At 60.9% G+C, this 57,671-nt stretch carries 46 protein-coding genes, 2 tRNA genes and 6 pseudogenes (1 of these 54 running past the window's edge); 28 read left to right on the top strand and 26 right to left on the bottom strand.

Annotated elements, in window-relative coordinates:
• A protein-coding gene (locus J2S96_RS10955; RefSeq protein WP_306862952.1) for an amylo-alpha-1,6-glucosidase crosses the window boundary here: on the bottom strand, positions 1 to 482 show its start. 1,699 nt of this gene lie to the left of the window's left edge; 482 of the gene's 2,181 nt are visible here — the first part of the coding sequence; the start codon lies at positions 480 to 482; its stop codon lies beyond the left edge, outside the window.
• Between the two features lie 321 nt (positions 483 to 803).
• Here J2S96_RS10955 and J2S96_RS10950 point away from each other — a divergent pair, with 321 nt between their 5' ends.
• Positions 804 to 1,739 (top strand): LysR family transcriptional regulator, encoded by a 936-nt coding sequence (locus J2S96_RS10950; RefSeq protein WP_306862950.1) that lies wholly within the window; start codon positions 804 to 806, stop codon positions 1,737 to 1,739.
• Positions 1,740 to 1,814: 75 nt separating this feature from the next.
• Here J2S96_RS10950 and J2S96_RS10945 read toward each other — a convergent pair whose 3' ends face one another.
• From J2S96_RS10945 to J2S96_RS10925, 5 genes and pseudogenes are all read right to left on the bottom strand, one after another.
• The gene (locus J2S96_RS10945) at positions 1,815 to 2,198 is read right to left on the bottom strand and encodes a CoA transferase (RefSeq protein ID WP_306862947.1); all 384 of its coding nucleotides are present in this window, start codon (positions 2,196 to 2,198) and stop codon (positions 1,815 to 1,817) included.
• Between the two features lie 22 nt (positions 2,199 to 2,220).
• Positions 2,221 to 2,547: pseudogene (locus J2S96_RS10940) on the bottom strand (CoA transferase).
• Positions 2,548 to 2,695: 148 nt separating this feature from the next.
• Positions 2,696 to 3,493, bottom strand: coding sequence for an SDR family NAD(P)-dependent oxidoreductase (locus J2S96_RS10935; RefSeq protein ID WP_306862945.1), 798 nt, complete (start codon positions 3,491 to 3,493; stop codon positions 2,696 to 2,698).
• 153 nt (positions 3,494 to 3,646) lie between these two features.
• Positions 3,647 to 4,051: a VOC family protein gene (locus tag J2S96_RS10930; protein ID WP_306862942.1), complete on the bottom strand. Its 405-nt coding sequence runs from the start codon at positions 4,049 to 4,051 to the stop codon at positions 3,647 to 3,649.
• Between the two features lie 210 nt (positions 4,052 to 4,261).
• Complete coding sequence (locus tag J2S96_RS10925) at positions 4,262 to 4,993, bottom strand: transporter substrate-binding domain-containing protein (protein WP_306862940.1); 732 nt, start codon at positions 4,991 to 4,993, stop codon at positions 4,262 to 4,264.
• Positions 4,994 to 5,577: 584 nt separating this feature from the next.
• On the opposite strand from J2S96_RS10925, the gene J2S96_RS10920 reads away from it, so the two are divergent.
• The 8 genes and pseudogenes from J2S96_RS10920 (at position 5,578) to J2S96_RS10890 (ending at position 13,281) form a co-directional block, all read left to right on the top strand.
• Entirely contained in the window at positions 5,578 to 6,507 is a 930-nt protein-coding gene (locus tag J2S96_RS10920) for an HpcH/HpaI aldolase/citrate lyase family protein (RefSeq protein WP_306862939.1), read from the top strand.
• Between the two features lie 19 nt (positions 6,508 to 6,526).
• Positions 6,527 to 7,714, top strand: a complete 1,188-nt coding sequence (locus J2S96_RS10915; RefSeq protein WP_306862934.1) for a CaiB/BaiF CoA transferase family protein — start codon at positions 6,527 to 6,529, stop codon at positions 7,712 to 7,714.
• A gap of 329 nt (positions 7,715 to 8,043) precedes the next feature.
• Positions 8,044 to 9,378: an MFS transporter gene (locus J2S96_RS10910; protein ID WP_306862933.1), complete on the top strand. Its 1,335-nt coding sequence runs from the start codon at positions 8,044 to 8,046 to the stop codon at positions 9,376 to 9,378.
• A 218-nt stretch (positions 9,379 to 9,596) separates the two neighbouring features.
• Positions 9,597 to 10,697, top strand: a complete 1,101-nt coding sequence (locus tag J2S96_RS10905) for a mandelate racemase/muconate lactonizing enzyme family protein (protein WP_306862931.1) — start codon at positions 9,597 to 9,599, stop codon at positions 10,695 to 10,697.
• Positions 10,698 to 11,018: 321 nt separating this feature from the next.
• Positions 11,019 to 11,408, top strand: coding sequence for a nuclear transport factor 2 family protein (locus J2S96_RS10900; RefSeq protein WP_306862928.1), 390 nt, complete (start codon positions 11,019 to 11,021; stop codon positions 11,406 to 11,408).
• Between the two features lie 175 nt (positions 11,409 to 11,583).
• The gene (locus J2S96_RS10895; protein ID WP_306862926.1) at positions 11,584 to 12,975 is read left to right on the top strand and encodes an MmgE/PrpD family protein; all 1,392 of its coding nucleotides are present in this window, start codon (positions 11,584 to 11,586) and stop codon (positions 12,973 to 12,975) included.
• Positions 12,972 to 13,073: pseudogene (locus tag J2S96_RS20200) on the top strand (hypothetical protein); the annotation flags it as partial. The gene J2S96_RS10895 and the pseudogene J2S96_RS20200, both read left to right, overlap by 4 nt.
• A 31-nt stretch (positions 13,074 to 13,104) precedes the next feature.
• Positions 13,105 to 13,281 carry a hypothetical protein gene (locus J2S96_RS10890; RefSeq protein ID WP_306862924.1) on the top strand — a complete coding sequence of 59 codons (177 nt, stop codon included), beginning with the start codon at positions 13,105 to 13,107 and terminating at the stop codon, positions 13,279 to 13,281.
• Positions 13,282 to 13,408: 127 nt separating this feature from the next.
• Here J2S96_RS10890 and J2S96_RS10885 read toward each other — a convergent pair whose 3' ends face one another.
• The 3 genes from J2S96_RS10885 to J2S96_RS10875 all read right to left on the bottom strand — a co-directional run bounded on the left by J2S96_RS10885 (position 13,409) and on the right by J2S96_RS10875 (position 16,242).
• Positions 13,409 to 14,170 (bottom strand): GntR family transcriptional regulator, encoded by a 762-nt coding sequence (locus J2S96_RS10885; RefSeq protein WP_306862922.1) that lies wholly within the window; start codon positions 14,168 to 14,170, stop codon positions 13,409 to 13,411.
• A 539-nt stretch (positions 14,171 to 14,709) separates the two neighbouring features.
• Positions 14,710 to 14,934, bottom strand: a complete 225-nt coding sequence (locus J2S96_RS10880; RefSeq protein ID WP_306862919.1) for a hypothetical protein — start codon at positions 14,932 to 14,934, stop codon at positions 14,710 to 14,712.
• A gap of 132 nt (positions 14,935 to 15,066) precedes the next feature.
• Entirely contained in the window at positions 15,067 to 16,242 is a 1,176-nt protein-coding gene (locus J2S96_RS10875; protein ID WP_306862917.1) for an acyl-CoA dehydrogenase family protein, read from the bottom strand.
• Between the two features lie 221 nt (positions 16,243 to 16,463).
• On the opposite strand from J2S96_RS10875, the gene J2S96_RS10870 reads away from it, so the two are divergent.
• The 3 genes from J2S96_RS10870 (at position 16,464) to J2S96_RS10860 (ending at position 18,673) form a co-directional block, all read left to right on the top strand.
• Positions 16,464 to 17,030 (top strand): MaoC family dehydratase, encoded by a 567-nt coding sequence (locus J2S96_RS10870; protein ID WP_306862915.1) that lies wholly within the window; start codon positions 16,464 to 16,466, stop codon positions 17,028 to 17,030.
• Positions 17,027 to 17,902, top strand: coding sequence for an HpcH/HpaI aldolase/citrate lyase family protein (locus tag J2S96_RS10865; protein WP_306862913.1), 876 nt, complete (start codon positions 17,027 to 17,029; stop codon positions 17,900 to 17,902). Before J2S96_RS10870 ends, J2S96_RS10865 begins: the two co-directional genes overlap by 4 nt.
• 399 nt (positions 17,903 to 18,301) lie before the next feature.
• Entirely contained in the window at positions 18,302 to 18,673 is a 372-nt protein-coding gene (locus J2S96_RS10860; RefSeq protein WP_306862911.1) for a hypothetical protein, read from the top strand.
• Positions 18,674 to 19,585: 912 nt separating this feature from the next.
• On the opposite strand, the gene J2S96_RS10855 is transcribed toward J2S96_RS10860, so the two are convergent.
• Positions 19,586 to 20,995 carry an aldehyde dehydrogenase family protein gene (locus J2S96_RS10855; protein WP_306862909.1) on the bottom strand — a complete coding sequence of 470 codons (1,410 nt, stop codon included), beginning with the start codon at positions 20,993 to 20,995 and terminating at the stop codon, positions 19,586 to 19,588.
• Positions 20,996 to 21,835: 840 nt separating this feature from the next.
• Here J2S96_RS10855 and J2S96_RS10850 point away from each other — a divergent pair.
• Positions 21,836 to 22,612, top strand: coding sequence for an SDR family NAD(P)-dependent oxidoreductase (locus tag J2S96_RS10850; RefSeq protein ID WP_306862906.1), 777 nt, complete (start codon positions 21,836 to 21,838; stop codon positions 22,610 to 22,612).
• Positions 22,613 to 22,678: 66 nt separating this feature from the next.
• Positions 22,679 to 24,019, top strand: coding sequence for an MFS transporter (locus J2S96_RS10845; RefSeq protein ID WP_306862903.1), 1,341 nt, complete (start codon positions 22,679 to 22,681; stop codon positions 24,017 to 24,019).
• 1,308 nt (positions 24,020 to 25,327) lie between these two features.
• On the opposite strand, the gene J2S96_RS10840 is transcribed toward J2S96_RS10845, so the two are convergent.
• Both J2S96_RS10840 and J2S96_RS10835 read right to left on the bottom strand, forming a co-directional pair.
• On the bottom strand, positions 25,328 to 26,371 hold the full coding sequence (locus J2S96_RS10840; protein WP_306863404.1) for a zinc-dependent alcohol dehydrogenase family protein: 1,044 nt from the start codon (positions 26,369 to 26,371) through the stop codon (positions 25,328 to 25,330).
• A gap of 441 nt (positions 26,372 to 26,812) precedes the next feature.
• The gene (locus J2S96_RS10835; RefSeq protein WP_306862900.1) at positions 26,813 to 28,183 is read right to left on the bottom strand and encodes an MFS transporter; all 1,371 of its coding nucleotides are present in this window, start codon (positions 28,181 to 28,183) and stop codon (positions 26,813 to 26,815) included.
• Between the two features lie 806 nt (positions 28,184 to 28,989).
• Here J2S96_RS10835 and J2S96_RS10830 point away from each other — a divergent pair.
• Positions 28,990 to 32,229, top strand: a complete 3,240-nt coding sequence (locus J2S96_RS10830) for a 2-oxoglutarate dehydrogenase E1 component (RefSeq protein WP_306862896.1) — start codon at positions 28,990 to 28,992, stop codon at positions 32,227 to 32,229.
• A 403-nt stretch (positions 32,230 to 32,632) separates the two neighbouring features.
• Here the strand turns inward: J2S96_RS10830 and J2S96_RS10825 are convergent, their stop codons facing one another.
• Both J2S96_RS10825 and J2S96_RS10820 read right to left on the bottom strand, forming a co-directional pair.
• The gene (locus J2S96_RS10825) at positions 32,633 to 33,502 is read right to left on the bottom strand and encodes a helix-turn-helix transcriptional regulator (RefSeq protein WP_306862892.1); all 870 of its coding nucleotides are present in this window, start codon (positions 33,500 to 33,502) and stop codon (positions 32,633 to 32,635) included.
• A 78-nt stretch (positions 33,503 to 33,580) separates the two neighbouring features.
• Positions 33,581 to 34,600: a zinc-dependent alcohol dehydrogenase family protein gene (locus J2S96_RS10820; RefSeq protein ID WP_306862889.1), complete on the bottom strand. Its 1,020-nt coding sequence runs from the start codon at positions 34,598 to 34,600 to the stop codon at positions 33,581 to 33,583.
• A 389-nt stretch (positions 34,601 to 34,989) separates the two neighbouring features.
• Between J2S96_RS10820 and J2S96_RS10815 the strand changes: the two are divergent.
• From J2S96_RS10815 to J2S96_RS10800, 4 genes and pseudogenes are all read left to right on the top strand, one after another.
• A pseudogene (locus J2S96_RS10815) lies at positions 34,990 to 35,999 on the top strand (zinc-binding dehydrogenase).
• Between the two features lie 130 nt (positions 36,000 to 36,129).
• Positions 36,130 to 36,378 carry a dienelactone hydrolase family protein gene (locus J2S96_RS10810; protein WP_306862884.1) on the top strand — a complete coding sequence of 83 codons (249 nt, stop codon included), beginning with the start codon at positions 36,130 to 36,132 and terminating at the stop codon, positions 36,376 to 36,378.
• Positions 36,379 to 36,463: 85 nt separating this feature from the next.
• Positions 36,464 to 36,586, top strand: a complete 123-nt coding sequence (locus J2S96_RS10805) for a hypothetical protein (protein ID WP_306862881.1) — start codon at positions 36,464 to 36,466, stop codon at positions 36,584 to 36,586.
• Positions 36,587 to 37,160: 574 nt separating this feature from the next.
• Positions 37,161 to 37,397 (top strand): annotated as a pseudogene (locus tag J2S96_RS10800) (gfo/Idh/MocA family oxidoreductase); the annotation flags it as partial.
• A gap of 162 nt (positions 37,398 to 37,559) precedes the next feature.
• Here J2S96_RS10800 and J2S96_RS10795 read toward each other — a convergent pair.
• The 3 genes and pseudogenes from J2S96_RS10795 to J2S96_RS10790 all read right to left on the bottom strand — a co-directional run.
• Positions 37,560 to 37,748: a DoxX family protein gene (locus J2S96_RS10795; RefSeq protein ID WP_306862878.1), complete on the bottom strand. Its 189-nt coding sequence runs from the start codon at positions 37,746 to 37,748 to the stop codon at positions 37,560 to 37,562.
• A gap of 31 nt (positions 37,749 to 37,779) precedes the next feature.
• A pseudogene (locus J2S96_RS20195) lies at positions 37,780 to 38,085 on the bottom strand (DoxX family protein); the annotation flags it as partial.
• Positions 38,021 to 38,431 (bottom strand): annotated as a pseudogene (locus J2S96_RS10790) (PEP/pyruvate-binding domain-containing protein); the annotation flags it as partial. The pseudogenes J2S96_RS10790 and J2S96_RS20195, both read right to left, overlap by 65 nt.
• Positions 38,432 to 39,204: 773 nt before the next feature.
• Between J2S96_RS10790 and mobF the strand changes: the two are divergent.
• Both mobF and J2S96_RS10780 read left to right on the top strand, forming a co-directional pair.
• Positions 39,205 to 42,768 carry a MobF family relaxase gene (gene mobF, locus J2S96_RS10785; protein WP_306862876.1) on the top strand — a complete coding sequence of 1,188 codons (3,564 nt, stop codon included), beginning with the start codon at positions 39,205 to 39,207 and terminating at the stop codon, positions 42,766 to 42,768.
• A gap of 44 nt (positions 42,769 to 42,812) precedes the next feature.
• Positions 42,813 to 43,994, top strand: a complete 1,182-nt coding sequence (locus J2S96_RS10780; RefSeq protein WP_306862874.1) for a tyrosine-type recombinase/integrase — start codon at positions 42,813 to 42,815, stop codon at positions 43,992 to 43,994.
• Positions 43,995 to 44,097: 103 nt separating this feature from the next.
• On the opposite strand, the gene J2S96_RS10775 is transcribed toward J2S96_RS10780, so the two are convergent.
• The 5 genes from J2S96_RS10775 to J2S96_RS10755 all read right to left on the bottom strand — a co-directional run bounded on the left by J2S96_RS10775 (position 44,098) and on the right by J2S96_RS10755 (position 48,007).
• A tRNA-Ile gene (locus J2S96_RS10775) sits at positions 44,098 to 44,171 on the bottom strand.
• Positions 44,172 to 44,272: 101 nt separating this feature from the next.
• Complete coding sequence (locus tag J2S96_RS10770) at positions 44,273 to 45,469, bottom strand: glycosyltransferase (protein ID WP_306862871.1); 1,197 nt, start codon at positions 45,467 to 45,469, stop codon at positions 44,273 to 44,275.
• A 110-nt stretch (positions 45,470 to 45,579) separates the two neighbouring features.
• A complete protein-coding gene (locus J2S96_RS10765) occupies positions 45,580 to 46,485 on the bottom strand; it encodes a DMT family transporter (protein ID WP_306862869.1) in 906 nt (301 codons plus the stop codon).
• Entirely contained in the window at positions 46,485 to 47,108 is a 624-nt protein-coding gene (locus tag J2S96_RS10760) for a CDP-alcohol phosphatidyltransferase family protein (protein ID WP_306862866.1), read from the bottom strand. The genes J2S96_RS10765 and J2S96_RS10760 overlap by 1 nt, the downstream gene beginning before the upstream one ends.
• Before the next feature lie 50 nt (positions 47,109 to 47,158).
• Positions 47,159 to 48,007 carry a phage holin family protein gene (locus J2S96_RS10755; RefSeq protein WP_306862864.1) on the bottom strand — a complete coding sequence of 283 codons (849 nt, stop codon included), beginning with the start codon at positions 48,005 to 48,007 and terminating at the stop codon, positions 47,159 to 47,161.
• Between the two features lie 178 nt (positions 48,008 to 48,185).
• Here J2S96_RS10755 and J2S96_RS10750 point away from each other — a divergent pair, with 178 nt between their 5' ends.
• The 3 genes from J2S96_RS10750 to J2S96_RS10740 all read left to right on the top strand — a co-directional run bounded on the left by J2S96_RS10750 (position 48,186) and on the right by J2S96_RS10740 (position 50,138).
• Positions 48,186 to 49,415: a multidrug effflux MFS transporter gene (locus tag J2S96_RS10750; RefSeq protein WP_306863401.1), complete on the top strand. Its 1,230-nt coding sequence runs from the start codon at positions 48,186 to 48,188 to the stop codon at positions 49,413 to 49,415.
• A 75-nt stretch (positions 49,416 to 49,490) separates the two neighbouring features.
• On the top strand, positions 49,491 to 49,670 hold the full coding sequence (locus tag J2S96_RS10745; RefSeq protein WP_306862862.1) for a glycine zipper domain-containing protein: 180 nt from the start codon (positions 49,491 to 49,493) through the stop codon (positions 49,668 to 49,670).
• Positions 49,671 to 49,730: 60 nt separating this feature from the next.
• The gene (locus tag J2S96_RS10740; RefSeq protein ID WP_306862859.1) at positions 49,731 to 50,138 is read left to right on the top strand and encodes a hypothetical protein; all 408 of its coding nucleotides are present in this window, start codon (positions 49,731 to 49,733) and stop codon (positions 50,136 to 50,138) included.
• Positions 50,139 to 50,216: 78 nt separating this feature from the next.
• Here J2S96_RS10740 and J2S96_RS10735 read toward each other — a convergent pair.
• Positions 50,217 to 50,289 (bottom strand) — tRNA-Asn (locus J2S96_RS10735).
• A gap of 63 nt (positions 50,290 to 50,352) precedes the next feature.
• Positions 50,353 to 50,994, bottom strand: coding sequence for a LysE family translocator (locus J2S96_RS10730; protein ID WP_306862855.1), 642 nt, complete (start codon positions 50,992 to 50,994; stop codon positions 50,353 to 50,355).
• A 92-nt stretch (positions 50,995 to 51,086) separates the two neighbouring features.
• On the opposite strand from J2S96_RS10730, the gene J2S96_RS10725 reads away from it, so the two are divergent.
• A complete protein-coding gene (locus J2S96_RS10725) occupies positions 51,087 to 51,854 on the top strand; it encodes an MBL fold metallo-hydrolase (RefSeq protein WP_306862853.1) in 768 nt (255 codons plus the stop codon).
• 37 nt (positions 51,855 to 51,891) lie between these two features.
• Here the strand turns inward: J2S96_RS10725 and J2S96_RS10720 are convergent, their stop codons facing one another.
• The gene (locus tag J2S96_RS10720) at positions 51,892 to 52,902 is read right to left on the bottom strand and encodes a PDR/VanB family oxidoreductase (RefSeq protein ID WP_306862849.1); all 1,011 of its coding nucleotides are present in this window, start codon (positions 52,900 to 52,902) and stop codon (positions 51,892 to 51,894) included.
• Complete coding sequence (locus J2S96_RS10715) at positions 52,902 to 53,999, bottom strand: aromatic ring-hydroxylating dioxygenase subunit alpha (protein ID WP_306862845.1); 1,098 nt, start codon at positions 53,997 to 53,999, stop codon at positions 52,902 to 52,904. The genes J2S96_RS10720 and J2S96_RS10715 overlap by 1 nt, the downstream gene beginning before the upstream one ends.
• A gap of 175 nt (positions 54,000 to 54,174) precedes the next feature.
• Between J2S96_RS10715 and J2S96_RS10710 the strand changes: the two genes are divergently transcribed.
• From J2S96_RS10710 to J2S96_RS10700, 3 genes are all read left to right on the top strand, one after another.
• Positions 54,175 to 54,762 (top strand): PadR family transcriptional regulator, encoded by a 588-nt coding sequence (locus J2S96_RS10710; protein WP_306862842.1) that lies wholly within the window; start codon positions 54,175 to 54,177, stop codon positions 54,760 to 54,762.
• A 102-nt stretch (positions 54,763 to 54,864) separates the two neighbouring features.
• Positions 54,865 to 56,202, top strand: coding sequence for an MFS transporter (locus tag J2S96_RS10705; protein WP_306862839.1), 1,338 nt, complete (start codon positions 54,865 to 54,867; stop codon positions 56,200 to 56,202).
• 348 nt (positions 56,203 to 56,550) lie between these two features.
• Positions 56,551 to 57,671, top strand: a 1,121-nt coding sequence (locus J2S96_RS10700; RefSeq protein ID WP_306862836.1) for a PKD domain-containing protein, incomplete at its 3' end; no start/stop codon positions are given.

Below are 57,671 nucleotides of genomic sequence, written 5' to 3'. Positions count from 1 at the left end.
GCCCGTATGGTTAGCGAATCTTCTTTCGCTTCGCGGGATTCTTCCCAGCGCCGCTGAACGCGTGCCTCCTTCACCTCGAAGAGGTCCGCGAAGTCTGCCTCAACCTGGAGGGCAACCAAGCACTCGACAGCGTCCGGCGAGTAGTTCCGAACGGTTATCACTTCCAAGAATCCGGCCCCGACCTCCCGTAAGCGTTCGACAATCAGAGGGCTGTCCGCATACCCGTCAGACCTGGGCACGCGTCCGACAAACAGACCGCGGTAGGGCTCCCTCGCCCTCGCCGCGAGCGGCTCCAACGGCGCGCCGTTGACAGTTAAGTTCCAGCGGGACACTATGCGGGCGTCTTCGACGAACAGTCCGTGCGGGTATTCCGGTGAAATGTCACCGTTGGCGGATGAGATGCAAAAGGACGAGCCCTCAACCAATGTCACCGCGCCAGCTCCGACGGGCCCGGCAGCCGTGTCAGCATTCCACCCAGCCATTCCGGCTCCTTCAACCGATGACTTTAACGGCCCAGCGCTACAAGGATCTGAACCGATCGCCTGCCGACGACGGTACGCCCTCGGGCCCACCCGATGCTACCCCCGCGTTGAGTCGTATTCGCAGGTTGAGTCCGTTCGAGGCTCTGAAGGAGACGACCTCCCAGCGCATCTCCGGCACTGTGTTACCGTAGGCATGCGCTTTCACACCAGTGCCCGACGGTGAATGTAATCAGAGTGCTGCGACTTCGTAGTTCGGAGTCTGGAGAATGCGACTCCTGAATCCATAGGTTCGAGTCAATGCATCCCAACCAAGGAGTTCCTATGGAGATGAAGCAGCTCATTGCCATGGTCACCGTGGCAGAAGTGGAGAGCGTCACCCGTGCTGCTCAACTGTTGCATCTCGTGCAGCCGGCGGTTACCCGGCAAATCAAGACGCTAGAGGACGAGCTGGGCGTCTTGCTCTTCGATCGGACACGCAATGGCATGGTTCTCACCTCGGCTGGGGAGGTTTTCCTCTCTCATGCCCGCCGTGCGCTGCAAGAGTTGGAACGTGGCCGGTCTGAACTGACTCCAGTGCTGGGCGAGGTAACGGGGCAAGTTTCGGTAGGCGTACTGGAGAGCCTGTTGGATCTGATAGTTCCCGCCCTCGTCGATTCGGTAGCAAAGAAATTCCCAGGTGTGAACCTGCACCTTTTGTCAGGAGTCTCTCGCCATCTCAAAGAATGGATGGACGATGGCATTCTCGACGTCGCCCTGCTCTACAATGTGGCAGATACAACCTCGATGCGTGTGACGCCACTGCTTGATGAGCTCCTTTGGGTGGTGGCACCAGCCAAAGCTGGCCTATTACCTACAGAGACGGGCACCTGGCAACGGCTCCTCAATGAACCACTTATCTTGCCAACCGTCGGACACAGTCTACGCACGCTCATCGACAAGGCGCGGGCGGACATCGCTCTCAACCCGAATATCATTATCGAGACCAATTCGCTGAACATTCAGAAGCAGATGGTGCTGGCCGGTCGGGGCTGGACAATTCTGCCCGCTGCCGGTGTCGCCAAGGACGTACAGCAAGGCAAGCTCAGCGGTGCCCCTCTTTCGGAGCCGAGCGTGTCTCGCTCTGTGGTGATAGGTCTGCCGCGGACTGCTCGGGTACCTCGTTCGGTCGAAGCTGTTGCCACCGAGCTACTGCAAGTTTCCCGGCAACTAGTCCTGTCAGGTGAGTGGCCCTCCGCGACGCTTGTGGACTCGCCCTAGCCCCAACTCTGGGCAACCTTTCCTGTCTGACTGCCAAGCGGACACGTACTTCGCATGCGGCCAGCCATCTATGACCTAGGCGCATGGATTCGTGGTGCACCAGTGGAAGGGGTCCCGGTCGGCTTCATCCACACAAGGCCTCATCGCATCGTCCGCGACTGCTATGGCTGATGATGCGCTGTGGTTTCGGCGAGACCCATTCGGCAACGCCTCAAGCATCGATACCTCGAGGACGTCACCGTGCCCGGTCTTACCGCGTTGGACTAGGGCGGTCAGGATTCCGGAAAAGGCATACATCCCAGCAGATATATTCGCAATGGACACACCGACTTTCGCCGGGCTCTCGGGGGTGCCCGTGACGGACAGCAGGCCGGATTCACACTGGATCAGCAGGTCATATGCCTTCTTTGTAGCGCAGGATCCACCCCTGCCATAGCCTGAAATAGAGGTGTGGATCAAGCGTGGGTTTAGCTCGAGCGCGTCATCTGCTCCGAACCCAGTCGATCATCGCGCCTGGGGCAAGGTTTTGAACGAGGATATCTGCATTCTCGACGGGCCGGCGCAAGAGCTTAAGACCGCCGTCGCATTTAAGATCCAGTACGCTCGATTCCTTGCTACGGTTCAGTCAGACAAAGTAGCTGGCCATACCACTGACTCTGTCGTCGTAGCCCCGAGCGAAGTCACCTGTGTCGCGCTCAACCTTGATCACTCGAGCGCCTAGGTCGGTGAGCTGTCGCGTCGCAAACGGGGCAGCAACGGCTTGCTCGAGCGAGACGACCGTGATTCCCTCCAGCGGTAGGGACGCCATGTCTACTCCTGTCCTGCGGACGCGAGCCAAAGGTGGCCGGCGGTGGTTCGGTCTTGCGGGTCCGCCGGCTTAGCGGGGACCCGCAAGACACCCAAGATACACCGAGCGCATCGGGACACTCGAGCGCATTGGGAAGGCATCAAATGCGTCAGTAATGGATCACTCCGCGCTGGCCGCCGCCCACCGCAATCGAATCGCCTGTGACAGCAACGCTGCGTGGAGAACAAAGGAAGGTGATAACGTCCGCCACCTCGGCAGAGGTGACCATTCGCCCGATGGATATGGCGTTATCAAGACGCGCTTTCACCGCGCTGACATCCTCGCCACTCGCTGCGCCCATGCGCTCGAGCAGATCTCCAGTTCGTTCCGTCACGGTCATTCCTGGATGCACCGCGGTGACGTTGATACCGGACTCACCCAGCTCATCAGCCAGATTCTTGGTCATAGCTGCGACAGAAACATTTCGGATCGAGTTAAAGGTAGATCCTGTCGACCGGGCACCTAGGCCAGCAACATTGATTATTCTCCCCCAGCCGGATCCGACCATATGGGGCACCACCGCTTGAGCGCAACGGAGGTAGCCGAGCACTTTGGTGTCAATCTCTCGGAGCAGGTCCGTATCGCGCAGATCCTTGATACCGCTGGACTTCGTCGAGTCGGCGGCCTGCGCGGCCGCGTTCACGAGGATATCAACGCTGCCGAACACGTTCACCACAGTGGCAACAAGTTCGCTGATAGCTGCTTCGTCAGTTGTATCGGCGGATATCGCTAGGGCCTCTCCGCCCTCGGAGCGAATCTGGGAGCATGCGCGCTCAAGCTCATCGCGGCTGCGCGCGACCATCACGACTTTGGTGCCGTCACGAGCCAAGGAAGTAGCTACCGAAAGCCCGATCCCCTTACTCGCACCTGTGACGATGGCAGTCTTTCCGGCCAATAACAAGTCCATAAATCTATTTCTCCGCACGTCGTGAGTTTTTGCATAACAGACTTAAAACCGAAGGCTCAAAGACTTTCCGCTGGAGGGGAAGCTCAGTCGGGATGTCCAGTGAGACCGTCACAACCCGGACCCTGATCTGAACCTGCCCACTCCGCTGTGCGGTCAGAATGCCTGATTGATCTCGATGAGATTCATTGAGGGGTCGTAAGTGTAAATCTGGTGGTAGTCCTGAACAGCCCAGCGTCCGGCCTCAACGAAGAAGACGCCGGCAGCAGTAAGACGAGACTTCACTTCCTCAATATCGTCGACTGCGATCGCGATATGCCCATTGAGCCGAGGGTTGATGCCAAGCTCTTTCACGCTCTTCGCGTACTCGGGGGTGGAATCAGAGATGTGAATGGTAGGCGGCTCGCCTGTCTCTGACATCTCAGAAGACTGTGGCCCTACGAAACGAGTCCCGCCTCGCTGGTTGTAATCCTTCGCAAATTTTGGCTGAAAATCAACCAAATCGAACATGTCGTTGTAGAAGGCGATTGTCTCCTCGAACTTTGGAGCAGAAATGTTCACATGATGAATCCGAGACCGCATTGGGATGCAGCTCCCCTTTCGTGTTGAGTCCGCAGGAAAAGGGGACCCTTCGATTTAAGTCCCTTTGGAAAGCGGATAATTGCGATAGTAGCGCGTGATGGGAAGCCTCGACCATTCGTTTTTTCTGATGGGACCATTACGCTCTGACATGGGCGCACTCTGCCGATACACGAGTCCAGGACAGACTAGCTACCCTCCTGCGTTTATTCGGTCCAGCTCCGTGCGAATGGGCAAAGTCGACTTAATATGCTCGAGCCAGTCGGCCAATACGCCAACAGTCTCATCAGCCGTGCTCTTCGGAAGCCCGACCGACTGTTGGATGCGCATGAATGGCGGCTCAAGGATGCGACTACCTGAGGATGAAGCGTAGGCCGTCAGCGGTTGCCGAACCCCGGCAACAACGTCCAACTCATGCTGTTCGTAGGCATCCGTTTCCGCTTCTGCACGAACGATCTGCGCTTCAGTTATCGTTCGAGTCAGGTAGAGGTCGTAAGCTGACCCACGTCGTACCGCTATCGTCACGCCGGCTCTATCGACCTTGGTCGCATCTTCGAACGGGGCGAGTGGTGCCGTGGCGTATACGCCTTCGAGAACCACATAAGGCGGAGTGAAAGCAATATGCTCACGTCGCTTCGGCTCATCGGCAAGGAAGCACACGTCAGCCCTCCCCTCAGCCATGGCGGTGTACGCATCGCGCGCTGCCTCGACGCACAGGAACTCAACCTGGAGGCCCATCCATGCTGCCATTTCGCGCGCAAGCATCACTGTGATGCCGGTTGGCAAGAAAGCGTCTCCTTGGGCGAGAACCGGGTTTCCCAGGTTGATGACCGCACGAAGCACGCCGGTTGGCGCCAGGGCCTTCACTAACTCCCGACTGGGTGTTTTGAAATCCAAGGGATCATTCCTCTCGTTGATGGACATAGGTGCGCTGAACATCGACCATAGCGGGACAGGATCATCCCCGACGCTGGCAGCATTTGGCGACGAAGGCCGCGGGCAGAGTTCATCATGGTCTCAGCCGCTCACTTGCAACTTGTGCATCGTCCACAGTCGATTAGAGGCGGCCGTCTGCCGTCGTCCCGGCTTTCCGAGTTGATGATCGGTGTCTTCGCCGCGGTGAGGACGCACGATGAAATCACCGGTGAGCGCACCCTAGCACGGGCGACCCCAGCACAGTCCAGCCTTCGTTAGCCTGCGGTTCCTCGGCGCGCCAATCTAACGGCCGCGCATCGTCCCACTTCAGAACCGCCCCCAACCGCTTCGCAAGGGGTCCTCACCCCAGTCCGAAGCGCCTAGGCGAGGCGGCGCGAACTCCCCTGTCCGCACAGCGGGTGATGCGAGCAGATGATATACACATCAAAAATGGGCATTTGCGATGCGCTCGCATCACCACGCAGGATGGATTGAACACGATCTGTGACTCGAATCACCGGAGTGAAAGTCGTGAGTCATCACCTCGATGGGCGTTGAATGGCCAACCTCCATCTCGATTTGCACGGAGCCCAATGACGATCTCAACCGACGCTGGTAATAACCATTCGCGTCAGCTTTTCAGGTCCCTGCTGTTTATCCCGGCGACAAAGCTTAGGTGGATTGGCAATGGAGTCAGCGCTGGCGCGGACGCCCTCATACTCGACTTGGAAGATGCTGTTGCTGAAGCCGATAAACCAGCCGCCAGAGAGGCCCTGAAATCAATCAGGGCGGAAGATCACGGACAAGTCCAGCTGCTTGCCCGAATGAACGAGATACATTCCGGGCACCTTCTCGAAGACATTCAATCCATTGTTGCATCACGCTGTACTGGCGTGGTGGTTCCGAAGGCAGAGAGCGTCGACGACCTGAAAATGCTGATAAGCGCTTTGAAGCTGATCGAACAGAACTCCAACCGAACCCGGCCGCTTGACGTTCACGTGATGTTGGAGAGCGCTGCAGGCATCCGCAGGGCGTTTGAACTCGGCAGCTGCGATGAGCGTGTCAAGAGTCTGATGACAGGCACGATTCCAGACGGCGATGTCGCACGATCGGTCGGCTTCACGCCAACGAGGTCCGGTCTCGAAACTCTGTACCTGCTTTCACACGTTCAGCTGGAAGGCCGAGCTGCCGGTTGTGCCACCTATGCCATGGTGTCTGCGTCGGTAGGACATGGTGAAGAGGAGATGCAACAGAAACTCCAACAAGCGAGAAATATCGGATATACCGGAGCGACGTTAATTCACCCCTCGCATGTGCTCGCCGCCAATACTACTTTCGGTCCGAGCGACGAAGAGATAAAGAGGGCCGAACGAGTCCTCGAAGCTCTCGAACAGGCGCATTCAGAGCGCCGCGGCGCGGTTGCGCTCGACGGCGAGATGATCGATACCGCCCACGGCGTCACCGCTCGAGCCACGCTTGAACGTGCCTCAGAGTACAGACTCACCGCCAGCCCTATCAACTAAAAATACGAGAAGAGAAGCAATGTCCTCATTAGAAGGAATCCGAGTACTTGAATTCGGACACGTGATTGCCGGGCCCTTCGCGGCAAGCCTGTTGGGCGATCACGGTGCCGAGGTCATAAAGATTGAGCGTCCAAACCAGGGCGACAGCCTTCGGAAGATGGGCCCACAAAATGCGCGTGGACTGTGGTTCGAGGTGAGCGCACGGAACAAGAAGAGTGTGGAAGTCGACCTGGGCAGCCCCGAAGGAGCGGCCTTCGCTCGCGAACTGGTCGAAAGCGCGGATGTAGTGATTGAAAACTATCGTCCCGGGGTTATGGAACAGTGGGGGTTGGGTTGGCATGATGTCCACAGCATCAATCCCAGAGCGGTGATGCTCAGAATCTCTGGTTTCGGCCAGACGGGTCCTTACAGTGCGCGTCCGGGCTTCGGCAAAATCAGTGAGGCTTTCAGTGGTGCTACCAACCTCACGGGCTACACCGACGCCCCACCAGTTCACCCGGGCTACTCCCACGGAGATCTTGTTACAGGCCTTTTCGGTGCCTTTGGTGTGATGCTTGCACTCCATGAACGGAACACCTCCGGACTCGGACAGATGATCGACCTGCCTCTATATGAGGGCCTGTTCAGGATGATCGATTGGCAGGTGCCCTTCCTTGAAGTTCTTGGAATAGATTCAACCCGCGCAGGGGCATCGTTCCCTTTTGCCGGCGGCTTCATTACAGAGATTCTGCCCACGATCGACGGCAAGTTCGTGGTTGTCTCGGCGGCCACCGGAAAGCATGTCGGCAACGTCGTGGCATTCCTGCAGGAAGGTGGACATCTCGAGGTCAAAGGCGAGGATGACATCCCGGTCTCGGTGATAAAGGAAGCCCTCGGCGCATGGTTGGGAACGCAAAATTCCGACGAGGCAGTCGCGAGCCTGAAATCCGTCGGAGTGATCGCGGAAAAAGTCAGCAAACCCAGCGACATCTCCAAAGACCCTCACATCGCTGCCCGACACAATCTCGTCGCCGTCGAGAGCGAAGAGTATGGAAAATATTCGATACCAGGCCCCGTGCCGAGACTGTCACGCACTCCCGGTAAAGTGCGTTCATTAGGTCCAAAGCTTGGGTCGGACAATAAACTACTCAATGCTCCGGCCGTCGAGGCTGCCGTTAGCCCGGACTCTTCATCGGCTTTGTCGGTAAGGGCCGTTGAGGCTGGTTGATGTGCCTTCCGGCGGCGCCTAAGGTTTCGGGCATGTCGATAAGCACGCAGTCGACGTCATCCCCTGGCCGGTGGCCCGTCAGGGGATGATGTCGACGCCGATGGTTCGGTGCCGGCAGGCCCTGGTTAGGCGGCCGGGCCCTGTTGTCGTTGATTCAGTCGACTTTGTGGGCTCTGGCGAACAGGGCCGGAGAAGGCTGCATGCTGGCCGCATGCGTGTCGGTCGGCTATTACGCACTCCCCCACGACATTGCGTGGGGCATCCGACTCGCATTTTTCTACAATTTACTTCTCGAATTCAACAGGATCGCTTCTCAAAGGAGAGAGCTCATGACCGGAACTGCAGAGAAGAGCAGTCTCAATTCGTTACCTCTCGTTGAGGAACAAGCCGCCAGGCCCATACCCAAGAATGTTCTGGTGGCTGGGTCGATCGGAACGTTTGTCGAATACTTCGACCTGGTGACATTTGGGGCTCTGGCTTCAGTTATGGCCGCAGTATTTTTCCCAAGCTCCAATGAAACTGCTGGAATTCTCCAAACTTTCGCAGTTTTTGCGTTGGCTTTCGTCGCACGGCCTCTCGGTGGGCTGCTGTGGGGTCCTATTGGCGATCGGATAGGGCGCAAACGAACCTTGGCGGCGATCATCATCGTCATGACCGGGGCAACTGTCATGACCGGGATCCTTCCGAGCTTTGCAATGGCCGGCATCTGGGCGCCCACCATGCTGGCCCTGCTTAGATTCGTTCAAGGAATCTCAGCCGGCGGCGAATTTCCGGGTGCCGCACTCTTCATCGGCGAGTATTCGCAAAACAAGCGCCGGGCCTTCCAGACCAGCTTTCTGTCGATCGCCGTCATGGGTTCGCAGTTGGTAGCGTTGCTGGTAGCGACTCTGCTGGTGTCGACGCTGTCCGCTGAGGCAATGCAGAGCTGGGGTTGGAGAATCCCGTTCCTCATCGCTTTACCTATGGGCGGCATTGGGCTATACATCCGAGGCCGGCTCGAAGAAACGCCTGTTTTCGATAACATCGAGCAGGAGGGCGCCAAGAGCCGGAGCCCGCTCAAAGCCGTTGTCGGCAATGTCGCCGGATGGAAGATGATGGGCCGCGCCACACTTTTCAACCTGCCCGTTCAGGTCCCGGGTTTCCTTCTCATGACATTCATGCCGTCATACCTAACGAAGTCGGCTGGACTCTCCAGCGGAGGGGCGCTAGTCTGCATCTCCATTGCGGTCGTCGTCATGATCGTGGTCCAACCGATTGCGGGCCTCGCGTCGGACCGTTTCGGGCGCCGTCCGATGCTGTTCGCCTGCGTGGTCGTAACCCTCGTATCAGCTTATCCGGCCTTTGCCCTGATCCAGATGGGCGGCTACGTTCTTCCTACACTAGGCCTCATCCTCATAGCGATCGTGCACGGGATGGGGACAGGAACTCAGGTGCCCCCCGTCCTGGAGTCCTTCCCAACCAGAATCCGCTATACGGGCTTCGCACTTTCGATGGGTCTTATCGTATCCGTGATTGCCGGGCCAACCCCCTATATCGCCCAGTGGCTCGTCAGCACGACCGGAAATGTCTATTCGCCTGCTTGGCTCCTGATGGCGGTGGTCGTGCCCTCGGCGATTGGAGCCTTCTTTATCAGCGAAACCAGCAACCGTCCCCTACCGGAATGACAATTCAAACCAGTCAGTAGTTTTGTCGTAAGCCATTGGGACCGGATTGGCAAGCGGACCGACGTCAACTCGCCCACCCAGCGAGAGGCCCATCGGCTCGGTTCCATGAGCCCAAGGCCCGACGTCGAGGGCGACACTGTATTGGCCCCCTAGTAGCAGCTTGAGCCAGGAACCTCAAAAACCCACGGGGACTGGTTTGCAACCTCAGGAGACATCACTTGAAGATCACATCTGTCGAGGCCGTTCCTTTTACGATCCCGTACCTCCATCCGATTGTCGCTGCGTCAGGAGTACTGAATAGCGCCGAACACGTCTTGGTGCGCGTGCACACGGACGAAGGCCTGGTAGGCATTGGTGAAGCCTCGTCCCGATCATTCGTTTACGGCGAGTCTCAGACATCGATCGTGGCGGCCATCCGGCAGTGGCTGGAGCCCGCGCTGGTCGGCGCCGACCCGCTGGCCGTCGAGGATCTCTACGAGAAGACGTCGTGGCTTATAGCGAACAACACAGCTCGCGGCGCTATTGACCTTGCCCTCCATGATTTGCGCGGAAAGGTGACAGGGATGCCCTCGTGGCGCCTCCTGGGCGGGGTAAGTACACCTATCCGCGTGACCCGGATCCTGACCATGGGCGAAGCCCGGGAAGCAGCAGACGAAGCCCGCCAGGCCGTGGTCGAGAGTGGCATCAGTGCCTTTAAGGTGAAAGTCGGCACTGGGCTGCGCAGCGATGTCGCGCGCATTGCAGCCGTCCGCGAGGCGGTCGGCGACCAAGCTACGATCTACGTTGACGCCAACCATGGCTGGCGCGCCGAGGAAGCGATCCGGGCCCTGACGGCCATGGCCGACTATGGTCTGGACCTCGTGGAGGAGCCGAGCCCGGCCGAGGACATTATCGGACGGCGGCGCCTGGCCCAGCACGTCCCGATCACCGTAATGGCCGATGAGAGCGCTCCCACCGTCGCTGATGCCGCACGGGAGCTGACCTCCGGCGCGGCACGGGCGCTTAGCATCAAGACCACCCGGACAGGATTCACAGAGTCCGCCCGGCTGGTGGCTCTGGCTGGCGCGCTCGGTGCTCGAACGCTGCTGGGCACCCAGGCCGATAGCATGGTCGGCACGGCGGCCTCGCTCGCTTTCGGATCCGCGTTCCCGCGAGTGGCCTGCGAACCCGGGGAACTCGATTATTTCAACGTTTTCACGGACCATCTTGTCACTGAGCAGCTCGTGGTCAAGGAGGGTGTCCTCATTCCGTCGGAGCGCCCGGGAATCGGAGTCGACATCGATGAAGACAAGCTCAGGCGCTACCGAATCGACAATTAATGGCCTGACCGGAGTGATCAGCCATGCGGACTCGCCCGCCCCGCAACCGGCTTGACCGTCTTCGGTCTTTACTTCTAGTCGCCGCACCCAGGTAGGGCGGCTCCGTCGCCGGAGTCGAGGGCTCCCTCATCATTAGCTTTGCCGACCAACCGACTGTCGCTCCGTTGCCCGAGGGAGACGATCGAGAAGGCAAGGTATGGATGAGGTTTTGGCATAGGCGTGGAAAATCCAAAAACGATATCCGGTTGCAATCAGCAGGAAAGGAGCTCAGGGCCCACCTTGCCCGGTCGCTCCTCACCGCACAGATGGAGGAAAAGATTCATGACTGACTCAGGCGTCGACCCAGCATCCGTCATTCAAAGACTCGAAGACCAACGCTACAACGCGGTCCTCGCCGGTGACGTGGACACATTCGAAAGACTATGCCACCCGGAGCTCGTTTACACCCATTCAGGAGGCAATAGGGATTCTCTGAAAGCCTACATAGACAAGCTGCGCACAGGCGCTGTCAGGTACCACCGAATAGACCACAAGTGCGAAAAAATTACAGTCATCGGCAACACAGTTCTAGTCAATCTTCAAATGAACGCCGACCTAACCGTCAACGGAACTCCCATGACAATGAATAACAGTGCCCTCGCCGTCTGGGTGAACGAAAAGGGTTCATGGAAGTTCGTGGCCTACCAGGCCACCCCCCAGCCGCACGTTTGAACCTCTCAGCCCTACTTCCAGAAATTGTCTGAATCGACCGACTCACTGGGCAATGTGGCTCGAGTACGAGTTGAGACATGAGCCTCAGTCTCGAAACCCGAGCCATCGATCTGAACCTTTACGAACGAAGAAGGAATTGGATCGTGTCAAAGTTTGATAAATGAAAGGACCTGGAATGCGGAATATCGAACACTCGGCTGACGTATCCTGGCACTTCGCTCACCTTGCGGCCCAGTCCGAGTACGAGCACCTGAGTGCTGACGCCGTGGCCGCCGCGAGGAATAGCCTTCTCGACACCGTAGGAGTCTGTCTGGCTGGCAGCGGCCTTGAGCCCGCCGCACGCGGCGCGATCGAAGTCGTGCACGAGAGCGGAGGACGCCCTGAGGCATCAGTCCTTGGTTTCGGTGGGCGAGTGCCCGCGATGATGGCGGCCTTCGCCAATGGCACGCTTGCTCATGTACTCGATTACGACGATCTGACGCCCTGGGGCCAACATGCTGGCAGCTCAGTTATTCCGGCGGTTCTCGCCGTTGCGGAACGCCGAGGCAAGGTTTCGGGACGTGAGTTGATCACGGCGTTGGCTGTGGGTCAGGATATTTTTGCGCGGCTACGACGCAATATCGTATGGAGAAAGGATTGGAATCCGGGACCGGTCCTGGGCGTCTTCGCCGCTGCGGCCGGTGCGTGCCGCATTCTTGAGATGCCTGAGGGCCGCATCCAGAATGCACTTGGCATCGCGACTCAGGAATCATGTGGACTGGCGGAAGTCGTGGGAGGACTCGGTGGAGATTTCCGGGGTATGTATGCGGGTTTCTCCGCGAAGGGTGCTGTCCTCGCTACCCTCCTCGCCGACAAGGGCGTTACATGCGTCGACTCCCCCTTCGAGGGAACTCATGGTGTCTTCAATAACTACTTTCCCGGGGGCTACGATCGAGAAACCATCCTGGCTGATGTTGGACACGACTACCAGGGCGGGACGACTCTGTACAAGAGATGGCCCGCGGTCGGAACGTCTCACAGCCACGCTCAGGCGACAATAGAAATTATGAAGGAGGAGGGCCTCAGCGTCGAGGACATTCGTCAGATCCGAGTCTATGTCGGCGACTACCACAGCCTCATGTGCACACCATTGGAGACTCGACGAGCGCCGCAAACACTCATCGACGCGAGGTTCAGTTTGCCATTCATCGTCGCGACTGCTGCAGTACGCCAAGGCCTGTCGATTTGGGACTTCACCGACACGGGGCTTCAGGATTCCCGCGTGCTAGATGTCGCGAGGCGGGTCCAACCTATCGAAGATCGTGAGTTGGATTGGAAGCTCGAGCTCCCGCATGGGCGCGTGGAGGTCATAACCTATGACGGACGTAGCTTCACAAGAATCGGCACGCAAGTGCCCGGCAGCATTGAAGCACCGATGATCTGGGACGACCTCGTGGAGAAATTCCGAGAATGTGCCCCCGCCGCTATACGCCGGCCTTCTCCTGCACAGGTCGACTCGGTGATCGGCATGATCCAGGAGCTCGAGTCGATGGATGACGCCACGGAGTTCCTTCGCGTACTCGACTGACGACTCCGACCGCCAGTACATCAACCGTCGTCGCTGAAGTACCGTCCGGCTCGCGCGAGGACATCGATCAGGCCGTTGAATCCGCGCAGCGGGCATTGGCTGAAACCACCTTGCCCGCAATGTCACTCGATGAGCGGAAGGCGGTCCTCAGGCGATTCGGAGTGGCTGGCGGCGCATTGGGAAGAGCCCACCCAGATCATCGCGGACGAGATGGGCTGCACCATCACGCAATCCCGAAATATTCAGGTAGTCAATCCGGTGGTGGCCCCCAACCACGAGGAAACCGAGGTTACCCGCTTGCTATAAAGTGGCTCCCACCCTGGTTTGGTACATACGAGCCATGGCTCGAGGTGATCTCATGCGCGCGGCTCCGTTGCGACGGGACCGAACGGAGGATTCCGAAGGGTTATTCGCGATCTAAGGCAGGCGGGGCTCAGGCCGTAGCCAGCCCCTCGCCGGGGTCCGTCTGCGCGATATACATCGGCTCGTTATCCGTTTCGGCGGCGGCGACCCGCGCGTCGAAGTGGGAGGCAAGCAGTTCGCCGGAATGGACGAGGTGCTGCTGCATCGCGACCCGCGTTGCCTCCGGGTCTTTCGCCTTCATGGCTTGGAGCAGTTCGGCGTGGTCATCCATAGTGGCCCGAGGCCAGCCCGGGATGGAGGAGTAGAACTGCCGCGGGACGTACCGGGTAACCAGGCCCAGTGCCCAGATGATCTTGCGGGAATCAGCCAGCAGGTTGATCTCGCGGTGAAAGGCGTGGTTTTTCTCTTCGAGGCGGTCGTGATCGTTCCGGGCGGCGGCCGCAATCAACTCGTGGTGCAGTGCCTCGAGCTCGGCCACGTCCTGCTCTGTGGCCTTTGCCGCAGCGCGGGCTGCAAGCTCCCCGCCGATGAGGGCCTGGACTTGGAAAAGGTCCCGGATATCCTGGCCCGTGAGCGGGCCTACGACGAACCCGTGCCGCGGCACCAGTTCCAGAAAGCCCTCCACACGAAGGGCTTGGAGCGCCTCGCGTGCCGGCGTGGTCGAGATGCCCAAGTCCTCGCCGATTGTCTCGGGACGGACTAGTGTCCCTGGCCTCAGTTCACCGGACATAATGAGCCCCCGGATATGTGCGGTCGCCTTCTCGCTCAGTTGCGGGCGTGCGTTGCTGCGTCGACTGCGGCTGGTCATGGTCTGCGCACTCTTTCTGATCATTTTTCCTCACCTAACATACGGCATCGGCCACGGCGGATGTGCGTGCGGGGTGCCGGGCTGCCGTGGCCGATCCAGCAACGCGGGCACCGGATCCATCCGGCGATCTGTTTCCCGCGGGGCGAACGTGGGAGCCCGGCTGCGCAGCAACGCTTAGGTTCCGCGCACGGCGCGGGCGCGTTCGGTCATCTGTGGGCGGATGGAGAAGGCCTCCGCCATGGTTTCTGTTAGGGTTCAGCGGAGGTGGGCACCAGCCCAAACGATCCGGTCTAAAACGCTGCGTCGCTCAGGGATGACGGTAGGCGGCTCAGCAGTCACGGCGTAATGCCCTTGGGGGAGCAAATTGACCAAGTGGTTCATCCGGTGGTCCATGTCGACATGCACCACCGGATGTTCGTATGCCTTCCTTCTTCGATCGTTATCTCGGCATACGTAGTGGGTATGCCAATCCCCAGCCCTGTATCGCCGCCAGTCCGCAATCCTGCATGATATTGCTTGCAGGGTTGGATCACACCATGCAAGTTTCATCTCGCTGGGAATTTCTAGTGGTCTTTCGAACGCGGTGGCAGGAAATGCGTGAAAACCTGGTAACCGTCATGGCGGGAGATCATCTGCCTGGAAGAGTTGCCGTCCGCTGAAATCCAAAGAAAAGAGTTGTCCGGCATGACGGCCTCCACTGTTCCTTCGCGGACAAATTTCCCGTCTCTCCAAATCTCTACAAGTTGCCCGAGAGTGCGCTGCCAATTTGGTTGTAGCTGGATGTCCATCGTTTGCTCCTAAATACATGTAGTCGGATTTGGACAGATGTACCAGTTCGTCCAGTGTGGATGTGCTGCTCGGTAAGCCATTAGGCAGCTCACACCAGAGGAGGGTTGGAGGGCCGCCACTCCGCGCCCGCCTTAGTAGGAGCGGGGCAACCCCAGCACCTTGGTGGCCACGAAGCTCTTAACCATGTTGTTGTTGACCGGCGCCACTTGGAACATGCGTGTCTCGCGGAACTTCCGTTCCACGTCGTACTCGTCAACGAAGCCATAACCGCCATGGGTGTCCAGGCACGCATTTGCCGCTGCCCAGCTCGCCTCCGATGCCAGATGCTTGGCCATGTTGGCCTCCGCGCCGCACGCCTCGCCGGCGTCGAAGAGCCGTGCCGCCTCGTACCGCATCATGTCCGCAGCCCGGACCTTCATGTAGGCGTCGGTGATAGGGAACTGAACGCCTTGGTTGGCGCCAATCTTCCGGCCGAACACTTCGCGACTGTTGGCGTATTCCACACCACGCTGCGTGAACCAGTAGCCGTCGCCGATGGCCTCTGAGGCCAGGAGGATGCGTTCGGCGTTCCAGCCGTCGATGACGTAGCGGAAGCCCTTTCCGACCTCGCCGATCACGGCCGATGCCGGAACCCGCATGCCCTGATAGAAAATTTGGTTGGTTGCGTAGTTGAACATAGTGCGGACCTTGACGACCTTGAGCGTGTCCGGCTGCTCAGCCCGGACCTGTCGCAGGTCCACCAAAAAAAGCGTCAGGCCGTGAGTCTTGTCAGTGCCCTTGCCTACGGGCTTCTCGGAAGTGCGAGCCAGTACGAAGGCAAGGTCGGATTCGTCGATCCGGCTGGTCCAGCTCTTGTGGCCAGTGATGATGAAGTCTTCGCCGTCACGCACAGCCGCGGTCTCGATGCTGGTAGTGTCCGAGCCGGCCTTGTCCTCGGTGATGGAGAAGGCCTGCAGCCGCAACCTGCCCGCGGCGATCTGGGGCAGGTAATCCTTCTTCTGTGCGTCATTGCCGTGCCGCAGCAGGGCCCCCATCGTATACATCTGAGCATGGCAGGCCGCCGAATGTCCGCCTGATTTGTTGATTTCCTCCATGATGACGCTGGCCTCGGTCAGGCCCAGGCCGAGGCCACCGTACTCAGTGGGGATCAGCGCGGACAGCAATCCGGCCTCGGTCAGTGTGTCCACGAATTCCTGCGGGTAGCGACGGTTGCGATCCGTCTCGCGCCAGTACTCGTCGGGAAATCCAGCGCAGAGGAGGCGCGTCTTCTCTCGCAGCTGTTCGAGGTCGGCGGACAGAGTGGTCATCGGTGCTCCTTGATCGGTGGAGGTGGCGCTTGGACCACCGTCTGGAAACTGACAATACTCAATATATTGAGCCTTGACAAGGCATACTCCCCGGATCGTGCCCGGCTGCTTTTCCTTGACATCTAGGGCCAAAACAAGCAAAACTGGCGAGGAAGCAGAATATATTACACCTCCACCGACAGGGGCCGGAGGAAAACAGTGGAAAGCCAAGGAGACCATCGATGACCGAAAAAGCAACCCCGGCAACGGCCGAGGAAAGCCGTGTAGTACCGGGCTGGACGGGCCGCTTGTTCGAGGACTTCTCGCCCGGGGACATTTACTACCACCCGTTCGGCAAGACGGTGACCGAGGCAGACAACCAGTGCTTCACCCTGATGACGCAGAACGTGGCAAAGACGCACGTGGACCGAAATTTTGCCAATGGCACCGAATTCGGCCTGCCGCTGGTCAATTCCACTTTCACGCTCGCGCTGGTCACAGGCCAGTCGACCATCGATTTATCCATGAACGTCTTCGCGAACATGGGCTGGGATGAAGTCCGCATGCCGAACCCCGTCTACGAGGGCGACACGATTTATTCACGCTCCAAGGTTCTCGCCACCCGGGAATCGAAGTCCCGCCCGAATCTCGGCCTGGTGACCGTAGCCACAGAAGGCTTCAACCAGGACAGCAAGATCGTCATCAGCTACCGCCGCACCTTCATGGTGTACCGGCAGGGCCACATGCCGGGCGTCGAGTCTGTCCGTCCGGACGAGTCCAGCTTGCCGCTGATCGGCGACGCCCAGTGACGGCGCCGACAGGAAGCATCACGCCTGCCGCTACCACAGACGCCGTGGCGGCGGCGGTCACCGCCCTGTTCGTCCCCGGCGACCGCCCGGAGCGATTCGCCAAGGCAGTCGCCGCGGGTTCCGGCGTCGTGATCATTGATCTCGAGGACGCCGTCGCGCCGGACGCCAAGGCCGGCGCGCTTGCCGCGGTGCTGGCGGCACTCGCCGCGGGCGCCGACGTCAGGAGCATGCGCGCCTTGGTGCGCGTAAATCCGTTGGGTTCAAGCCAGTACGACGCCGAGATCACCGCGCTGCTCGCCGCCGCGGTGCCCGGGAGCGGCCTGCTCGGTTTCATGGTGCCTAAGGCTGAAGACGCCGGTGCCCTGGGGCAGCTGCGCGCGAAGATGCCCGGGCACCTGGCCCTTGTTCCGCTGATCGAATCGGCCGTCGGCGTCGTTAATGCCGTGGAGCTGGCGAGGGTTTCGGGAGTGACCCGGCTCGCCTTCGGCGCCATCGACTTCGCACTGGACATCGATGCCGACGGCGGAGACCGGTTCTTGGACAATGCCCGGGCGCAGCTGGTCCTGGCCTCCCGTGCGGCACGCATTGCTGCCCCGCTGGACTCGCCGTCCACTGAGATCGCGGACGGCGGCAGGGTTGCAGACTCCGCCCGGCTCGCCCGGAACTTCGGTTTCGGCGGGAAGCTGTGTATCCATCCGGCACAGCTGGCCGCCGTTCGTGGGGCGTTTGCACCCACCGAAGCCGAGATCGAGTGGGCGCGCTCAGTGATCGGCGCCGAAGGGGGTGCCGCGCAGGTGGACGGACAGATGATCGACCGCCCGGTCACCGAGCGGGCCAAACGTATCCTGCGGCGGGCCGTGAAGGACCAGTAAAGGAGCAGGCCGCCGCTGGAGGACATCACGGTGTCTCGCTGGAACGAGCTGTCGTGGCACCATTTGCCAGCCGTCTGGCTGCTGACTTGTTGGTATTCCGCGAGGCAACTCATTTGCGGCGTCTCATAGTACCCACAGAACTGGATCGGTGCTTCGCAGAACGCCCGGGTGCCGGGCACCAGCCTCTATACAAGAGGCGGTCGAGCTGCAGTCGGCCGCTTCGCCCGGGCAGCCCACCTGTCGGATGCGACCTGCGCCGTCCATAAAGGACGCGTCTGGGAACGAGATACAGGGAGGTTATCGTTCGACGTCCGCTGAAAGATACGGGCAGAAGTCGAGGACCCCGTGGGAACAAGCCCGGGTCCGTCGCATCAAAATGCGAGAGAAAGAGAGTAACTAGTGACACGTATTGGCATTGTGGCCGAGTTAGGCCAAGAGACAAGGGTCGCAGCAACGTCCGTAACAGCCAGGCAACTGGCCGAGTTGGGCTACGAAGTATTAGTCGAGAAGGGGGCTGGGGAAGCGGCGTCGTTCCGTGATGAAGCATATGCTGCGGCCGGTGCCCTGATTGTAGGCGCGGACGAAGCGTGGGGCAGTGAGGTAGTGCTGAGAATAAATCCGCCCAGCGCGGAAGAGATCGGACGCCTGGCGGACGGGGCGACCTTGATTGGGATGCTGGCTCCGGGTTTGCGACCTGAGTTGGTGGAGGCGTTGGCTGCGAGGCCGATTACGGCGCTGGCGTTGGATGCTGTGCCGCGGATCTCGCGGTGATGCCGCGGACAGCGTGCGGTAGAGAAAGATGCGCACAGCCTTCAGACACAGTGGGCTTTATTGCAGACTCTATGTCGGGAGCATTCGTTCGGTGATTCAATGAGGCGCTTCGATGCTTCGGCGCCGTATGTTCCTTCACTGGAATGATCAGTCGCCACCGCAGAGCCTCGCCGGCTAACGGAACTATTAGCTGGGCCGGAATGTGGCGTTTCTATATCGAGGGCCGAGAACAGCTAGTAGAGCACTTCCAACAATCCAATCGAGTATCTGTGGAATCGGGCACCGGCAGCCAGCTTCGACGCAGCAGCGTAAGCGCGAACTCCTCATCTTCGTCCCGGGAGCCCACCTGTCCAGGGCGCACTCCGGGGCCGCGACTGCATACACCTCAGCGGGCGCACAGGGAAGGTGCGACGGGCGACACCGCCGTATACCAGGGGTTCGTTACCACGTTCCGCGCACCGGCGAGACACGGAAGCGAACATTAGCACCCTGATAAAGGTCCCAGACGGGCAGAGGTTGAGGCGGTTGGGCGAGCGGCAGTTCTCACGAACATACGGGAAACGACGTCCAGCGCACTGGCGACACTCACGACCAACGCCGGCCTTGGCCCAGGCGTTCCCTTCCCGAGACCCGTCATAAGGAAGGGACGCGAGCGCGTAGCTCCGCCATCCCGAGCCCTCCGACCAGATCGATTACGCAAGGCTCGGCTCATATGGCGGGCGGCCCGCGAACGTCGACGTAAAAGCTAGTAGGGCCGACCAAAGCGTTGACGGCCTCAAGCCCCGTAAAACAATGTTGTGCCGTTGCACCGCTGCTACGACAGGCTCGCTGACCGTACGGGGCTGACGTCGTCCCTCATGCAACGCCTTTGGCTACGCCAACAATCAGACGAACTCTGCCCATAACTGCCAACTAGTCGCTGTAAGGCAGGATGCGTTCTGTCGAGAGATCCCAAACCACAGCCTTCTGGCGCGTGTACATAGCCACGGAATCAAAACCATTCTCTTTACCGAATCCGCTCTGTTTCATACCGCCAAACGGCACCGTCGGATGAAATGAACGGTAAGTATTGACCCAGACTGTTCCTGCGACAAGATTCTTAGAGAGGTACTGGATCGCACTGGCGTCGTTACTCCATACCTGGGCACTAAGACCAAACGGCGTGTTGTTCGCACGCGCGAGGGCCTCGTCCAAGCTGCCATACGACAAAACACTGGCGACCGGCCCGAAAAACTCCTCGATCGCTGCCGGATTATCGTCAACTACGTCGCCAAGCACAGTCGGCTGATAGAACGCGCCGTCTCTGAGTTCGCCGTCTTCGGCGGGCGCGCCACCTGCCAGAAGCGTCGCTCCACTCTCGACCGATCGGTGAACGAGGTCATCGACTCTGCTTCGATGCTGCCGGTTGATGAGAGTGCCCATCTGGGAAGACTCTCGGCCCGGAAGCCCGACACGCACGGTTTTTGCGCGCGCCGCCAGCTCTTCACGAACACGGCCATAGATTGACTCATGGACGAGGATACGAGAACCAGCCACGCAACTCTGACCGCTCTTGGCGAAGTTCGAGTGAAGCACCGACGGGATGGCCATTTCTAAGTCGGCATCGGGCAACAGGATGGCCGGACTCTTTCCTCCCAGTTCCAGGACCGTGGGCACGATGTTGGTGGCCGACTGCGTGAGCACCGCCCGACCAGAAACAGGGCCACCGGTAAAGGCAATCATCCCGATATTCGGGTGCTGACATAGAAGCGGTCCTACGATTGCGCCCCGCCCCGTAACAACGTTGATGACCCCCCGGGGAAACCCCGCCTCGAGCGCGAGCTCCACCAGCCTGAAGTTGAGCAGAGGGGCGACTTCCGGCGCCTTGATGACAATGCAGTTGCCCGCAGCCAACGCGGGCCCCGCCTTCATTGCGACGAAATTAGCGTTTCCGTTATAGGGGCTTATTCCTGCCACGACCCCAAATGGCTCGCGCAACTCGTAAGAGAGCCGCTCCGGCAACTGAGCGAAACTTCGACCCTCGATCTTGTCTGCAATGCCCGCATAGTACCGGAGAGTCCGTTCACACGATCCAAGCTCGGCGAGCACTTCTCGACGGAGATGCCCCACATCGGCTACCTCGATGTCGGCGAGCTCCTCGCGATGTTCCGCGATGCGATCAGCCCATGCCGACAGCAACTGCCCGCGCACATCAGGAGCGGTGTGACGCCAGGACGACTCGTACGTCTGCTGTGCACCTTGGATGATCCAGTCCAGCTCCTCGGCAGTTACCTCGTGGAGCTCGGCAATCTGCCTGCCGGTCGAGGGATTCTCAATCGGCATGACGTATCCGCCGTGTGGGGTAACCACCCCTTCGGCTGAGATGTACCCGACGTTCGACCGAGTGCCCACCACATTCGCTGTCATCCGTATTACCCATTCTCTTGCAAGTTCAAGCCCAGCCAAACAGTTCGACGGGGTCCTTGTCTCATTCAATTCTCGCTCGCACAACGTATGTCTTGTCATGCGAGGGTGTCTTAATACAGACTCTCCTCGTTCTTCTCCCGCATGGACAAACAGGGAACATTCCATCAGTGTGAAGGCGATAATTAACGCGCGCGAAAGTCTGTCACCGGCATGGCGTCGTTGCCACCGCAACACCGCACCAGCAGAAGTGCACATTCCACCTACTCCCCCAAAATGCAAACTCCACCAAGTTGGGGAGGCCGGCAGCAAAACAGCCGCGCTGAGGGCCCGTTCACGTTTCACAGGGGGCACGCCAACACTGCCGTCCAGGATTCGGGCTTCAATGCCAGGAACCGGACTCAGTTGCTTCACCCGTAGTAGTCATACTGACCAGTGGTGCGCTCGTTTGGCCAATGTTATTCAGTGATGGATACATCACCTCATCTCATGCTGAACTTAGAACGCCTCTCCGACGCCGTAAGAAGAGCCCGAGAAAATGCGAGGCTTTCCTCTCGCCTGCCGCGACCAGGTTCCGATCCAACGCGGGAATGCCGGCAATTGATGGGGGCTATCACAATAGGTCATTTGCCTTTCGATTACATCACGTATCACGATGGGGCAAAGCCCTGTGATGCTAGTCACCCAAACAGCGGCCAGGTCCGACTTACAAATGAAAGTTGAACGGCAGACATGTACCTGCCGAGAAAAGGGGTTTCGATGTCGACGACGACGTCAGCAAACCGGTTCGAAAACAAGATCGTCTTTGTGACAGGGGCAGCCAAGGGAATCGGGCGCGCGACTGCAATCGCGTTCGCCCGCGAGGGAGCGCGGCTCGCACTCGCGGACTTCGACGACAAAGCAAACAGCGAGACGGCGGACTTTATCCGTAAAGAGGGTGGGGAAGCGATCACCTTACATGTCGACGTAACGTCGGAAAACGAAGTGCGCTCGGCTGTCAATGAGACGATGGCTGAATTCGGACGACTGGATGTCGCTTTTAACAACGTCGGCCGTATCCAGAAGCCCACGCCATTGGCTGAGTCGACCCTCGACGAATGGCGGATAATCATGGAGTCGAACGCACTAGGCGTGTTCCTTGGCATGAAATACGAAATCCCGGCGCTCCTGAAGAGCGGCGGCGGAGCCATCGTAAACACCTCTTCGGGTGCAGGGCTGCGCGGACGGAAGGGCTTCGCACTATATACGGCGGCAAAGCACGCAGTAGCGGGATTAACTCGGGCAGCGAGTCTCGACTACGCGCGTCAGGGCATCCGGGTGAACGCAGTAGCCCCCGGACCGGTTGATACAGAGTTGGCCCACGTGGTCACCGGTGGTAGCCAGGACGGCATCGCGGCAATGGAGGTCACGCAGCCAATTGGACGCCTCGGCCAACCTGAGGAGATCGCTTCCGCGGTACTCTGGCTCGCCTCGCCGGAGGCCGGCTATACCCTCGGAACCGTGTTGCCGGTTGACGGCGGACGCACCGCCGGGTAATGCATACGCGGCACGCATACCGAAGCTCTACCAACCCGATCCAACCACTTCAGCAAAGGAGCTAACGTGGCCAGCACAAATGCAATGACCGCAATATCCAAACCGACGGGCGGCACTCAGCTAGAGAAGTCTCGTGCACGTCGCGCTGCCGTATCGGCTCTGGTGGGTGGTGCGCTCGAATATTACGACTTCTTTCTTTACTCTCTGGCTGCAGCCACCGTCTTCCCGACGATAATGTTTCCGAGCGGGACCAGCGCCGCGACCGGAATCTTGCTTTCTCTTGGCACCCTCGGCGTTGGTTACGTGGCGCGGCCCGCCGGCGCCGTAGTCTTCGCACACTTTGGCGACAAGTTCGGCCGCAAGCGCATCCTGGTGTTGACAATCGTACTGATGGGACTGTCGACATTCACCATGGGTTTCCTTCCTACATATGCACAGGTGGGACTTCTCGCGCCAGTTCTTCTGGTGGTCATGAGACTTGTTCAGGGACTGTCTGCGGGCGCAGAAACAACAGGAGCCAGTACGCTTACGCTGGAGTCGGCCCCGCACGGCAGGAGAGCGTTCTATACATCGTTTACACAGTCAGGAAATTCCGTCGGCTTCGTACTCGCAAACGTCGCATTCCTACCAATCGCGGCCCTTCCACATGATCTCCTGTTCTCCTGGGGATGGCGCATCCCCTTCTTCGCCAGTGCCATTGTTGTGGTCGTCGCGCTAATTATGCGAACGAAGCTCGAGGAGCCAGTCATCTTCGTCAAAGAGGTTGTCGAGGATCATCAGGAAATAAAGATCCCGCTTTTCACCGCTCTTCGGCGCTACCCGTGGGGCATTATCAAGGTCCTCCTGCTCACGACGAGCGCATCGATCGGCACCATGCTTTTCACATTCGGTCTGGCCTTTGCCACTCGACCTGAGTTCGGGATAAACATTTCTTTTACCACCATGATCTGGGCCTCAATCGCAGGTTACGGAATTAATGCGGTCTTCCAACCTTTTTGGGGGCTCCTTTCCGATCGTATCGGCCGCCGACCGCTGATCATATTCGGCGCTATCACTTCTGCAGTAATGACATTCGCTTATTTCGCAGCAATCGTCGCACACAACATTCCGATGATATTCGTGACGATTATTGGGGCTTTCTCGATCTTCTACGCCGCTGTGAACGCCGTAAGCCAAACATTCTCTGGTGAGCTGTTCGACGTACGTGTCCGATACTCGGCTTCAGCTGTGGGCTTCAACGCTGGCATTGTGGTGGTCGGCTTTGTGCCAGCCATTGCCACGGCCTTCGTCACGAGGGACAACTGGATGGCAGCGCCAGTCATCGTTGCAATCACTTGCATAGCAGCTGCCGTCGCAGCCGTCTTCTCGAAGGAAACGAACAAGGTACCGCTTGAAGATCTTGGCTAGATTCGTCGCTGGGCCGAAAGTGATTCGCCGAGTTTGCGGATGCAAGGAACTTGAAGGAAGCGTTCAAGAGCTGAGCGACTGAGCAGGAAGCTCGCGTGCAGCGATGACTGCAGCAGACATCCCCGCAGCAGCCAAACACGCCATTTCCCCCGGTATCGTCAACCTATTCAGTGTGTCCCGGAGAGGGGCGGTGAAGATCAAAACTTCGCCGCCCCTCTCGCTTGTTCAGCACCGTGGCCGGTTTCTTCGATCCGGGGGCACTCGTCCGAGCCGGTAAAAACCCTCGCCTCATAACGTTCGCCTCATGCAGTGCGTGTGAGGCCTGCGGGCAGAGGAGTGCAATGAGTCTCGGTGAGGATGTCAATCCGCCTGAGCGACCGAGATACCGCCGATTGAGGTTTGCCAGCTCTTGAGATAGCCCGAACGACGTTGATGCGGCGGCGGGAGCGCGTACGGCCTGCTCATGGTATTCACAGTCGGCACGTTCCTGGTAGGCCTCGAAGACACGTTAGCGTGGGGTCATCGTCTCGGTCGAGAGACACGGTGCACAGGACGCTGCGGTCGTAGAGTTGCGCTGGTAGTTTGCCACTCACGCGCCCGGAGTCGAGCAGGGCGGGTGCAACTTCGGCGGGCCGGTCTGCTTGCTCGATTGGTGCCGTACTCTGCACCGGTCGCAACGAATCCGGAAAGTCCAGCAGGATTCCGGGCATGCTCGTGATCGCGAAATCGGGCCTGGACCAGTCCTCCGGTCGTCAACCTCCGGCGAGGTGAAGGGGATCTCGGTGGCGAGCTTGAGGACGAGCATTTCCACCTCTGCGGGGCTGCGGCGCTTTGCTTACGGCCAAGTCGTGATGGGTGGGTCGGAGCGCGAAAAATCCTGTCCGGGGACTGGCATCGGGCCAGCAGCACGTGCGCGCCCTCACGCTGGAAGTGGTCGAAGGCGGCCTGGTACGCGGGAAACTATTCCATGGTTGCCCAGAGGCTGTTTGAACGCTCACTTAGGTCGCAGACCAGGTCCGTTCTGTGTGCGGCGAGCCGTACGAGTTCCGCGATCTCGTCCCCAGTCCTCACGGACTAGGGGTTGCGTCTGTCCTCGTCCGGTCAGCGGTGAATCAGGCGTACCTCAATCTTCCCATCGCAGCGCAGGTCCGGCAGCCGTGGGCAGATCCGAATGGCGGTTGACAGTGATGCGCTGTCCGGTTGTGGAGGTAGACGGCGCGCTGCCGAACAGCGCGCAGTCCCTTCCTGTCTCGCAGGCCATTAAGGGCCGAGGCGGAAATGAATCGCAAGAACCCGTCCAGCGAATCTCTACGTCGATGGACCATCGAAAGTAATGACGCCCTTACCTGCCCTTTGTTTGTCGAACTCTTCATATGCGTCGACGATCTGGTCTAACCGCCATCGGTGGCTATAGAGGTCCCCGATCGGAAGGTTGTTACGCGCGATGAACTCCGCGCAGCGTCGAAGCTGGACGACCGACATGGTCCATGATGTCAGGAGAGTCATCTGACTCCTGAGATAATCGAAGACCTTAAATTGAACCTCTCCGCCCAAGCCCACAAGACAAAGCTTTCCCCACGGCGCCAGCGCCGCAATAGCGTCGGCGGTGGCTGCAGTGGACCCGGATGTTTCGAGCGCAAGCGACACACCCGGACCGTCAGTGAGCTCCCGCACGGCAGCAGCTGCGCTGACCGACATCGGGTCGATCGTCGCAATTGCCCCGAAACGCTCGGCCTGGAGCCGTCGAGCCGGCTCGGGGTCTATCGCGACTACGCGCGCGCCACGAGCGGTCGCCAGAAGGGTGGCGGAGAGCCCCACAGGGCCTTGACCAAATACCGCGATGGTTGCTCCACCGACATCGCCGAGACGATCCAGCGCGCCCCAAGCTGTACCCGTGCCGCAGCCGATCGCTGCACCGGCTTCGAACGTCAACCTGTCATCAAGCGGAACAAGGCTTGCGATGGGGACGCGCATAAAAGGCGCATGCGCCCCATGATCGTCAATACCGAAGACGCGCGCCGGTGCAGTCGTGCACATCTGGGGCCAACCTGACCGGCAAGCGTCGCAATAGGTGCAGCCAGCATAGTGATGAACGATCACCCGCTGACCGACAGCTGCCAGATCGGGCGACACTCCAGCGCCGACCGCGTGGATCACTCCCGCAGGTTCGTGCCCCATGATGCAGCTCCCGGAGGTAGCGGGTTTCCCCGGTGCATCGCGATAAATGTGAAGGTCGCTCCCGCACAATCCCGAGGCCCGGACAGCGACAAGAACCTCACCAAATCCTGGTCGGGGGTCAGGGAAGTCCCGGAGCTCAAGGGTTCTGTTCCCTAGGAAGACCGCCGCTTTCATGAACGCGGTCCAGAGTTCGGGAGGCCCAACAAAACTGCTGACGCGCATATCTTAATGGCCCGTTGAACATGATCGTTACGACGCTGAACGAAGGCGTCTTCTGAGTCGGGCAGGCCGGTGGAGAATGCGCCTCGATGTTCGAGTGACATAGGGATTCCTTTCAAGCGATGCATGGCTGTGTGGCCGGGACGGAGGATCCGCCGAATGACCTTTACGGCGCAAGGTCTGCTAGACCCCGGTCGGACTTGTGAGGCCAGACTGTGGAAGCCGCCTCCAGATCCCGCACCACGCTAACCGGTTGCGCTCAAGCCCGGAGGGTTTCGGCAATTTGGGCTCGAACTTTTTGATCAAACCTGCGGCTCCTCGGCGGACCGCCATGGCAAGAGGGCGGGGCCGCGTCCCGTAAGGTCGCATCGAGAGGAGCTAACGCAGTGTTCAGATTCACCGGTCAAGACTCCAATCCATGCTTTCGTTAGCCTTTTCCTTCAGGGAGAATGTACATAGCGCCGCAACTCCCGAAATCACAGCAAGCACGATGCCGAATCCGACGGGACCAGCCGGAGACCCGGTGATCATTGGAGCGATGATCGGGATGACTCCGCCACCTAGGATCGCGGCGAGCTGGTAGGACATGCTCGTTGCCGTATAACGGTATGCAGTTGGAAACTGTTCGGGTACCAGCACGCCGACGGCCCCGAGCGCCGTTCCGGCGACCATCGTAGTGATGCACAATGTGACACCGAAGGCGGAAATCGTGCCGAGGTTAATGATTGGGAAGAGTGCGATCGCCCATACCACTCCAAACAACTGTGCCGAGCCGATCACCCGGCGGCGCCCGAATTTGTCAGAGAGCAGGGAGCTCACGCACGCAGCCGCAGTGTAGACGACCCCTGCTAGTGCGGTGACCCCAAACACCTCGTTTTGGGAAAGCGCGAGTTTCTGCACACCGTAGCTGGGAAGATACGTCTGCACTATGAAGTAGAAGGCGAACGTCGTGAGAATCGCCCCGCCTGCCCTGAGGACCGTAGAGGTCTGATTTTTGAAGGTATCGAAGAGCGGGACGCGAGCGGGCGCATTCCGGTTCCGTGCCTTCTCGAAAATTGGGGTCTCTTCAACCTTAAGACGAATGTAGAGTGCGACAGTTACGAGGACAAAGCTCGCAAGGAATGGAATCCTCCATGCCCACGATGTGAATGCTCCCAGACCAAGAGTTACGCTGACAACCAGCAAGGTCAGTGGGCCCAGGACATTGGCCAGACCATTTCCGATCTGAGGAAAAACTCCATACAGGCCACGACGATCCGCCGGGGCATGTTCGGTTGCAAATAGCTGCGCTCCGCCCCATTCACCTCCGAAGGCGATACCCTGCAAGGCTCGCAATAGCACAACGATGATCGGCGCTGCCGCGCCGATCATGTCGGCGGACGGCACCATGCCCATGAAGGCCGTGGAAAGCCCCATTCCGAGCACGGTCGCGACAAGTATTTTCTTGCGCCCGTACCGATCTCCGAAGTACCCGAAGATCACAGCTCCGAGCGGTCGCGTAACGAATGCCACCCCCAAGGTTGCGAAAGACGCAATGAGGCCGGCCGACGGGCCGAGCGAAGGGAAAAACGTCTTTGGGAAAACGAACGCAGCAGCGAAACCGTAGATTCCGAAGTCGTAGCTTTCGATCAGGGCCCCCATGGCAGTCGCAAAGGCGATACGCCTCACATGCCCCTTCCTTTTGATTGGCTCAGTCGCTTCAAGTTCGCGCTGGGCCAATTGGAGAGATTCGTGTTTCGTGATCTCTGACTCATCTGGAATCGACACTGATTCCTCCTAACGTTATTGTTCGGAGACGGTCCGCATCCCACGGCTGCGGTATAACTCTTATGCGCTCGACGGTCGGGGTGTGAAGGACTTTTCGATTTCGCAAGCTCAGACGACGTAACGGTTTGCGGACACCGTCGATATCGACATTTTTCTTTCTTCGGCAAGGGCATCTCTGCCGTTCTAGTTTTGCGAGGTAGGTCTTTGCGGGTTTTCTCGTGGACATGGATAACAGCGAACCAGCCCATCGTGAGACGTTTTGCAAGCGAATAGCAAATAATCAATTGTGATTGTTCCATCACGCATCTGCATCTACGAGGGACAGGAACGAACGCTGACATGTGCTTGGCGAAAACCCTTGGTCTTCCGCTTTAAGGCGTCCCCTGACCGTTGAAGGAGTGGTTTGGTAGGCCTGGCTTAGTGTCGAGGACGAGTGTTCCTTCACGTGGAGTATGGGGCCCGCCCGGGACCACCGCAGCGTAATGGAAGCGGGTGTCGGGCGGCACGGACAGGGCCCGGCGGTGCGATTTCCTTGTAGTTCTGGCCCATGGCAGACGGCACGTGGGACCAGATCCGCACCGGACAGAGACCGCTTCCCATCGATTTCGGCCAATAGAGACGGCAGCTACCTCATTTTCGACGTGGCGCTTCAAACGGCAGATAGCAGCCTGGCATTACCGCATCACAAATGGGTATTGGTGAGGCTTATCCATAACAGAGAGTATGGAATACATCAGTTTTATGCCTAACTGGCTCCTTCTGCTTGGCCCTATGCCTCGCCCGCACACTGCGCGAAAGATAAAGAGATGCTTCAAAACACCAGTACCCCGGCTTCCACCCCGAGCCAGCACGGCACGCCGGACCCAGACTCCCGCAAGGTCCTCCGGGGCAGGGGCGCAGCACTTGCCCGAAACATGGAGGCAAGTCTCAGTGTCCCCACCGCGTCGACCATGAGAACTTTTGAAGTCTCGGCGCTCATGGAATGGCGCCAAAGGCTCCGCACGCAGGGTTTCAACGTTCCTATTGCTGCCGTGCTCGCGACCGCCATGGCCCGTGCCGCCCAGCAGCAGGTTCCCGCCGTGCGTCGGCGTATTGAAAACGACGGCACGGATCTCGTGCTGGTAGAAGAGGGAACCGTCAACCTCGGAGTTGCGGTCGACGTCGAAACTTCTGCAGGGCATTCCATCATGGTGCCCGTCATCAAGGATGCAGCCCGTCTCACTTTTCCGGAACTGGTTGAGCATCTCGGAGGGCTGTCTCAGGAGTGTCGGGCAGGCACCATCTCCGTCTCCAAGCTACGTGGAGCGTCACTCATCCTCACCAGCACTGGTCGTTTCGGTTCCACAACAGGTGTACCCCTGCTTCCCGCAGGTCCGGGCATCATTGTCGCCGCCGGTGCTATCGGTGTCCCTGCGGGGCTCGAAAAGCTGGCCACCACGCATCCCGTGGACCCCGTGCTGACGTTGTCTTCGACCTATGACCACCGCGCCATTCAGGGAGCAGACTCCGGGAGCTTCTTAGGCGCCGTAGAGAAATACCTTCGCTCGCAGGAGTTCCTTGCACAACTGGAGCAGGAGATACTCCAAAAAGAACCGGACCCCCTGCTTGACCTCCCGGTGTCGGCGTCGTCCGAGGACGACGTCCGATTGGCCGAGTTCAACGGCACGGCCAGCACAGCCGTCGCCCGGTTGGAGCCCGTCCGTGCCCGCGACGAAGGATCGTGGTTGCCCAACGGTGTCGAAGTCGAGTTTGCGCACCTGTCCGATCCGGAAACGCGCAACTGGCTCGCCGACCTGGTCAGGCACGGAACTCCACAGCCTACCGCTGATCGCCGACTACAGGCCCTGCGGCTTGCAACGGAGATCGACGTGTTCGAAACGTACCTGCAGACCCAATTCCTCGGGCAGAAGACACTGTCCGTCCAAGGCCTTGAGTCCTCGGTGCTGGCTTTGGCCGAAATGGCCGGACAGGCTGCCGGGAAGGGTTACACCGAAACCGTGCTTGGCATGGCGCACCGCGGCCGGCTCAGTATCATGGCGCACATCCTGAACTGGCCGATGGAGCGGATTCTGGCCGAGTTCCTTCCAACCTCGCACTCGACATTGCATGCGCGTTCCGGTGATGTTCGGCAGCATCTGGGCGGCGGCGGTGCGTTTACGGATACTGATGGTTCATCCATCGGCGTGATGCTGGAGCAGAACCCTAGCCACCTCGAATTCGTTTCGCCAGTGGCGCTTGGCGCCGCGAAGGCCAAGCAAGACCAGCTCATCGCCGAGGGCCTGTCCCCGGCGGAGGCACGTCGAAGGGTGCTCCCCGTCTTGCTGCATGGCGACGCCGCGTTCACGGGACAGGGCGTGGTGTACGAGACTTTCAACCTGCAGCGGCTTGAACCCTACAACGTGGGCGGCACGATCCACATTGTCCAGGACAACCGGCTCGGCTTCACCGCCACTCCTCTCCAACTGCGGTCAACATCCTGGCCATCTGACGTCGTCCGCGGCTTCGACGTCCCGGTCATCCACACCGACGCGGACGACGTCGACGCCAACCTCGTGGCGGCGAGGATCGCCTTCGACTACCGCGAGCGGTTCGGCACGGACATTGTCATCCATGTCCAGGGCTACCGGCGTCACGGCCACAACGAAACCGACGAGCCCCGCTACACCCAGCCCGTCTACTACAACGACATCGACCAGCACCCGCCGGTACACCAGATCTATGCGTCCACTCTGGCAACTGCCGGCCTGGTGAAGGACACCTACGTCGATGAGGCTCGGTCCGTGGCCAAAGAGCACCTGGTGGGCGCTTTGGAAAAGGCTCGCGTCTTCGATCTCGATTCGGTGGTCAACCAGGAATTCGTGCCCCGCCCCGCCGTGCACGACAAGCTGCGGTCAATCACCGCCTCCTGGGTCGCCGAAGTCCTCGACGCATCTGAGCAGTCCCGCGATGATGTCGCCATCCATCCCAAGCTGATGAGGCAGTTCGACAAGAAGCGATCCATGCGTAGCCAGGACTTCCTGATCGACTGGGGTCAGGCAGAGCTGCTTGCTCTCAAGCACATCAACGAAGCCGGCGTGCCGCTTCGGTTTACCGGCGAAGATGTGGAGCGCGGGACGTTCAGCCACAGGCACATCGTGGTTCACGACTCTCAGACTGGGTACAAAGCCGAGCGGCTGACGTTTGGCGGCGCGCCCTTCCTTGTGGCGAACACACCTTTGACGGAAGTTGCCACCGTCGGCTTCGAATACGGCTACGGTCGCACCAACACAGATTCCCTCCAATTGTGGGAGGCGCAGTTTGGTGACTTCGTGAACGTGGCCCAGGTCATCTTCGACCAGTTCATTATGGCCGGCCGCGACAAGTGGGGCCGCGAAAGCCGATTTGTGGCGCTGCTCCCGCATGGTTGGGAGGGCGCCGGTCCTGAGCACTCCTCGGCGCGCTTGGAGCGGTTCCTTCAGTTGGCTGCCCGCGACAATTCCCGCATCCTTATCCCCACCACGGCCGCACAGTACTTCAACGCTCTCGTCAGCGCCGCAGCCCTGGATGAACCGCGCCCGCACATCATCTTCACGCCCAAGTCATTACTGAGGGCCGAGTCTGCGAAGTCGCCAATGGCGGATTTCACTGCCGGTACGTTCCACCCGGTCCTGGCCACCGGGGCGCCCAGTAACGGCACTCGCCGTCTTGTTCTGTCCTCCGGCAAGGTGGGCGTGGAGGCCAAGGAACGTCTGGGCGAAGGTGTCCGCCTTATCCGTATCGAACAGCTGTACCCGTTCCCGCATGAAGAGATCATGAGGGAAGTGGCGGCCGCAGCTGAGCTGGAAGAGATCGTCTGGCTTCAGGAAGAACCCGAGAACATGGGTGCGTGGAGCTACGTGCTGCCCAAGCTGCTCAAGATGGGTCTTGGCCGGTTCCGCCTTGGTTATGTAGGCAGGCCAGAGGCAGCATCTCCCGCCGAAGGCTACTCATCGGAGCACAAGGCAGCCCAGGAACGCCTTCTGGCGACGGCGGCCCAGCCCGGCGCCGTTGACTTCCGCATCGGGTAGCCATTCAAACATCCCCCAACAGGTCGAGGGGAATAATTAGCCAACGGACACAGGGTCAGGCGGTGCAGGGAATCCCTGCACCGCCTGACCAGTAAAAGCAACCAAACATTCGCATGGCGTTACCGGAGAGAAGGAGGCGTCACGAGCACGACGGGGAGATTCAAGATTGAACTCCAGTTCGACGAAGCCATCAGGGTCGCCGCGAATATGGCGCTGCGGGAATACGCGGGATTTTGGATCACAAGCTGCAACCGAAGGACACTCGGCACGCGGCGAAGGGCGCTAAGGACCTACTCACTTCTTCTGACTCGGATGCAAGGCTCCCAACCACGGAGCATACTCAGCCCCAGCGCTTCGGCAGGCTCCTCTTCGGCCGACCGGAGCCGACTTCCGACGATCTTGTTTACGTCTCAGGGGGAATCAGGCGGCCGAATTCCTGGGTTGCCGCCCAACTGCCGAGCAGAGCGATTTTGTCGGCTGATTCGAAACCCTGTTCCGGGGTGTAAGTGCCGATGAACAGTCCTGGTTCGCCCGGCATCTCGAACACGTCGTAGGTGAGTTCGATGTCGCCGACCTCAGGGTGTCGATACACCTTCTGCCCCGTGCGGTGTTCGTGGACGTCCTGGTCCGCCCAGTCTTTGCGGAACTGGGGGCTGCGGGTGGCAAGTTCTCCGATAAGTTCCGTGAGGGCGGCATTGAGCGGGTCCCGACCTGCCTCGTAACGAAGCATCGCGGCAGTCAGGCTGCACCCGAGCGGCCAATCCGCGTAGTAGTCCTTGGCGCGGGAGTCGAGGAAGATGAAGCGGGCGATGCTGGGCCGGTCGGATTCGAAGTGTGGCGAGAACAGCGCCCGCCCGAGAAGGTTCGAGGCGATGAGGTCCTGCCGGGCGTTGTAGACGACGGCGGGCACGGTCAAGTTATCGAGGACCCGCTGCACCGAAGGACGAACGGCGACGGCCGCCGTCGTTTTCTCCGCATGGTTCGCGGCCGCAGGGGTGATGCGGGCGAGGTCGAGCAAGTGTTCGCGTTCGACATCGGTGAGGTGCAGTGCGCGGGCGATCGCGTTGAGGACGCTCTCTGACGCACCGTGGATGTTGCCCCGCTCGAGCCGTGTGTAGTACTCGACGCTGACGTCGGCGAGTTGGGCGACCTCTTCGCGCCGGAGCCCGGGAACACGTCGTTCGTCTCCAACATCGGGCAGGCCAGCCTGCGCGAGCGTGACGTTCGCGCGCCGGGAAACGAGAAACTTCCGGATGTCGTCTTTCTTGGTCATATCTTCACGCTATGCCTATGTGAGTGCGGGCTATGTAGGGAGGGCGGGGGCGCATCGGCCCCCGCCCAGGATGTAGGTTCAGAGGGTTAGCAGGACTTTGGTAGCGGTGCGCTCGTCCATCGCCTTGTATCCTTCCGGGGCCCGGTCGAGGGGAAGGATCAGGTCGAAGACCTTGCCCGGATCAATCTTCCGATCCCAGACCATCCGGATCAGGTCAGGCAGAAACCGGCGCACCGGCGCAGGTCCGCCGAGGGTGTGGATGCCGGCCAAGAACAGCTCGATGCCGGGGACGTGTACGTCGTAGTTCACGCCAACGTAGCCGAGGTGCCCGCCGCCGCGGGTCGCGCCAACGGCCTGCATGAACGATTCCTGGGTTCCGACCGCTTCGACCACTGAGTGTGCACCCAGCCCGCCGGTCAGCTCCTTAATCTTGGCGATGCCCTCGCCGCCACGCTCTTCTACAATGTCGGTCGCGCCATAGAACTTGGCCAGTTCCTGCCGGTCCTTATGCCGGCTCATGGCGATGATCCGGTCGGCGCCCAGTTCTTTCGCCGCGAGGATGGCCATCAGGCCTACCGCTCCATCGCCTACTACGGCGACAGTCTTGCCTGGGCCGGCCTGAGCGGCGACGGCGGCGAACCAGCCAGTTCCCAACACATCGGACGTGGCGAGCAGTGAAGGAATCAGCTCCGGGTCTGGCTGCCCGGGCGTCGCCACCAGCGTTCCATCCGCGTAAGGGATACGGGCTTTCTCGGCCTGGGTGCCGATTTGCGCCACAAACTCCGCGTGCACGCACTTTGATTGGAACCCGGACTGGCAGATTTCGCAGGTGTTGTCCGAGATGACGAACGAACCCACGACGAAGTCGCCCGGCTTGATCGTCTTCACCGCGGAGCCGATCTCTTCCACCACGCCAACGTACTCGTGCCCCATGGGTGTGTGATCTACCGGTTCGATGCCGCGGTAGGGCCACAGGTCGGAGCCGCAAATACAGGTCGCGGTCAGGCTGATGATCGCATCGGTAGGATCGATGATCTTCGGGTCTTCACGCTCCTCGACCCGGACGTCCCCAGCCGTGTACATGACAACTCCACGCATTAATATCTCCTTGCTTGCGCCTGGCGCGCCAAGCGCGCCAGTGATGTTCCAGAAGTGGTTTCCGGTTTGCTATCTCCCATTAGACCTTCGGGATGCCGGGCCTGGGAGGGTCCAATAGGGCCTCCCGGTATTTTCTGTATCTCAATGCCATCGGTCCGACAATCCCGGCGAAGACCAGCATGACCTTACGGGCATCGCAGTGGTTGTGGGAGGCACTGAGAGGGTCTCCCACCGACCCGTCCTACATGTTGGAATCGTCGGAGGGCTGAGTTCGGTTTGACCGCAGGGCTGCGGCCTTCATACCGTCCATTCGCCCGTACGGCAGGGATCGCCATCTGGGCGCGCCCACTCGATGAAAACCGGAACACCCGAAGGGAAGGAAGAGAGCTATGCGCGGAGTGATCATGCTTGCCCCGGGGGAGTGTGCGTGGAAGAACGCGAGGATCCTCAGATCATCGATCCCACTGACGCGGTTATCCGCATCACAGCCAGCTGCATCTGCGGCTCCGACCTGTGGCCCTATCGTGGCCTTGCTCCCCTGCCCGGCCCCTCTCAGATCGGGCACGAGTACGTCGGCATCGTTGAGCAGACCGGTGCGCAGGTCGCAACCGTCAAGCCCGGCGACTTCGTCGTCGGCCCGTTCGTTGCCTCTGGTGACGGCTGCGAAATCTGTCAGGCCGGGTTCCGGTCCTACTGTCCCAACCGGGTGGAGATGCCCACGATCGGAACCCAGGCCGAAAAGGCCCGCATCCCGTTCGCCGACGCGACATTGATCGCTACTCCTGGGCAGCCGGGTGCCGAGCTGATCCCCTCGCTGCTGGCTTGCTCTGATGTGCTGGGCACCGGCTGGTTCGCTGCTGTGTCCGCGCAGGACGGGCCAGACAAGTCCGTCGCGGTCGTTGGCGACGGCGCCGTGGGCCGTGCTGCGAAGCAGCTGGGGGCCGACAGGATCATCGCCGTCAGCCGCCACCCTGAACGGCAGAAGCTTGCACTCGAGTTCGGGGCCACCGATGTTGTCGCCGAACGCGGCGAAGACGGCGCGGCCCACGTCAAAGAGCTCACCGGCGGATATGGCGCGCATTCCACAGTCGAGGCCGTCGGTACGACGGAATCACTGCGCCAGGCGATCCACGCCACCCGTCCTGGCGGCAACGTCGGATACGTCGGCGTCCCCGTCGGGGCGCAGCTGGACCCGATGGAGCTGTTCGCCTCCGGTGTCCAGCTCGCGGGAGGCGTCGCGCCCGTCCGCCGCTTCCTGCCGGAGCTAATCCAACTCGTCTGGGATCGCAAGATAAACCCCGACAAGGTCTTCGACCTCACTCTGCCTCTAGACGACGCCGCAGAAGGCTACAAAGCCATGGATGAGCGACAGGCCATCAAAGTCCTTCTCACCACGTGAGAACCGAACGCCGCCCAGCGTCCCCAAGACGAACGGCGCGCTCGCTCGAGCCACCGACCGACAATCGGCAGGGATCATTCTGCGGTCGGTTTACGTGGCGATTCGTTGCCAAGGAGGGCTTACACCCGCTATGCGAATTGATTTGAGCATTGTGAGCGCGGCCGCAGGTGGTTCCCGCACTCCGCGCGGATACCTCGCCAAGCCCGCCGGAATCGGTCCGTTTCCCGGCGTCGTTCTCATCCACGAAGCGTTTGGACTCGACGACGTCAAGCGCCGACGCCATGCGGACCGGCTCACCGCGGCTGGGTACCTGACGCTTGCCGTAGAGCTCGACAGCGACGACGGCGCGAGGGACTGCCTCGTGTCGACCATGCGCTAGCTGACATCGGGGACGGGCCGGGTCTTCACGGACATCACGACGGCCCCGTTCCTGGCTCAATGGTGATACCAGATGCACTGGGAAGGTGGGAGTCATCGGATTCTGCCTGGGCGGGGGATTTGCCCTGCTAGCGGCCACCGACGGCTTCGATGCGGCCTCGGCGAACGACCAATTGCCGGACGGACTGGCAGGCGCTTGCCCGTCGTAGCCAACTATGCTGAGGACCGTTGCCTTTCCGGACCCCCCGCAAATTTGGAGATCGTCCCAACCAGGCACGACTTCGAGGATGCTCAGGGACTCGCAGCGAGTCACGCACTCATGAACGACGCTCCGGAAGGACGGCAACCGACGCGTCGCGTCGTTCGGATCATGGCTGTCCGACCGGATCCGGGTTCCGCCCCTGAAGCCTGGCAGCGCATTGAGGACCACCTCGCGGAGCACCTTCACTCATGTCCCGCCCTCTACCTGGCGAGCGGCATGCAAAGAGCTGTTCTACTCCGCCGCAGCTCTGGCCAATCCTCAACTAACATGAGGGTCCAGGCTATCTAAAAGCCGTACGCGTGAATAACCGAGCAGGGCATACAGCCGACCGGACGTGTCGCTTCGGGGCAATAGGCGGGATTAACCACCCTGACAGCTCTCGGCTAGGCCCGGCTAGGCCTGGGCTTGCGCCATGCGGACCAGTCCGTCCTCTCAGGGAACCAGCAAGTCCTTTCCGCGCAAGAACCCAAGCTCCCTATGTGGACGAGGTTTCTCCCCCATATGGTTCGACTACGCGAAACAACTCCGGTCCGTTCACGGCGTTCGGCGTCGACGGATCCGTTGTGGAACGATTCGACGAGCCCGTTACCAGCCGCGGGATGCAGTATCAGGCGGCCGAGCTGGAACGCCTGGTCCATGCCGGCCAAACGTCCGGCACCATCCTCCCACCGAGCGAGAGCGTGGCAGTAATGGCAGCGATGGACGAGATCCGCCGCCAAATCGGGCCAAGCTACGACGCGGACGACACAGCCATATAGACACCTCGGTCAGTGACATGCGGATGCTGCGATGACGGACGTATGGTCGCTTTCGCGGGGTCGGATCCGATACCAGGCGGCATCGCGTCCTGGACCTATACGAAACGCTGGTCCGCGCGAGGGATGCCACCGGTGGATCTCCCGAAAGGCGCGGGCAGGCGATCAGAGACTATAGGGACCGAAGCGGCCCCAGGCGACCAGCACAGCCATGATCAGCAGGCCGGCGTTAAAGCCAATCGCAGCGGGTTCCTTTCGGCGTGCGTGGGTGATCGCCGCCAGGACCATCGTGATTGCCATGCCGGTTGCAGCCAAAGGTGTCAGGATCCGGACGATTCCTGTCACGGAGGGCACTATGAGTCCGTGGCTCCGGCAAATCTACGGTGCCGATGAAGCGAACCGTGGGGGTCAAGAAGTCGGCCACCCAAGGGAGAGCATCGATGAGTTTGTCTCTGGGCCGGATGGTCTTCATTCCACCGGCCATGGCGAACATGACGGCCAGAAGGCCTTGTACGATCACAGGAAGATGTTCATGGGATAAGAGGGTCCTTCGTTGTGTTGAGGTTGCGGGTTTTGGCGCAGGTGTCGACGTACGAGTCAACCGGTGAAGACGAATTCGGACTGCTGCCGGCAAAGGACGCGTCCGGCAGGTCCTCGGCCGTGGCACTCGAACGCACAGCCCAAGACACATCCCAGCCATGATCCTCCAACAAACGGTCATACGCGGCCCGGATCTCCTCCTCGAAACCCGCCGGGAACGGCGTGGCGCGAATCAGGTCGCGGATGAACTGGCCCACCTGGGCGAGTTCCGCCACATCGCCGCTGTCTAGGCCCTCCAAGGCGCCTTCGATACGGGCATCAAGGCCCGACTCGGACAAGAAACGCCGATACGCGTCCGCCGTGGTGGCGAAACCATCCGGGACCTTCACCCCGGCCGTGGCCAAGTTCCGGACCATTTCGCCGAGGGAAGCATTTTTACCACCGACCTGGTCAAGGTCGGACAAGCCAAGCTCAGAAAACCACAGAACGTCAGTCATAAAATGTGTCCTCCATTGGGCACGCTCAGACAAGTACAAAAAAGCTAGGTAGTGCAAGGATCTAGGCGCCGCCTCCAGCGAGGCAAGCTGATGTGACCCGAACAACGCGAACTTGAAGTAACGAAACGACGCGAAAGCCGTGGTTTGATGGGGCTCACCCAACCTGCCGTCAGGATTGGGTCGGAATTAGATATTTCTGACACCGGCGGTCCAGGGTCTCAGATTTCAACCGGACACTTTTCACTTGGTGAGGGCGGCCTATGCCGAAAAGCCTCCACCCGCAAGGACCGCTGACGGTGTGGGGCCCGTGAGATCCCGTTACTCACCAGTGGATCTGCCCCGCGTAGGTGCCCCTCTCGCCCCGCAGGCGGCCAGGTCGCCGGCGACGATGACGTGTTTGGGTCACGCGTTTTGCGGCACCATCCAGCACACCACGGACCCAGCGCCACACCAGTTCTGTGCGCTCATCTGCACAAGTGAGGCGACGTGACCAAGCGGCACACAATTCTCACTCCTTGGGCCGCGGAAGATATTTCCCGCCAGCTACACCTCTGGCACCAAGGGTGCGATCAACGCCTATCTACGGAAAAGTGACAGACGTCTGCTCACGCCAAGTCATGTCGTAGTTGGACTCGACGTCCATGAACCGTCGTGGAAGAGAACAAAGGGAGTGAACCTCGCCAGGGCTTCGAGCAATCCCGCGCGGAGGCGCTGCTCCGCAGTCGCGGTCGGACTGCCGCCCACCGCAGCCCCGGAGCGCCAAGGCGATGACCATGTCCATCGCCCGCCTCTCCGCCCAGTCCGGCCTGAGATATCTGTTCAAGACCACCATGATGGACGACCGCACCGTCACCCCGGCGGATGCCACCAGTTACTACATGAAGGCCGGGACGCCTCCGGGACGCTGGCTCGGTTCAGGCCTCCCCGGCATCAACCGGATCACCGGAGACGCCGTCGCCGAAACCGACGCGAAGGCTATCTATGACCACGCCGTCCACCCGGATACCGGCACTCCCCTGGGCCGCCCGCACGGCCAACCGACCCTCGTACAAGCGACGCAGGGCCGGACGGAAACGCGCCACGCCGTCGTCGGCTTCGACCTGACCTTCAGCGTCCCAAAATCCGTCTCGGTCCTCTGGGCAATGAGCCCCCAAAGTATCCAAAACCAAATCCGGCAAACCCACCACGACGCCGTCAATGCCACCCTGAAGTGGCTCGAAGAATCCGTCATCCACACCCGTGCCGGACGCAGCGGCGTCGCGCACCTCGGCACACGTGGCGCCATCGCCGCTGCCTTCGATCACTGGGAGTCCCGGGCAGGCGACCCACAGCTACACACCCACATGGTCATCGCCAACCGCGTCCAACGCATCAACGACGGCGCCTGGGTCACCCTGGACTCGCGAACCCTCTATAAGGCCGCCGTCGCCGCGAGCGAACACTACAACGGTCTGCTCTTCGATGCCCTCCACCGAAACCTCGGCACCGACACCGAAATCCGCTCACCCGCAATAAGTACTCACAATCCAACCCAGCAGCTCGTCGGCGTCGATGATTCGCTGATCCGCGAATTCTCCAACCGATCCCGCCTCATCGACCTGGAAACCGACAAGCTCGTCGCCGAATGGACCACACACCACGGCACTCCCCCGACGGCAACCACCACCATCAAACTCCGCCAACAAGCAACCCTGTCCACGCGGACTCCCAAAGCAGAAACAATCGCGCCGCTCCCCCAGCTCTCGGCGCAGTGGCGTGCACGCGCAGTCGCCAAAGGCTTCGCACCCAGGCTCATGCTGGCCAACACCATGCGACGCTCCCACAAGGCCCCCTTCCGCGCCAGCGACTTCACGACGAACTGGATCGACACCGTCGCGTCCCTGACCCGCGAGCGCGTCGCGGCCAAACGCGCCACCTGGAATCGATGGAACATCCTCGCCGAGGCTGAGCGGGTCTGCGCCGATATCCGTTGCAACACGCCGCAGGACCGAAGGGCAATGGTCGACGCCGTCGCCTCCGCCGCCGAAACCCAGTCTGTGCCCCTCAACGAGAACCGCTACACCCTTCCTGCCGACGCGCAGCCCGATCTCGGCTTCGCGGAGCAAAGCGCCTTCGACTTCCAGGGCACCCGCCTCTACACGGACGCGGCGACTCTTGCCCATGAGGACATCGTCATGGAAGCAAGGAACGACGACGGCGGACCTGCTGTGCGTCCAGCGGTCGCCATGGCGTCACTCGCCAGCTATAAACATCGTGGTCAGCACGATCTGCACTCGGATCAGCGCGCGGCCGCAGCCAACGTTCTCCTCAGCGGCAACCGGCTTGACGCCGTCGTCGGCCCCGCGGGTACCGGAAAGACCACCACCCTCGGCGCGGTTAAGGTCGCATGGGAAGCAGAATTCGGCGCCGGCACTGTGGTCGGCTTGGCGCCCGCGGCGGCGAGCGCCGAGGTCCTTGGGCGTGAGCTGTCGATGGTCACGGACAATGTCTCGAAGTGGCTTTACGAGTCGGTCGGCCAGGGTGCAGGAAGCCGGGCTGCACGCTTCTTCGATGCCGAGCAGCAGCTCAAGAACCACATAACTGATCGAAGCCCCCAGTCCACGCAACTGGCACAGACGGCTGCCCGGCTCTCTGCCGAACAGAACAGGTGGCGCTTTCATCGGAATCAGTTGGTGGTCATCGACGAGGCTTCCATGGTCTCCACCCTTCAGTTGTCGGCTCTTGTACAACAAGCCCGGGATGCCGACGCCAAGATACTCCTGGTGGGCGATCCCGGGCAGTTGGATGCCATCGACGCCGGCGGCATCCTCGGTTGGCTGGAACGGCAAAACAAGACTGTACGGCTCAACACCATTTGGCGGTTCGAGCAGCGTTGGGAGCAGGACGCCTCCCTGAAGCTGCGGGCAGGCGATTCCGCCGCAATCACCGATTATGAGCGGCACGGACGCATCCGACACGGGGCCTACCTCGACATGGTCGACCACGCCTACCTGAGCTGGCAGGCGAACATCCAACAGGGCAAGTCGTCCATTCTCATTGCAGCCGATAATGACACCGTCAGCATCCTGAACCAGCGTGCCCAGGGAGACCGCATCATCCAGCGTGTGGTCGATGGGGAACGGACAGTTCCGCTCAGCGACGGACTCCGCGCAGGCACGGGTGACGTCGTCGTTGCCCGTCGGAATGATCGCTCCATCGTGGATAGCAGTGGCGACTTCATCCGAAACGGGACCATGCTCGACGTCGTCCGTACAGGTTGGCCCAATGGCTCGCTTACGGCAGTCCGCAGGGACACCGGCGCCGCAGTCACGCTGCGCCGGGCCTATGTTGAATCGGCAGTTGAGCTTGGATATGCGACGACGGCCCACCGCGCCCAAGGGATCACGGTCGACGAAGGCCACACCGTCGTCACGGAGAGCCGGCTCACTCGCGAACTTTTCTATGTGAGCATGACCCGCGGCCGTGGAGGCAACTACGCCTACGTCAGCGAGAACGACCCCTCTGACCATGAGCCGCTTGATCCCACCTTGCAGTCGTCATGGCGCGAGATCCTGGAAGAACTGCTCGCAGCCGAAGGTGCCGAACGGACGGCTCACGAAGTCCGCGAGGCCGAGCAAGCGAAAGCAGACAGTCTTGAGCGGCTGAGCGCCGAATACGACTACCTAGCACAGATCGCGGCAGCGGAGGACCTTGCAAGGTTCCTCGGTCATCATGCGCCCGAACGACTCGCCGAGCTGAAACGATCTCCAGCGCTGGGACCCATCGTCGCAGCGTGGCGTCGAACCACAAGTATCAGCCGACCCACCGCACAGCGCATTCTCCTAGAAGCTTTGGAAACAAGCGCTTCAGCGCAAGATCCCACGACGGTACTCCACTCCCGGCTTCTCAGCTTTCTCGGTGGGACTGCCGGACACCCGACAGACCCTCTGACCGAGCCCATACGCACCGCCCGACCAGACCTCGCGAACATGATCGGCCAAGTCGTGGAACGGATCAAACGCAGGACATACGGCATCACCAAAGCAGCCCTGATGCTCGACACCGAATGGAAGCGAAACCTTCTCGGCGCTCTTCCGCCGAACATGCAAAACGATGACATTAGAAGGGTGATCGGCACAGTTGCTATCTACCGCGACAGATGGGGCCTCGAAGACTCGCCGCTCCCGCTCGGGCCCATCCCTGAGGACTCGGAGAGGGAGCGTCATGCGCAGACCGCAGGCATTCAGGAGCTCATTGACGGACTCTCACGCGCGGCAGTTGCCCAGCAGCCGGAGAACTGGTTCGACGTCACTTCCAACCGAGATCCGGGCCTTAGAAATGTCGGTTGGCAGCTTTAAAATGAGCTCGAGCAGGGCAATCTGGCGAGAAAGGAGCGCTGGCAATGCCTAGACCGCCGCTACAGATCGGGACCTGGGGGAAAATCAGCCGGGACGAGGTATCGCCGGGAGTCTGGCGCGCAATGGCCAGATTCCGGGACTTCGATGGCGTCACGAGAAAAGTGGAGGCTCGGGCGACGGCTACGTCGAGGAACGACAAAGGCGGGAAGGCCGAACGGCTGCTGATTGCTGCGCTCACCGACCGTTCCATGCCCGCCGGCGAAGACATCACGTCAGAGACTCGGATCAACAAACTCGCCGTGATTTGGTGGGCGGAATTTGAGGATGCTGGTCGCGCAATCAATACGCGCACCCGCTACAGGGACATCCTGGACCACTACGTTTCTCCGGGACTCGGCGGCCTGCGGATTCGCGAAGCGACAGTCTCCACTTTGGATCGGTTCCTCAAGACCACGCGGCTCAAGCACGGCTACAGCACGGCCAAGCAGTGTAAAACGGTCCTGTCTGGAATGCTCGGCCTCGCAGCGCGCCACGGCGCCCTCGATGGGAACCCTTTGCGGGACGTGGCTATGATCCCGATAAATCACAAGGAAGTCCGCGCGCTAACCGTGGCTGAGGTTGTGGCACTGCGTACCGGTCTCAGGAAATGGGAAGCCGACAAAACGCAGGCTGGCCGATTCCCCACCGTCGACATCCTCGACGTCATTGACATCATGCTCGCCACGGGTGCGCGCATTGGTGAGGCCCTGGCCCTGCGGTGGAAGGACGTGGACCTAAAATCCGAGAGGCCAACGGTCACGGTGACCGGGACGATTGTCTACGTGCCCAAGCAGGGCCTGACCATCCAGGACCACCCTAAGAGCGCAAATTCCCGGCAAAGGTACTTCCTACCGTCATTCGCCGTGCAAATGCTCCAGAGGCGGCAAATCGGGCAGGTGGAGGCCAATCCGTGGGACGTCGTGTTCCCCTCGGCAGTTGGTTCGCTGCGCGATCCGAACAACTTGCGCAGGCAGTGGCGTGCGGCGAGTGAAGATCTTGGTTTCCAATGGGTTACCCCGCACACCTTCAGAAAGACCGTTGGAACACTGCTGGAAGCCTCGTCAGGCGTGGCTGTCGCTTCCGCCCAGCTCGGCCACTCGAGCGAAGACGTGACCAGGAAGCATTACGTCCAGAAGACGCACGAAGCACCGGATAACACCTCACTTCTCGAGGCGTTCGGTAGCTAAGTCCAAAACGTTTCAGGTGGGTTTCCGGTGGACAATGACCTCATAACTCAAAAACGAGAGTGCCCCATCACTATGTTTCCGCAGTTCAGGGGCACTCTTCGGGTAGGGCTACTCGGACTTGAACCGAGGACCTTAGGATTATGAGTCCCGCGCTCTAACCAGCTGAGCTATAGCCCCGAGTGGGCCAGCGGCCGCTTGCCAGCGTCCTGCCAGCCAAAACACTCTAGCAAAACATTTCGGCTCCCGATGCCAACCGGGAGCCGAGCCGGTCCACGTGGCTAGATGACCTTGTCCTCGTAGCCCGCTCCGCGGTAGAGGTCCTCGAACGTCTGCAGTGTGCCCTCGATGCTGTGCGGCTCCACCATGGCGCGGCTCGCCTTGCCCATGGCTTCGAGTTCGCTGGCAGGCAGACGGAAGAGCTCGGTGATCCTGGCTGCCAGCTCGTTGCTGTCCCCTGGCGTGAACAGATGCCCGTTCTCGCCTTCGCGCACAAGGTGCGGCAGGGCCATCGCGTTGGCGAGAAGAACCGGCGTCGACGCCGACATCGCCTCGAGGGTCACGAGCGACTGCAGTTCGGCGGTTCCGGGCATGCAGAACAGGTCGGCGCGAAGGTACGCCTTCCTTAGGTCCTCATCGCTCGCAAGTCCCAGGAACTTGACCCGCTCGCCGAGTCCCAGGCGCTTGGCTTGGGCTTCCAGTGCGGCGCGGACCTCGCCACCGCCGACGATCTCAAGATGCACGTTGAGATCGGCGGGTGTCTTGGCCACCGCGTCGATCAGGACGTCCACATGCTTTTCTTCGGCGAGCCGGCCGACAAAGAGGACCGTGGGGTTGGCGTTCGGTTCGATCTCTTCGCCCGGCGCCAGTTCATAGGCGGCCGCGTCAATACCGTTGGACAGGGGCAGGACCTTCCGAAGGAAGGCGTGCTGGTGCATGGCCTTCGCAGCAAGCGGCGTGGGAGTGGTGACGACGTCGGCCTGGCCCATGACCTTGCCCATGTCCTTCCACGACACGCGCCCGATGATGTCCTTGAACCACTGCGGGAACGGCAGGAACGGGTTCAGGTTTTCGGGCATGAAGTGGTTGGTGGCGATGATCCGGATGCCGCGCTTCTTCGCCTCGTAGAGAACGTGTTCGCCGATCATGTAGTGGCTCTGGATGTGAACGACGTCGGGCTGCACTTTGTCGAAGAGCATCCGGATGTCGTTTTTGATTTCCCACGGGTAGCAGATGCGGAAGTACTCGTGCGTGAAGACTCCGTGGGACTTCAAGCGATGCACTGTGCCTTCATCCCCGAACTCGGTGAAGCTCTTGCCGTTGTCCGCCCGGCAGGCAAGCACGTGGACATTGTGCCCGCGCGCCTTCATGCCTTTGGCAAGGCGGTACCCGAACTGAGCAGCACCGTTGACATTCGGGCGGTATGTCTCCGCCGCGATGAGGATGGTGAGGGGTTTGTTGGTTTCGGGAACGGTCACGTGGAGAACTCCTGATGGTCACGGTGCGAACATCGCAAAACGCCTGGCCCTGCGGTGTCATCGCCGGTTGCCTGCCGCAGGTGTGCGGGGCACGGTCGTCGAACTTTGCCCTAGGCCTTCCGGCTTGCAGCCGCCTTCGCGTCACGTTTCCGCTTGGTGACCTCCGGATGGTGCCGGCTCAGGGCAATTACCCCCACGATAGCAAGGGAAGCGGCCACAGCCATGCCGATTGCGAGCACGGCGTGGACATCAGGACGAAGCTCACCCAAGATGGCGATCCCGATGGCGATCCCGACGATGGGGTCGATTACAGTCAGGCCCGCGATCACCAGATCCGGCGGCCCGCTGGAGTAGGCATTCTGGACGAACCACGAGCCGAGCCCTCCGGCAGCGGCGATGGCCACCACGGTGTACCACTGCACGTTGAGCAGAAAGTGCCCGTTCGGGTCCAGCAGGTGCCTGCCGATGATGCGTGTCAGGACGGCCACGAATCCGAACAACACCCCGGCCCCCAGGATGTAGACGAAGGCGTTCAGGCGGTGCCGGAACATGACAGCCAAGGTCCCGAAAAGTCCGACGGCGAGGGTCAAAAGGAGCACGATGGTTATCTCGTCCTCGCCGCTGACGTGGTGGTTCTCCTGGGTGGCATTCACTGCCAGCAGCACGAACATGGCTGAGCCGGTCACGCACGCCGAGATCGCCACGACCGTGCCCCGGTTGATGCTGAGTCCTTGGTCCTTCGCGTTGACCACCGTCGTAATAACCAAAGCAATGGCACCGATCGGCTGCACCACCGTCAGGGGTGCTGACACCAGGGCAATGGCGTTCATGCCCATGCCCAGGGCAAGCAACAGCAGGCCGAGCATCCACCGCGGATTTCGGAGAAGCCTCAAGAAACCATGGGAACTCAGGGCAAGGCCGCCCGTATCGGCCTTGACCGCACTGCCCTGGCGCTGGGCGCCAATGGCAAGGCAAAAAGCGCCGAGAACCGCAAGGAGGACTGCCAACCAGACCATCAGCTGCGACCGCCGTCGTTGGCTTTGAGCTCTTTGCCCTTGCGGAGGATTGCCCAGAAATAGTTGTAGGCCGCCACCCAGTGCCCTGCCAGGCCCAGGCCCAAGCAGATCCAAGCGATCACAAAGTAGACATTGGCGGAGGGAACCGCGAGCTTGGAGAGGACCAGGAGAGGTGTGCCCAGGAGCAGGAACGCGGTCCGGATCTTGCCGATCCGGCTCACCGGAAGGTCGGGGTGGCTGTGGAAATAGATCAATGAGGCGGTGCCAAGGATGACGTCGGGCACCACCAGGGCGGCCAGGTACCACCAATCGACCACGCCCGCGATGGCGAGCGTGACAGCAACGGTGATGAGTGCCAGGCGGTCCGCGACCGGATCGAGGATGCGGCCCAATTTGGAGGCTTGGTTGAAACGGCGGGCGACGTAGCCGTCCACCCAGTCAGTGCCGCCCATGACGGCAAGAACCAGCACAGCGAAACCGTATTCCCTCTGCCACAGCACCAGCCACACGAACAGCGGGACGCCCATAAAGCGCAATACAGTCAGGAAATTGGGGACGGTGAAGATGAGATCATGGTCGATCTGTGGCTGGCCCGGACGCGCGCCTGCGCCGATGAACTTCACCTCTCCCCCTTTCCGTGGTCCGCAGCTGCCGCTGGTGAACGCGGTCCCGATTACTTCTTGAACAGCTTCCGCAGTCCTACAGCCGCCACCGTGGCGGAAGCGGCGAAGAGCAAGAGCTCTTTCCAGCGCGCGCCGAGCCGCTCCGGCAGCCCGGGGGGAACTTTCTCGCTGAAATCTGCGAGCTTGTCGGCAGCAAACCGGCGTCCGTCGTCGAGCTTTTGCTCAGCAACGTCGCGGAGGACCTTACCCTGGGTCTTGACGTCGAGCTCGACGCCGAGCTGATCGCGTACGTCGGCGAGGTGCTCTCGGCGCTGCTCCAGGCGGCGCAGAAGCTCGGCTTCGCTCGGAGCCGGGGGTAGTTCGGCTTTGTGGGCTGCGGCCTTGGCGGCCTTTTCAGCCTTGGCCTTCTCAGCTGCGGCAGCTTTCGCGGCTTCCGCCGCCTTGTAGGCTTCCGAGGACGGATCAAGGATGCTGGCATCGAAAGAAGTGCCTTCCTTCACGACGCCGAGATCGTACTTGATGCCGCGGATGGTCTTCTCAGGTACAAGGGGCATAGCCCCCTTGAACCCACGGAAGGCGACGAGTGCTCCGATGAGAATGATCAAAAGGAACGCCGCCGCAACCACAAGCGCAGCCAGCCAAGGGGGCATGATCGTGGCCAGGCCCAGGATCGCCGCAACAACCAAGGCAATGACGAGCAAACAGAAAAAGACCAGCGCGACGCCGGCGAAAGCACCGGCAATACCCAGCCGTTTGCCTTTGCCCTTAAGTTCAAGCTTGGCCAGGCTGATTTCGTCGTTGAGCTGCCGCGGCGCGAGCCGGGCTGCAAGTTTCACGGTGTTCGGCAACGCCGAAATGCCCGGGCGTTGGCCAACCCGGCCGCTGTGACGTCCACTCATAGGTTCCGCCTCACTGCTTCCTTCTTGCTCCTACCCGGCTCCGGCACGGAGACGATCACAACCGTCCACGCGCGCCTGTCCACAAAACTACCATTCAGCTTCAGCCTCAACTTCCGGGATGGTCATGCGGCGCGCCCCCGCCATCCCTGTTAAATATGATCTGTCGCACATAGGATTGATAATCGTGAACCCTCCCCCTGTACCGGGTGATTCCCTCAGTCGACGAGAAAAACTCCTCTATATCCTGTTACTTGGCGCATTGACAGCCTTGGGTCCATTTACCGTGGATCTCTATCTGCCGGCTTTTCCCGCGCTGGAGCATCATTTCGACGTGTCAGCGGCTGCGATCCAACTCACACTCACCGGCACAACGGTGGGCTTCGCCATTGGCCAATTGGCGGTGGGCCCGTTCAGCGACAAATTCGGACGCCGCGTGCCCTTGATCCTTGCCACGGCCCTGCACATCGGTTCTTCCCTGGGCGCGGCACTGTCCACGGACATCAGCACGCTTGCCCTCTTCCGCGTCCTCATGGGCATCGGCGCGGCCGGCGGCGGCGTGGTGGCCATGGCCATGGTCCGGGACCTCTTCGCGGGCTACGCCATGGTGCGGATGTTCTCCCGCATGTCACTGGTGAATGGCCTTGCGCCCATTCTGGCTCCGATCATCGGTTCACAGCTTCTGCTGGTGGTGCCGTGGCCGGGGATTTTCTATTTCCTCGCGAGCTACGGATCCCTGGTGATCATTGCCGCCGTGTTCCTGATCCGGGAAACCTATCCTGCCGAGCTCCGCCGGCAGACGACGTCGACGGCGGCCCAACGGTACAAGGCCGTCTTTTCCGACCGGATTTTTGTCGGGATGCTGCTGGTAAGCGGCCTGAATTTCGGCGGGCTGTTCGCCTACCTTTCCGCGTCCACCTTCATATTCCAACAGGTCTACAACTTCTCCCCGCAGGAATACGGCTTGCTGTTCGGGGTCAACTCCCTCGGCATCGTCGCAGGTGTCCAAATCAGCTCCAGGGTGATCCGGCGAGTGGCGCCCCAATGGATCATGGTGTTTGCCACGGCCTGGATGCTGCTGATGGCCCTGTTCATTCTGGGGTCTGATCTACTCGGCTTTGGCCTATGGGGCATCACGGTCCCGTTGTGGTTCTACATCCTTGCCACCGGCTTCATGTTCCCGTGCGTCCAGGTGATTGCCCTGGCCAACCACAGCGCGCAGGCCGGAACAGCGGCCTCCCTGCTGGGGGCCGCGAACTTCCTGATGGCCGGCATCATTCCGCCCGTGGTTGGCTGGCTGGGCGTCGGCTCTGCCGTTCCCATGGGGACCGTCCAGGCCGTATGCCTCACCGGCGCCGTCGCGGCCCTGTGGCTCGTCGTGCGGCCTCGGTCCGTCCCCTCCATCCACTGACGCTCCCGTCCGCTGATGCTCCCGTCCGCTACTGCCTGGGGCCCGGACTTCCGCGCGGAGAAGTAGGCTCAAACCATGACTCGCAAACCGCACCGCAATGGCAGGGGGCTCTTCCTCGGAGCGGCGCTGGGCGCCGTCGTCGGCTTCATGCTGGGCCGCGGGGCCGGAAATCCTGTGTTCGGAGCGCTGCTGGGCGCCGTCGTCGGTTCCGCGATCCTTTACCGGATCAACCCGGGGCCCTGGAAACGGGACTAGGCGAGCCTTCCGTCGCTCCGGGGCCTGTTGCCCGTCTTGGCCCGGCGATAAAGTTGAGATGTGCCCCGTTGGCAGGAACTGCAACCTATTCCAGCCCCATGGCAGCGCAGGGATGATGGCATCCTGCCGCTGTGGTGGGATCGCCTATGCACTGTGACAAGCCCGCAATCCGCGGCCCTCTATGCGGCCGGTCTCTTCACGGAAGATCGCCGTCGCCCGATTGCGCAATGGTTCAATCCAAGCACCGGAGCGGCCCTGCTGGTGGCTCCGGAGACCTCTCCCGAGTGGCCTGTCCAACGCTTCGGAATCTTCTACGCACCCCCTGGCGGAGGATTCACCCGCGTCCACTCCGCCGCCCACGAATGGCACCCGCGGGAGCCGAGGACGCCGCCCACCGAAGACGACGCCTACCAGTCCGCAGTCGCCGAAGCGGCGAGATTCCTGCAGGTGGAAATGGACTTCGTGTGATTTACGAATGTGCAGGGGGAAAATTCAGCGAAAAAGAAAGCCCCGCACCGAATGAATATCGGTGCGGGGCTTGATGCGCTCCTCCGACTGGACTTGAACCAGTAACCCTTCGATTAACAGTCGAATGCTCTGCCAATTGAGCTACGGAGGAATGAAGCGGTTATGACTTTAGCAAAGGTTTTACCGCAAGCGAAATCGAGGCCAGCTGCGGGCGCTAGCTGCTCGCGCCGGAGGCAATGACGCCGGCACCGAGGGCGGCGAGGATGCCGCTGCTGACGCGTTCGACGCCGGTGCTCACCTTCGGGCGCCGCAGCCACCTCATCGCCTTGTATGCGACAAGCGCGACGATGGCCAGGTACGTGAACGCGATGACCGCCTCCACCAAGCCCAGGATCATTGCCGTGCCCATGGTATCCCCGCCCTGCGGGATGAACTGCGGGACGATCGCCAAGTAGAACAAGCCCACCTTCGGATTGAGCAACGTCGACAGTGCCCCCGCGCCGAGGCCGCCGAGCTTGCTGTACCGGAGGGCACCACCTTCGTTGCTGGCTCCCGCACCGGCCTTAGCGGCCTTCCGCGTCTTCATGAACGAGGAAATGCCGAGGTAAAGCAAGTAAAGGCCACCTGCGATCTTCAGCCAGCGGAACACCTCCGCGGACTGTTCCAGGATCGCTGCCAGCCCGACGCCCACCAGCGCCGCCCATGCTATGGCGGCAACCGCCGAACCGGCTGCGGCGGCGATACCGGCACTGGGCCGGTTCAATGCGATGCGCAACACCAGGAACGTGTCCGGTCCGGGCGTCAAGGACAGAATAAGGCAGAGCCCGGCGAAGGCAGCGAGCGAAGCGAAGGTCATGGTGACGATTATCCCGTGGGAATGCGGCTTCACGAAAGGGCCATGCCTGCTGGTGCCGATACGATAATCCGGTGCCCCGAACGGAAGGAAGCATGTCCAGTCATTGGTCCGCGAAGGACAACGTGCACGAGGTTGCCGAGGACGTTTATTTCGTCGAAGGACCGGCCGTCAATTGGACCGTCCTTCGCCGCGGAAATGAATTCGCCCTCATCGATACGGGATACCCCGGAAACTGGCCGCTGCTTAATGCGAGCGTGAATTACTTGGGCCTCGTCCTGGAGAATGCCGCCGCGGTGCTGTTGACCCACGGCCATTCCGACCACATCGGCAATGCGCCAAGGCTTTCCGCCATGGGCATTCCGGTTTTCGCCAGCCAAGCCGAGCTGCCCAACGTCAGGCGGGAAGTCCTTGAACAGGTAACCGTGAAGGACCTTGGCTTGCGGGTGCTCCGGCCGAGGATCGGAGCCTGGGCGGTGCACGCCGTCCGGGCCGGGGGCTTGTCCGACGTGGCGGTGGCCGGTGTTGCCGCGATCGACCAAGGAACCTTGGACATGCTCCCTGGAAGTCCCCGGATGATCGAATCCTGCGGTCACACCTCGGGCCACGCGTCGTTCCTGATCCCGGCTGCCAACGCACTCGTCACAGGCGACGCACTCATTACAGGCCACCCGGTCAGCCCGGTACGCGGACCGCAGCTTCTGCCGGCCGTCTTCCACCACAGCCCGGCGGAGGTACCGGCAAGCGTCGAGCTATTGCGGCAGCTGAACGCCGACGTCATCCTGCCGGGCCATGGCCCCATGATGCGGACGGCCAACGGCGTCGAACTTGTCTCGGAAGGCAACTACCCGCCGTTCGGATAGGAGGCGGGCTGTGCATTCTTCTCCGGAGACCAGCGCGTCAGGAAACCTCGATGGTGACCACCGCCGGACCGGTAGCTGAGGCTTCGGCCGCCAGCCCGGTCTTCGAAGTGACGGCCCGGGAGACACAGCACGCCATTTTCTCCGTGGCTTTCTTCTGCCGGGCGCTGTAGAAGACGTCGCGATGGTCGACGGCGCCCTCTAGCGCGAGGATCTTGACCTCGCAGAGCCCGCACTCGCCTTTGCGGCAGTCGAACATCATGTCGGCACCAGCGTCCTCGAGTGCCTCCAACATCGAGCGGCCCGGCCCCACGGGAACCTCCAACCCCAGCCCCGGGACCCGGACGATGAATTCCTCGGGGTCGTACCAACCGCTGTTGCCGAAGGTCTCATAGCGGAGGTTCGGGTAGCTCAGCTCACGTTCCATCCAGGTCCGGCGTACCGCGTCCATGAGCCGGATAGGACCGCACATGTACAGTTCCGTGTCCTCGGTGGCCGAAGCTACGAGTTCGCTAACGTCCAGGGGCGTGCCTTCGTCGTCGATGTGCACCACCAGGTTGCCGCCGTGAAGCTGCCGTAATTCGTCCAGGTAGGCCATGGCCGCACGGCTGCGTCCCGCGTACACCAAGGTGTAGTCCGAGGCCAGGTTCCGCAGCACCCGGGCCATGTTGATGATCGCCGTGATGCCGATGCCACCCGCCAGGAGGATGTAGCGCTGGGCGCCGATCCGGAGCGGGAAGTTTTGCAGCGGCTGGGTGATTTCCAGCTCCGCCCCCGCCCGCAGCCCGTGGATGAACAGGGAGCCACCCCGGCTCAGGGGCGCTTTCAGCACACTGATGACCAGCCGGGTGCCGTCGTCGCTGGATTCGACGATCGAATACGAGCGCCGGTCCTTGTGTCCGTCGATCGTGACCATCACGTCGATATGCGATCCCGGTTCGGCTTTCTTCGGCAATGACGGTTCCAGCACGACCCGCTGGATGTCGGTGGCGATCGTTTGCACCTCGACAACTGTGCCCAGCTGCCAAACCTCGATGTTTGTCGCTGCCATTACTGCGCAACCGGAACCAGGCGGCCCTCGGACACGAGCTGGCGCTCGATCAGCCTGCGCACCCACATTCCGCCGGCGTCGATGTTCAGGTTGTAGAACTCGTAGTCCGGGTTGGCATCGATGGCCGCTTGTTGCGCCGCGAGCATGGCCTCGTCCTCCCCGAACACCCCGTGCACGCTGTCGCGCAACTGCGTGGTGATGAGCTGGCTGTCGAGGCGGTAGTTGCGCATGAACGCCCAGAAGTAGTGGCAGGAGGTATCGGTCTCCGGCGTAATGGCGTTCATCACGAACCCGTTGACACCTTGGCTGCGGTCACCTTCAAACGCCCCCGTGCCGGCTTTGGCGACACCGACGTCGATATTGATCACCGATGGCGAACGGAAGGTGATGATTTGCCAGCGGTCCACTTTTCCCTCGAAGCCGGGAAACTTGTCGCGCATGTTCTTGAGCCAGAACGGCGGCGCGTCAATGTTGAACATCCAGCGCGCGACGGTCACGGTGCCGTCGTCGTGCGTTACCGTGAAGTCCGACTCGCTGAGCTCTTCCTGGCCGATCGAGGAGGAGTGGACGAATTCCTCGTGCGTGAGGTCCATGAGGTTGTCCAGCACCAGCTGGAAGTTGCACGGCGCGTAGATGGTTTCGCCGTCCCCGGCCCACTGGTCCGAGTCCATTTGATGCATGTCCGGAACCAGCGAGGGGTCCGCCCTGGTGGGGTCGCCGAGCCACACCCAAACATAGCGATGCCGCTCCACCACGGGGAAGGACGGCACTGTGGCGCTGGGGTTGATGGTCTCCTGCGCCGGCATCGACACGCAACGCCCTGCAGAGTTATAGACGATGCCGTGGTACGGACATTGGATGCCGTCCTTGCCGACTGTCTTGCCCATCGACAAGGGAGCCAAACGGTGCCAGCAAGCATCAGCCAAGGCCACCGCTTTGCCGTCCTCGGTGCGATACAGCGCCAAGGGCCGGCCGGCCACCGTGCGAGACATCGGCTTGCGGCCCACCTCCTTGTCCCACGCGGCAACGTACCAGACGTTGAGCGGGTAGCCGAGCACTTTGTTGGTGGTGGAGCTCTGGGTCCGGACTTCTGTCACGGTTCGTCCTTCCAGTCGCCGGACCGGCGTCGACAATGACACCGCCGGGGTGGTCTGTGGAATTCTTAAGTGCGTCGCCTCTGCAGCCATCTATGGCCGAAGCTAGTGCGATGGATCACAGACTATCTATCAATATAGTTACTTGGCAAGAGCTGAAGAAGAAAAAGGAGCGGACTTGAGCCTTCGCTATGCACTATTGGCACTGCTTTCAGTGGAACCAATGACCGGTTACGAACTCTCCAAGCAATTCGGCTCCTCGGTTGGCTACGTTTGGCATGCTCCGGATTCCCAGATCTATCCAGAACTGCGTCGCATGGAGAAGGACGGGCTCCTCGCAGGAGAAGAGATCCCATGGGGTCCGCGCGGCAAGAAGACGCAATACCGGATCACCGAAGCCGGAGCCGCCGCATTCCGGGAGTGGATGAACAGCCCGCTGGAGTATTCCCGTGAGCGCGATCCCGCGCACCTGAAGGCCGCATACCTGGAATGGGCCGACCCCGCGGCAGCGCGCGCCCAGATGCTGGCCCACATCGCCTATTACACGATGTGCCGCGGCCAGTGGGAGGAGAAAATCCACGAGTTGCAGACCGGCACCAACGCCATGTTGAACAAGCGGCTCGCCGCCATGCCCAAGCAGGACCACCGGCGCATCACGGCCTACAAAATCTTCACCTACGAGGGGTTGGTAGCCAAGGCCCAGACGGAGATTGACTGGGCCCGCAACGGGATCAAGCTGATCGATTCGTTCGACGATAACTTCTGATCAGTCGCCAGGGAGACCCCTCACACCTCTATTGACAGATAGTGCTTTGCCTCACAAACTAGCTATTCATATAGGTAGTTTCATCTTCCCGAGAGGCCTTGCATGGATATCAAGAGCGAGATCCGGAACTCACCGATGAGCCGGTTCCAAATCATGGCCGTGGCGGTATGCCTGGTCCTGATCATGATTGACGGGTTCGATGTGTTGGTGATGTCCTTCGCCGCGCCCGCGCTCTCCGCCGAATGGCACGTCCCGCCCATCCAGCTGGGTTATTTGCTCAGCGCCGGCTTGTTCGGAATGGCCATCGGCTCCGTCTTTCTTACGCCATTCGCAGACAGGATCGGCCGGCGCAGGCTGACCTTGCTGTGCCTGGCAATCATCTCCCTGGGCATGATCCTGTCGATTGTCACCGTGGACGTCGCACAGCTGATCGCATGCCGCGTGTTCACTGGACTTGGCATCGGCGGAATGATCGCCAACCTCAGCGTCATCGTCTCCGAGTACTCATCGGACAAGCGCCGCGGCCTGGCCATGGGCATCTACTCGGCCGGCTATCCGATCGGCGGCTCCATCGGCGGAGCCATCGCGGGCGTCCTTATCGCTGGATACGGCTGGCGCGCCTCCTTCGCCTTCGGCGCCGCCATCAGCGTTGCCATGCTCATCGTCTGCTGGTTCACCTTGCCGGAGTCCCTGGAGTACCTGGCGGAGAAGCGCCAAGCCGGTTCCCTTCCCCAAATGAACCGCATCCTGGTCAAAATGGGCCGCGCACCCCTGACGGAACTGCCGGAAGCCCCACAAAGCGAAGCCGCTGATAGCGTGTTCAAGGAAGTGTTCGGACGCAAGATGCTGGCGCAGACCCTGTTGATGTGGCTGGGTTACGCCTTCCTGATCGCTGCCTTCTACTTCGCCAACACCTGGACCCCCAAAATCCTGGCGGCCGCCACGGGAGACAATCAGGTTGGGGTCACCGCGGGAGTCCTGGTCAGTACCGGCGGCATTGTCGGGTCCATCGGATTCGGCATCGTCTCCACCTGGGTCAAGAGCCGTAGGCTGAACACGATCTGCCTGCTGCTCTCCGCCGCCGCCTACCTTGCTTTCGCCGGTTCTTTCGGCACCATTGGGGTGGCACTGGGTGTCGCCGTGCTTCTTGGCATGCTCACCAACTCGGGCGTCGCGGGTTACTACACGATCGTGCCGCCCCTTTATTCCGCCAGGGCCCGGGCATCCGGCTTCGGCTGGATGATCGGAGTTGGACGCTTGATTTCGATCATCGCCCCGATCATGGTGGGATACCTGATCGACGCCGGGATGCCGCCGGTCACCATTTTCTACCTGTTTGCGGTTCCACTGGTAGTTTCCGCAGGCTGCTGTGTGGCGCTGGGAGCCGTTCTGCGACGCAGCAGCGCGGTGGCGGTCCCCGAGGCTACCGTCGCCACATAGCCCTCACTAGGAGACCAGAAGATCGAGGAACGAGAGGATGGCCTTCCCGGCGGGGAAGGCCATCCTCTCCGGCTAGCTTCCGTCGGTGAGGGAACCCATGTAATTACGGCACGATCCGGTCGAAGAACAGGTACAACCTACTCTTAAGCCGCACATTGTCCGCCCCCTAAGATCCGGACTGGGCACCTAACCCGTTCTGTTCAGACAAAGGGGGACCCCATGCGGCTCCTGAGGGTACTTTCGTGGCGGCAGCAAAGGCGGAACTCGCGGAACTCACCGTGGAGCAGGAAGGTGCCGGGCGGTTATCGCGCGTGGTTCCGCTGGAGCTCCCTGGCGTCAACCCTATTGTTGATTGGCTTCTCCATTGTTTGCATCAACGTCCCAGCTCACGCGGCGCTCCCGAAGACCATCGTCAGCCTGACCTTCGATGACGGCAATGACGACCAACTCGCCGCAGAACAGGTCCTGAAGTCCCATGGACTGCACGGGACATTCTTCATCACGACCAGCTGGATCGATAATCCGTCATGGCTCACCCGAGCCAACCTGAACAGCATCGCTGCGGACGGCAACGAGATCGGTGGCCACACCATGACCCATCCGGACCTCACTACCTTGTCCACCTCGGCGGCCACTAACGAGGTTTGCGGCGGCAGGACCACTCTTGCAAGCTGGGGGTTCAACGCCACCAACTTTGCCTATCCCTTCGCCGCGGAAAACTCTTCCGTCGAGCAAATCGTGAAGAATTGCGGCTTTGCCAGTGCCCGCAATCTGGGTGACATCCGTTCGCCCGCCAGTTGCTCGGCTTGCCCCTTCGCAGAGACCCTTCCGCCAGCCAATCTTTACAACACAGCGGCACCGGATGAAGTGGACAGCACCTGGACGCTGCAGAACCTTGAAGACCTGGTGACGAACGCAGAACCGGGCGGCGGATGGGTGCAACTGACTTTCCACCATATTGCCGTCGGGACAGACCCAACCCTGACCATTAACCCCACGCTCTTCAGCACCTTCATTACATGGCTCGCGGCGAGAACCGCCAACGGGACAACGTTCGTACAGACGGTTGCCCAAGCCTTGGGCAATACGCCGAAGCAACCACCGACGGCGGCATTCGCGTCCTCGACCTCAGGCTTGGCGGCGACGTTTGACGGTTCAGCTTCGACGGCTCCGAACGGAACTGTGGCCTCGTACAGCTGGGACTTCGGCGACGGGTCACCGGCAGGGACCGGCGTGAAGCCATCGCATAACTACGCCGCGGCCGGAACCTACCAAGTGAAGCTGACGGTGACGGATAACGCTGGCCTGACTGGGACGGTCACCCACCCGGTGACTGTCACCGTTACGGCGCCCACGGTGCCTGCGGCTCCGACAGGGGTGACGGCGACGGCGGGGAACGCTTCCGCTGTGGTGTCGTGGACGGCGCCGGCCAACGGCGGTTCTCCGCTTACTTCGTATACCGTGACGCC

Origin of the sequence: Arthrobacter bambusae, from assembly GCF_030812595.1 — a bacterium.
Classification (GTDB): domain Bacteria; phylum Actinomycetota; class Actinomycetes; order Actinomycetales; family Micrococcaceae; genus Arthrobacter; species Arthrobacter bambusae_B.
Note: the sequence above shows the minus strand (reverse complement) of the source record. Positions and strands in the feature narration are given on the sequence as shown.

What these genes read in the sequence shown, in the direction of transcription:
- J2S96_RS10950 (WP_306862950.1), top strand. Translation starts at nt 804, where the DNA reads ATGGAGATGAAGCAGCTCATTGCCATGGTCACCGTGGCAGAAGTGGAG.
- J2S96_RS10935 (WP_306862945.1), bottom strand. Translation starts at nt 3,493, where the DNA reads ATGGACTTGTTATTGGCCGGAAAGACTGCCATCGTCACAGGTGCGAGT.
- J2S96_RS10925 (WP_306862940.1), bottom strand. Translation starts at nt 4,993, where the DNA reads ATGTCCATCAACGAGAGGAATGATCCCTTGGATTTCAAAACACCCAGT.
- J2S96_RS10920 (WP_306862939.1), top strand. Translation starts at nt 5,578, where the DNA reads ATGACGATCTCAACCGACGCTGGTAATAACCATTCGCGTCAGCTTTTC.
- J2S96_RS10915 (WP_306862934.1), top strand. Translation starts at nt 6,527, where the DNA reads ATGTCCTCATTAGAAGGAATCCGAGTACTTGAATTCGGACACGTGATT.
- J2S96_RS10910 (WP_306862933.1), top strand. Translation starts at nt 8,044, where the DNA reads ATGACCGGAACTGCAGAGAAGAGCAGTCTCAATTCGTTACCTCTCGTT.
- J2S96_RS10900 (WP_306862928.1), top strand. Translation starts at nt 11,019, where the DNA reads ATGACTGACTCAGGCGTCGACCCAGCATCCGTCATTCAAAGACTCGAA.
- J2S96_RS10895 (WP_306862926.1), top strand. Translation starts at nt 11,584, where the DNA reads ATGCGGAATATCGAACACTCGGCTGACGTATCCTGGCACTTCGCTCAC.
- J2S96_RS10890 (WP_306862924.1), top strand. Translation starts at nt 13,105, where the DNA reads ATGAGCGGAAGGCGGTCCTCAGGCGATTCGGAGTGGCTGGCGGCGCAT.
- J2S96_RS10885 (WP_306862922.1), bottom strand. Translation starts at nt 14,170, where the DNA reads ATGATCAGAAAGAGTGCGCAGACCATGACCAGCCGCAGTCGACGCAGC.
- J2S96_RS10880 (WP_306862919.1), bottom strand. Translation starts at nt 14,934, where the DNA reads ATGGACATCCAGCTACAACCAAATTGGCAGCGCACTCTCGGGCAACTT.
- J2S96_RS10875 (WP_306862917.1), bottom strand. Translation starts at nt 16,242, where the DNA reads ATGACCACTCTGTCCGCCGACCTCGAACAGCTGCGAGAGAAGACGCGC.
- J2S96_RS10870 (WP_306862915.1), top strand. Translation starts at nt 16,464, where the DNA reads ATGACCGAAAAAGCAACCCCGGCAACGGCCGAGGAAAGCCGTGTAGTA.
- J2S96_RS10855 (WP_306862909.1), bottom strand. Translation starts at nt 20,995, where the DNA reads ATGCCGATTGAGAATCCCTCGACCGGCAGGCAGATTGCCGAGCTCCAC.
- J2S96_RS10850 (WP_306862906.1), top strand. Translation starts at nt 21,836, where the DNA reads ATGTCGACGACGACGTCAGCAAACCGGTTCGAAAACAAGATCGTCTTT.
- J2S96_RS10840 (WP_306863404.1), bottom strand. Translation starts at nt 26,371, where the DNA reads ATGAAAGCGGCGGTCTTCCTAGGGAACAGAACCCTTGAGCTCCGGGAC.
- J2S96_RS10830 (WP_306862896.1), top strand. Translation starts at nt 28,990, where the DNA reads ATGCTTCAAAACACCAGTACCCCGGCTTCCACCCCGAGCCAGCACGGC.
- J2S96_RS10825 (WP_306862892.1), bottom strand. Translation starts at nt 33,502, where the DNA reads ATGACCAAGAAAGACGACATCCGGAAGTTTCTCGTTTCCCGGCGCGCG.
- J2S96_RS10820 (WP_306862889.1), bottom strand. Translation starts at nt 34,600, where the DNA reads ATGCGTGGAGTTGTCATGTACACGGCTGGGGACGTCCGGGTCGAGGAG.
- J2S96_RS10810 (WP_306862884.1), top strand. Translation starts at nt 36,130, where the DNA reads ATGCGAATTGATTTGAGCATTGTGAGCGCGGCCGCAGGTGGTTCCCGC.
- mobF (WP_306862876.1), top strand. Translation starts at nt 39,205, where the DNA reads ATGTCCATCGCCCGCCTCTCCGCCCAGTCCGGCCTGAGATATCTGTTC.
- J2S96_RS10780 (WP_306862874.1), top strand. Translation starts at nt 42,813, where the DNA reads ATGCCTAGACCGCCGCTACAGATCGGGACCTGGGGGAAAATCAGCCGG.
- J2S96_RS10765 (WP_306862869.1), bottom strand. Translation starts at nt 46,485, where the DNA reads ATGGTCTGGTTGGCAGTCCTCCTTGCGGTTCTCGGCGCTTTTTGCCTT.
- J2S96_RS10755 (WP_306862864.1), bottom strand. Translation starts at nt 48,007, where the DNA reads ATGAGTGGACGTCACAGCGGCCGGGTTGGCCAACGCCCGGGCATTTCG.
- J2S96_RS10745 (WP_306862862.1), top strand. Translation starts at nt 49,491, where the DNA reads ATGACTCGCAAACCGCACCGCAATGGCAGGGGGCTCTTCCTCGGAGCG.
- J2S96_RS10730 (WP_306862855.1), bottom strand. Translation starts at nt 50,994, where the DNA reads ATGACCTTCGCTTCGCTCGCTGCCTTCGCCGGGCTCTGCCTTATTCTG.
- J2S96_RS10725 (WP_306862853.1), top strand. Translation starts at nt 51,087, where the DNA reads ATGTCCAGTCATTGGTCCGCGAAGGACAACGTGCACGAGGTTGCCGAG.
- J2S96_RS10720 (WP_306862849.1), bottom strand. Translation starts at nt 52,902, where the DNA reads ATGGCAGCGACAAACATCGAGGTTTGGCAGCTGGGCACAGTTGTCGAG.
- J2S96_RS10705 (WP_306862839.1), top strand. Translation starts at nt 54,865, where the DNA reads ATGGATATCAAGAGCGAGATCCGGAACTCACCGATGAGCCGGTTCCAA.